Here is a 57,671-nt window from a genome sequence, read left to right on the forward strand (position 1 = left end):
TCGTATGTTATTTGGATACATTGCCTGAAAGAACGTTTATGTCGCCGTTTACATCGGCTTGATTTTCGACCTTGAGGTTTCCGGTTAGCAGGAATACATCGCCTTTCACTTCTCCGCTGACGATTAGATTACAGCACAGCATAATCACTGAGCCATCCACAGAAGAACCTTCCAACAGGTCGGCATTTTGCGCGAAAAGATATCCCGCAGGGTCTCCCGGAGTGTAGTTACGCTCCTTCACGACCATCTCGTGTGATTGGATTCTACTGGCGATCAGAGCGCATCCACAAAGCCAATTACGCTGATCAAATGGCATGCCATTAAAAACCTGACAAATATTTTGTGTTTTGAATTTTTCATTTCTTTACCTTTATTTGAAATCAGGATATTTTCTTACTTCAAGAAGGAACCAATTACATGAGTAGGAATATAAAAGGCAACCCGCAAAAGAATTGCTGCAACAAAACCGTATTTACGAAAGAAAACAGCTTGAAGAAAGTTCGCTAAAAAAGATTGAACAAGCACAAAGGTCAAAGCGAGGGGCGCAAGCACCTGTGACGCAGCAGTATTTGTTCAGGGGTTCAATGATCGAAGTCAGGATCGCCAGCATCCAAAAGACTTTTTCGCGGGCACTTTGACTACGAACAAAGATCGAGATCATTCCAAGTAAGAGAGGGATGGTCAATAAACGATAAACCACTTCAACAAAAATTGCCCCGGCTGAATAAACAAAGATCGAAGCGGGGAATGCAACATCAGTTGACTTAATATTCAACTGCTCCTGTTGCAATCGGGACATACCAGTAATCAGATCGGTTGCAAGAAAGAGACTTCCGAGCAGCAGACCTGTGATGATCGGAATGATCAGACGCTGTTTGTTGGACACTCTGGCATCCCAGGCATTGGGGAAACCCGTGCGCATCGATAACCAGACACCGATCAGCCCCATGATGCCGATCGCGATCATACCTTGAGGTTCAAAATTGATCGTAGACATATATAACTTCTCCTTAATAAAATCGATCTATCCATAAATTGCAGTAACGGGGTACAGCTCGCCCTGAAGGTTCGTAACATCCCTAAGTTTGTCTCTCATCTGAATTCGTGCCCTGGCGAGCCTGCTCTTCACCGTTCCCACAGGGACATTCAACGCCTGCGCGGCTTCCAGATAATCAAAGCCCTGAATATCGATCAATGTAATGATGTCTCGGTAAATATCCTGCAGCTCATCGAGATTGCGATATAGAAACTCATGATCTTCATTTTGTTCAACGGCGTCCTCCACCAATGCATTCGGGTCGGCGATCCAATAGGGAGTTTCCATTTCCTCGCCATACTCATCTTTGGGGAAAAGCGGTTGGGACGGTCGTCTCGCCGACTGCCTCAGCCAGTCATATGCCGTGTTGGTCACAATGCGCATCAACCAGGCGCGGAACGAACCGCCGCGAAATCCGCGGATATTTTGGAACGCCTTCAGGAAGCCATCCTGCGTCACTTCCTCTGCCAGCCATTCATCGTTCAACATCGCAAGGGCGTGATGATACGCAGCATTCCTGATGTTTCAAGACCAGTTGATTGAAAGCATCCAGATCGCCATTCGACGCACTCTCTATCCATAACTCTTCCATTCCAGCGGGTTGATTTTTGAGTTCCATTTCGCTTATCCTGCATATACCTATAAAAGTGTTCTTCATCCTTCCCCTACTTTATTTCTTTTCCAAAAGAATTGGTATCAAGAATTCGCACATTTCACTGGACAAAAAATAGCACAATCAGTTTTAGGCAGAAAAAACGCATCGCTCTTTCGAGTGTCACACTCGAAAGAGCGATGTGGGGAACGGCCTAGGCTACATCTTCCCGTTCAGGGCGGTATCCAAGAGTGCCGCGGGTCAGAACGAGGAGCAGGATGGCAACAATGCCAAAGGCAATTATGTTGACCCAGCCGGATTCCAACACTTTCATAAAGCCCGTGAATTCAACATCCTTCGGGACAAGTTCATTCGTCAACTGGGTAGCCGCATTGCCGGAAGCATGCAGCACGATGGCGATCCACACATTGCCACGCGAGCCGTTGTACACCCAGCTATAGAGGAAGGTTGCAACCATGGATGTCAAAACGAAACGTGCAAAGCCTTCCAAAGTAAACGGATCAAACAAAGGCGTAAGCAAGGCGGGCAGATGCCAGATCCCATGCAGCGTTCCGAGGATCAAGGTCGCAACAATGGGTCCATATTGTTTTTGCAAACGTGGAAACGCAAAACCGCGCCAGCCTGGTTCTTCCCCAATGGAGGGGATCACCAAACCGATCAACACGCCAGGCAGGAATACAGAAAGAAGCAGGGACGGGTTCGCCATAAGGTTGGCAATTGGAGCGCCGTTGTAGATGAAGCTATAAGCGCCAACCCAGATCACAATCGGAACTATGAAGATGACCGCATACCACTGCAAACCAGCTCGAAACTGGAACATGCGGCGGAAGAGGCGGCGCATTCCATCTTTCCCTTCGAGCACGCCTGTCACCCAGAAAGCAGCAACGGTTGGTCCCAGAAGCGAGCTGAGAACGAAAGACGCAAAACTCAATGCCTCTGGGACAGCAGCAAGCTCAAGGGCATCGATCACCATTGGCGAGATGAAGAACCACATTACGCCATACGCGAGGATAAAGTAGGAAACCAGTGGATGGTTTTTGATAAAAACTGAAAAGCCTTTTTCGTTCGAAATGGTACTGGTAAGTGTAGACAAGATATTTTCTCCTTTAAAAATTTATATGGTTAATTTTGATCCTGAACAATTGATATTTGTTAATCTCATTTGGCTCCTTTCCATGCTCACTTTATACAGAAAAACAAGCCTTGTTGGGTGTCAAAATAAATCACAAAATATCGTACAAAAAATAGTACAATATAAAAATTGACCCACTTTTATTGGTATGAGCAGCGAGGATAGATCATGGATTATTCATTTGGTACATGGATAAAACGCAGGCGAAAAGCGCTGGACCTTACCCAGCAGCAACTCGCCCAGCAGATCGGTTGTTCCCCTTCCCTTATTTTCAAAATAGAATCCGACGAACGCCGCCCCTCACGTCAGATGGCGGAACTGCTCGCCGAAAAACTGGAAATACCCCCCGAACAACGTCCCAACTTTTTGAAAACTGCTCGACAGGAAAAGAGCATCGCCAATCTGGGGACGATTCCGCTTCTTTCCGCGCTTGAGCCTGATTCTGCTCCCAATCAGAATCCTGGCAACTTGCCTATCTCTCCCACCCCGCTCGTCGGGCGCGAGCACGAACTTAACGTCATCACCAAACAACTCCTTGAACCCGCCTGCCGCCTGCTCACACTCACGGGACCTGGCGGTATTGGCAAGACGCGTCTCTCCATCGAAGTGGCGCGTCAACTCGAAACCCATTTTGCAGACGGCGTGTACTTCATCTCGCTCGCTGGCATCGGCACGCCTGATTCGATGCTATCCGCCATTGCTGATCTGCTCGGGCTGGGTTTCTCTGGTCCTGCCGATCCCATTGTGCAGCTCGCCAACTTCCTTGGCAAAAAGCAAATACTCCTCGTTTTCGATAATATGGAACATCTGCTTTCAGGCGGAAGTTTGCTTGGCGAAATTCTTCAACAAACGCAGCATGTCAAAATGATCGTCACATCACGCGAGCAATTGCGCCTACAATGGGAATGGCTCTTTGAAGTGCAGGGACTTCCCATCCCTGAAGAGACCGATTCTCAAGTCCTTGAAAACAACAGCGCGATCCAACTCTTCATCCAACGCGCCCGTCAGGCATCGCAAAGTTTTTCGTTGGAGGCAGAGGACACGGCGGCACTCGTCCTCATCTGCAAACTAGTCGGCGGACTTCCGCTCGCCATCGAACTCGCCGCCTCGTGGGTGCGAATTCTCTCCTGCCGCGAGATCATGCAGGAACTTGAAAAAAGCCTCGACTTTCTTGAGACCCGCAAACTCGATGTTCCCCTACGCCATCGCTCGATCAAAACCGTTTTCGATCATTCATGGAAGTTGCTCACTGATGATGAACGCTCTCTGTTAATGAAGTTGTCCGTGTTTCAAGGTGGATTTACCCGCGAAGCTGCCAATGCCGCAACAGGAACTTCGCTCTCTTTATTATCTTCATTGGTAGATAAGTCCCTTCTTCGCCACAGCAAAAATCCAGACCGATACGATCTGCATGAGTTGGTCCGCCAATATGCGTTTACCCGACTCCAATCACATCCCTCGGAAGAAGAACTAGCCTCTGAAAAATATGCTGAGCATTATGCCAACTGGATCTCTTCATTGGAAGCTCCCTTCAAAAGCGCGCTCCAACCACAGACCTCGCATCAGATCCGCATGGAGATGTGTAACTGGCATTGCAGTTGGGATTGGGCAGTTCAACATCAACGCCTCGACCTGTTGCGCAAAATGACTCCCTGCCTAAACTGGTATTTTGAAGTCCATGGATACTATGATGAAGCCCTTTCCGCGTTCAAGCCCGCTGTGGATAGTCTCCGTGCAAAAGGCGCACCAGCCACTTTGAAAAGCGCTGCTGAAAAATCTGCCTTTGCCCTTCTGGTGGATTCAGTCGGCTGGTTCGAATTCCGCACAGGGAATTTTGAGTGTGCCATCCCCCTTCTCGCTGAAAGCTTGGAGATCGCCCGTGAATATGATGACCCTGAAGTGATGTACTACATCCACGGGAATTGGGGTTATCTTTCCCTGATGACAGGCGAAGTTTCAGAAGCAGGCAGGCTGACCATCGAAAGCCTCCGTTATGGACAAATGCTCACGCCATGGCACGTCGCCATTCCCAAAAGCGTGCTGGGGATCGTTGCCTATCAACAGGGAAATTTGAATGAAGCGTATCAAAAATTAAATGAGAGTCTCAAGATCTGGCGTCCCGTGGGTGACCCGCGTGGACTGGTTTTCTGTATGTTGTACATGGGCATGACCGCCCTCGCCCTGCAAGACCTCACAGCCACCCGTTCCATTTTGCTGGAGAGCAATCAGATCGCAGAAGCCAACATGGACCGCTGGGCATATGCCTTCGGGTTGGATATGCTTGGGATGGTCGCGCTGGCTCAAGGTCAAAATGAAGAGGCGCTTGAATACTTCCAACACAGTATTGCACTTTCGAAAGAGATCGGTGACCAGCTGAACGGCACGCAGACAATGATCCACATGGGGCAGGCGTACGCAGCGCTTCGACATGAAAATGAAGCAAAGCGCGTGTTCCTTGAAGCCTATGCCAATGCTCAATCATCCAAATGGACGCCTATTCTTTTGAATGCGTTTCTCTCTTATGTTGAAACACAGCCTACCCTTCCCGTAGAAACAAAACTTGCTGCGGCATTGTCCATCCTTTCGCATTCTTCTATTACGTCAAACCTGCGCGCACGCAGTGAGTGTTTGCGCAATGAAATTACGTCAATGCTTAAGTCGCAAGAACTTGAAAACGCTGAGAAGCTTGCAGGCGATAAAAGTGCAGAAGTCTTGGCGCAAGAGATAATGAAGTAGTCTCCCATTTCCCTCCATATGAATTACGCCCATCTTTCATAAAAAGATGGGCGTTTTTTGCAACGGTGACATGATCTACAAAATCACTGTATCAAGATTATCAATTCAAACTTTTCAATAAATCAGCAAACTCAGCACGGTCAAGGTCTGTGTCATTCGAAGGAGCGGCAATTCCCATGCAAAAGTGAATCCTTAATTACTCAGAGACAGCTTCCATCTTCGCCCGATTCCTATAGGCATCATATTCAGGCAAAAGGCGGTTGTATTCTTCATCCATTAGAGGTGAGGAAACCATAAAATCTGCCGTAGCCCGGTTACAAGCGATAGGGATATTCCAGACAACAGCCATCCTCAATAGTGCTTTTACATCTGGGTCATGAGACATAGACTCAAGCGGGTCCCAAAAGAAGATCAGAAAATCAATGTCACCATCGACGATCTTGGCTCCAATTTGCTGATCACCACCAAGCGGTCCACTTTCGAGCTTATGAATGGGAAAGCCAAGTTCCTGCTCCAGTAACGCGCCGGTTGTACCGGTTGCATATACCGTGTGATGTGCCAGAAGGTCTCTGTTATATTTCGCCCATTCGACCAGATCCTTCTTCTTATTATCGTGGGCCACAAGAGCAACTTTTTTATCACGTTCGATCGTTATTCTGTTTTGTTCCAAGAGAGCTCCTTACAATTGAAATATCCTTCATTAAATGAGCTTTGTTCCTCGGTTGTCAAGTAATGCGGCTCTAATCTCAGCAATGACCCTTTCCTCGGAATCTGCAGGGACCATGGTAATTAATTTATTCCGATCAGGTTGTGAATCCAATTCATCTGCCAGGCGCCCGGTACCACTCAAAGCGATAATAGGGCGGCCATGTTCCAGGCTTAATTCAATATCGGTGCGGGAGACATCCCCCCCATTAATAAGGATCGTCACAGATCGGCTGCCTTTCGATAGAATCGTTGCAGTCTCCACGATCCAAGACGATTCTTCGCCAAAATGTCTGCCAGGCACAAGAATAAAATGGGAATAATGTTCCTCCAACTGCCAGCGCTTCGTACCCCACCATAAAAATTTTGTACTGGATGGGCCGCCGGGCCAGGTAACCAACTCCTCAGGCGATATGCCGATCAAAGGAAATTCATAGCGGTTTTGCCAGCGCACCTGACCGATCTCTGCCATCACCCCCATATCTGTCCCACCGCAGATGATTAAAGCATGCATATCTTCTGCGACTACGGAGATGGCCTGGATGGCTTTCTTAGTTACGACAGCCTGCTGTTCGTCAATCCCGCCACCGATCAAAACAATAACAGGATAATTCGCCTCTAAACACAGTTCAGATGCTACTTCTTCCAAATCTGAGTGTTTGCGGGGGAACACGCAAAGCACTTGCTGGTCTGGAAAACTGAGCTTTTCAATACGCATACTTACCTTTCTTTAAAATACTACTGGCTCTGTATACCCGCAGGACCTGACTATGTGCCAATTACTCGACTACAACAGTACTCAACTTCGGCTTTAAAATCAGACGCACTCTCGCGTAAATAAACACAATGGGATAAGCTAAAAGAGTGAGAATATCCATGGCTATAAAGAGCAGATTCAACTTCATTTATTCTCCTTGAGATTGCTTGAAACGATAAACATAACCAATGCGTTCGGTCAGTTATTTTCCCTTTTTATTTTTATGCTTCGACCCGTTGGTAGTGTCCAAATTTCCCCTATTATGAGCCGCCTCATTGTTTTTTATCAGAGACTGTACAGGCGAGATCTCACCCAGGCGTGTATTGGAGGGAATGCCCGCCTTATCTTTGGAAATTGTGTTGCTTTGTTTCGGCTTACGTTTACTTACACCTTTGCGTCCCATTTGTTTCTCCTTGGTTTGAAATCATTGAAATACAGGTTTATTTTTTCTGGCGGAGATGCTGAGGAAGTCCGGCAGTCTCGTCCAGTAACTTGCCAATCCGTTTGATCCTTTGTCGGTTGGCTTCGTGCTCTGCAACCCGCTTATTGAATTCGTCTTCATCTATGATCACAATATCAGGCGGGTTTTGCGCGGAAAGCTGCAGGGTGGCCTCATCCCTTAGCTTTATATCGTCAAAAACTTTTAGGAATGCGCTCGCAACTTGCCGCACAAATGTACGTTCATCCACCGCTGCGGCGTCTTCAGGTGAAACACGCACAGGTTCCGGCGCATGGTCATAAACAACCCGAACGGAAAGCTTGCCATTATCGATAAAGGGATAATCTATGTGCGTTGGTAATTTGCCCAGCTGTCCACGATCCAGAATAAAGGCGTATCGAAGACCATCACTGTTGCAAGACACCACTTGTAATTGCAGCTCATTTGCAAGATCGTGCAACAGGCGCGGATCGAAGTAGTTACCAAATGGGATTGTCGTATGCCTGGCAATATATCCATTATTGAGAATGCCAAACAGAACAATCATCCCAGTATCGGGGTCTTGCGCCAGCCGCCAGCGTTTAAACCGCGGCAACAAACCCCATTTATTTAAAACTGTTGAGACCTGCGTCCTGATCTGCCGTATTTTTCGATCGAAATATTGAGGCTCAATTGTCTCGGTTATCATCTTCATCCTTGTCTTCGCCATCGAGCAATGTGTTCTTGACATCATCAAGCCATTCGTGCACTTCATTGTCCGGTGTCGTAAGTTGAGAAACATTTTCGATGATATCGCTTTCCACATACGGCAATGCGTGACGATGATTTACAAACTCAGTTGGCGGAGGCGGAAGTTTGCCAACGGGATTTTCCAGAATCCGCTGGTTGGCTTGTTGAATCCTTAGCCAGCGCCAGAAGCCCCAAAGAGCAAAACCTGCCAGAAGCACGATAAAGGTCGGAAGGCACCACATCCATAAAAAGTCGATGGGACCCTGCCTTTGCTCTTCACGCTGGCGTGTTTGTTCCACATACCATTGCGCTGTGGAGGCAGCAATCTGGGTTTGTGTTGCGATGTTATTGGCAATTGCAGTTTGAGTGCCTGCGGCCAGATCGTTCTTCCCCTGCTGAGTCATTACAGCGTTCGCACTTTGTGTTCCTGCAACCTGTATTACTTGCAGATCGTATTGTGCCTGGGTTTGCCGAATTGCATCCTGTTGTAGTGCAGCGTTCTGTGTAGCCCCAGCCGAATTTAGGGTGGCAAGTGCCTGAGCACGCACAATTTCGGCAGTAGCTGCTATTTGAGCCGCAATGACATTGGCGTTGTTTTGTTCCTGGGTCTGAACCGCATTTAATGTTGCATTGGCCGCATTGAATGTCGCCTGCGCGTTGGCACGCACAACCTCGGCGTTGGCTGCCGCTTGATTATTTTCATTAATCTTTACCTGGGTTTGTGCTATCAGGGTGGCTTCAGCGCATGCCACGCAGGGGATGTTTTCTATTAACGGTGTGGACAGCAACATTTCCTGCCCTGCTACCGGTGTTGTTGTCACTCCAGCACATGCAGCCAAAATTAACATCAATAATGTCAACACCAAAACAGAGGCAACATGTGAACCGCGGCGCATAGCATTCATACTAATTTTCCAATCCAGCAAAATAAAAGGCTGCCAGGAACTTATACGGCATCTTTCAGTGCTTTGAGAAGCCGCACCTTTATCACCTTATGGGCCGCCTTTGCCTTATAGATCATCGGCTCTTTGGTAAAAGGATTGACACCTTCATGCTTGCGCGTGGCAGGTTTCTCAACGACGTTCAGTTTAAGCAAGCCGGGGATAAGGACCTCGCCCGGTCCTTGCTTGCCAAGTTCCTGGGCGATCATCGAGTTAATCGTCTCGAGCGCCGACGAGGCTTGTTTCTTATTTAGGCCGCTTTTCTCAGCGAGGGTGGTCACGAACTGGGTCTTGCTCATTCTTTTGTTCGACATTTCATACCTCTTTTATTCATCAACCGTATTTATCGTAAACAACTTTTCACACCCCATCGGCTTGCGAAATTTCCTTCACCATCGCACCAGTTTTTTTAGGATGATTAAACCGTGTTGCCACATCGGCCTGGGCAATAATCCCCAGAATCTTATGGTCATCATCTACGATCGGAATACGGCGCAGTTGGTTCTCAGACATTGCATCCAGTGCCTTTTGCAGGTCATCTTCGGCAAGGCAGGTTACCACCTTGCGTGTCATCACAGTCTCTACCTTGGTGGATTTGGCATCAAGCCCTTCAGCAACGATCCGTAAGGTTAGATCGCGATCTGTTACGATGCCAACGAGCCTTTTCGTCTGTTCATTTTCAATGACTGGGATGGAACCGACATGCTTGCTCTTCATCAATTCCGCCGCTTCCGTCACCAGATCACTTGGCAGGCAACAGACAGGATTTTTCGTCATTACTTCATTACACTTTCTCATAACAGTTCTCCTCCATGAGTTTTTCTTAGTTTTTCGTTCAGAAAGAGAGGCAGCCTGTCGGCCGCCCCTCTTCACTTCAACGAATACAGCCTTATCCGATTCCCAGTACCCTCAAAATGATGAGGATGACCACAATAACCAGCAGAATGTGTAAAACATTCCCCGTGCGTGGAATACCGGAATACAAATTCGGGCCAAAATATCCGAGCAACCATAGTATGAGCAGAATTACAATGATCCAGGTAAGCATGAGATTTCTCCTTATTTAGCTGATTTGGTCTACAATTCATCATACAATTAACACTCTCCAGTCACATCCATCGGCTGGAGAGTGTTTTTCTCCGCCATTTGGGGGAGAAAGTTGAAATCAGCTATTGAACTGATTTCAGGGGATTGAGATTATTTCTCTGGTGCAGTAAATGTAGCAGGGACGCATGTAAAACCCAAGCCCACTGAATAAGAGTCTTTCACGCCATCTTGATTCGGACTGAAATTGCCAGACGCATCGAGCAAGTCAAGATCTGGAGAGACCGCCAGCATGAGCAGAGGATTGTTCTCAAGTTCCTGGGTGGTAATGGAACCATTATTATCTGCGTCGAATGCCTGCAGAAGGGTATTCGTAGATCCCTTATCCGCCTTGATCATTTGATTAAGACCATCGGCAATCGCCGGGAGAAGATTGCTGCGAAACTCATCGACGGTGATACCACCACCAATTTTTCCGTCGACGCATCCACTTGTGCTAAAGTCTGCTTCGAGACGTACCCCGATCAGCCTTACCTCAACCTGCTCGCCCAGTAACAGGATCTGGATTTGCGCCTTGCCAGGTCCACCTACAAAGTGACCATTCGTAAGCGCACCAATAATCGGCGAGTTGTTGGGCGTGGCTGAGTCAAGTGTAAATTTGTCAGTACCATCGAAAACAGGCGCCGCTTGAGTTTTTTGTCCCAGGAATATGGACCATGAAACATTCTGGTCATTCATGAAATCGTCTGCTTGAACCAGATGAAGCGAGACCACCTGCCCGGTGGTAACTGCCTGATCCAGTGTTGACTGCAATTCAAGGGTTGGGGCTGCAGTTGTCAGCAAGGTAATCAACTCCCCGAACTTGTTATCGGGTTTTTTCTGGGAATCCTCGTCCACATTCAGCGAGAAGGTTTGGATCTGCTCTTGAGTTGTTGGCACCAAAAGTTTACTGGTAACAAAATAGTATTGCATGCCCGTAGTAGGCATCACCACGGTAGTCGGCGTCGGCGCAGGCTGTTTGGGTGTTTGATTTAACATACTGCAAGCACCTGCCAACAATACGATCAGGCTGGCATTTAAAATAAACATAATCTTCATCTTCATGATTAATCTCCTTGTGATTTATTCATATCGACTGCAAACAGATCAATGCGTTCAAGAGACCTGAATATTTTTCGCATGAATAAGCATAGACAAAATTGTCAGCCAAAAATATGCGGCTGATTAACTCATCATAAACAAAACACTCTCCAGCCGCATCCATCGGCTGGAGAGTGTTTGTCTCCGCCGGTTGGGGGAGATTCTTACAAGGCCACTGTTTTTACAAAATGAAATCTTCCCAACACATTTCCCCAGCATTCCTTTGGAGATGACTTCTATTTACACTTTAAGATTTTATGGAAATGGGAAGGCCTGTTTCGCTGATAACGGATTGGATACTTGCAAAACCGGCTCGGCTTTTTCAAGCAAGGCAGATAACCGTTCCATACTGCTGGTTACCAATGGCGGAGGCGGCTCACTCATCTCACCTATGGTGACTTGCAAGCGAGCCTGTCGCTCTTTGAGATCTGAAACCTGAATTGCGGCTCCCGCAGCAAGGCGATTGCTGATTAGCAGATTCCACAAAATCTGGCATATAGCGGACAGCGGTGGCGCCGCAATGACTCCGGGCAGACCAAACGCATCTGCCATCGCTAACAATATGACCAGAGTCAAAATTGGATTATCCCAATTGCGTTTAAAAAGACGTGGTTCAACCCAAATTTGTATGACAACCAAGACAACCATTGTATAAAGCGCCGTAAACAAGCTAAGGTTCACGCTCGTCAACAGGCCAATGACAAGGGGTGGGATGACAGCAACAACTGCGCCTACCACGGGAATCAGCCATATCAGCGCGCCAATCAGCGCCAACAGGAATGGATATTGAGACCCAAGCAGCCAATATCCAATGCCTAGAAATATCGCGGCAAGAAGACTTTGAATTATTTCGCTGCGTATATAAGTACCAAGATCAGACTCGATCGTTCGCCAAATTCCCCGTGCATGTTTGCGTTGCTCAGATGGAAGCAGCGACAACCAGAGCCTTTCAAAATGAATTTGATTGCTACTCCAGTAGATGCTCAAGAACAGAACGAGAAACAGACCACTCAAGACTCCCCCAATCCCTTCAGTAAAGCCGATCACGGCGGGTAATACAAACTGACCTTGTTCACCCGTAAGCGCTTCAAAGAGCTTGTCGGGGGTTGGCAACCATTCAACCAATGTGTGCTGGAATGAAGTACCCTCCAGCCACGGTGGCAGCATCCAGGCTCCCTGGACTGACAGGGTTTGTGCCAATTGTTGAATATCGCCGATTGCAAATCTACCAACCAGGAAAACAATAAAAACGAGGCTGACTGCAATAATAATGTAGACAAATATCATCACCAGGCGCATCATGAAACTGCGCTTGATCCAATTCATGATCAACGGACGGGCGGTTGCAGCAAGGGCGAGCGAGATCAGAACGTAGCCAACCACCGTGCGGAACTGCCACAACACCACAAGTGAAAGTAGTGTTGCTAAAATTGCCGTCCCAACCATTGCCAAATGCTTGATCATGGTACATCCGGTGTGTTTTCACTTTGAGTTAGCAAGGTGTCAAGGTCTGTTGTTATCGTTTCGATCTCATCCATTACCAGGTCGATCTGCTTAACGCTCAAGTCTGAGCCTCTTTTTTTGAGCCGCGCTTGTTTGCGCAGATCCTGAGCGAGTTCCTGTGCTTCATAGCGCAGGCGGCTTGAATAATCACGCCCATCTGAGATATCTGGTTCCGTTGTTGTTGGGTGAAAAACAAAGTGATTGAGTATGAGTTGAATAATGGCCGCCATGGGAATTGCCATAAGCGCTCCAGCGATTCCAAAAAAAGAGCTAAAGGCAAAAAGCGCCAGTAATGTTACAAATGGATTAACCCCCACCGCTTTTTTCATGACGCGCGGCACCAACAAGCTGTTCTCCAATTGCTGAATAATGACTGTTGTGACGATAACCCAAATCAGCTTGTCAGGTGCAATGGATAATGCGACCAGCGCTGCGGGAATAGCCCCAAGCAGCGGACCGACCATGGGAACCGCTTCCATAATGCCTGCTACAAGTGCCAGGATCAAGGCATTCGGCAAGCCGATGATCAGGTATGCAGCCAGCGCCATGACACCGATAACAAGGCAAAGAATGCCTTGTCCTGCGATAAAAAAGCCAACCTTCGTCTCCATGGCGGAAATCAGTTCTCTTATATTTTCACGTTTGTCTTGTGGTATCAGCAGCAAAAAGGACTGGATGATTCGAGGACCATCCAGCGTCCAATGGAAAGCAAGTACAAGAATAACGATGGCTGTGAACATAAATTTGGCAGCCAATGATATATAGCCCATTGCCTGTCCAGCCGAAACCATCACATCTTGTCCTGTTTGTGGGGTTGTACTCAAACTTGGCAGTACAACTGGGAGAAATTCACCCAACCGCACAACGAATGGATTGGGGTAATTTCCCATCCACAGGATCAAACTTTGGTAATAACCCGGCGCAGCAGCGGCAATCGTTGTGCTTTGTTCGATGAGTAGTGGAGATAGCGTGAATAAAAAGCCTGCAACCAGGATCAGCAAAACCAGATAAACAAGAATGACTCCTGCTATGCGAGAAAAACCTCGCTGATATAACCATGCCACAACTGGCCTGATGACTGTCCCCATTACAATGGCGATAAACAAACTGAAAACGACCTGGTTAAAGCGATACAGGAGCCAGAAACCAAAAACGACGGACATAAGCACTAAAGTGGCCCATACGACCCTGCGGAATGTCCAATCGTATGGTTGCAAAGGGGAATGATTCTCCATATTCAGCCTGCTGTTATATCTAACTTGTCAATCGATTCGTATTTCCTCCAAACAGGAAGGTCAGCACAAACCCTGAGACAAATCCTCCGACGTGTGCCATATAAGCCACGCCGCCCGTGTCTGCAGTATTTGCGATTGAACCGATGCTGCTAAACAGTTGCAGAACGATCCAAAACCCAATGACGATCAGTGCAGGGACTTGAATCACCTGCTGGCCTTGTAATACTCTGACTCTTCCCTGTGGGAACATCAAAACGTAGGCGCCGAGCACCCCGGCAATGGCTCCCGATGCGCCCAAATTCGGCACGTTCGATCCGAGGCTGAATGCAAGTTGGGCAAAAGTTGCTCCAAATCCGCAGAGCAGATAGAAAATCGTAAACTTGGCATGTCCGAAACGATCTTCAACATTATCACCAAAGATCCATAGATAAAGCATGTTGCCTCCCAGGTGAAGCCACCCGGCATGCATGAACATGGAAGTGAAAAGTGTTGGAAAATCCCCAATGGGGTCGGCAAGAAAACGACTGGGAACGAAAGCCCACTTCATAATAAAGGCGTCGCCGCCGCTCATCTCCACCAGGAAGAAAAGGACATTTAAAACGATTAAGGCATACGCGACCAGCGGAACAGTTCTGCGTGAGGAATTATCATCACCGATTGGTAACATAGGATTTTTCTCTATTAACTCTTAAGACCAGCGCCTGCTTACTGGAAAAGCGGGCAGGGATTCGATTTGTTGTTTGTCGAGATTCAGGAATACGGTATCCTCATGAGTCTCACCCAAGGCAGAGAGGGGAATAATCACATCCTTTTGTCCCCACAGATGCCCTTCTCGCATTACCAAATGGGTGATCGATCCATCCACCTTGTTAACCACAAATTCATCAACGTGCCCAACGTGACCATCTGTAGCTTCAACTCGTGTACCACGGTGTACGGCCAGTTCACCCAGCGGAATTTGTTGATGCTCCACAGGCACTTGCACGCTCACTTCGGAGGTAATGTAGGGCATGTAATAAAATGAGCCCATTCCAGATATTCCGCCACCATATCCTGCATAATCCAGAGCTTTCTCCTGAATAAACTCCGTTTGGACAAACGGGTCCATCGTTCTCAACCTTGCCAGATCGCAGCTCAGTCGAATTGTATTAACAATGGTTTCAGCTACAAACTCCACCGGCACCATATACTCTGTGTTGGGAGGCGTATCCTCTTTTACGATCAAAAAGGTCACCTGATCAATGATCGGATTTATCAGCACGTATACTGAGTGCCCGCAGACACCATCTGTGCACTCAACCTGAGCGTTCAAAGGAATTTCCATTCTGTACCTCCGTAATAAATTATCTGGTTTTAACAACAAGATGTCAGACTGATCCACGGCAAAATACCAGCCATGAGAATTCATCCTGCAGTGAATAATCTTATAAATCAGTATGCAATAAACATGATTCAGAGACATCCGTAAATTGGGGGATATTGGCCTCCGTCACTTGGGGGAGATGTAGATCACGTGCGCTGCTTTATGTCAATCGTCGAAGATCATCCAACACAGTTTCTATTTCTTCAACGGAAACTGACTGTCCATTATCGATACGTTTAAGCGTGCCAGCCATTGCCTTTTCGATGGCAATACTGCGAATCGTTAAACCGCGCGCAGCCGCCTCCTTGACCAGTTCGGCACCCTGGCGGTAGCCGATCAACGGATTCAGCGCTGTCACCACAATCGGGTTTTGTGCCAGCCAATTTTCCGCCTTCGCCCGGTTTGCGGTCAGGCCGCTAACCGACCGCTCCGTGAACGTCCGCACAGCGCCGATCGTTATTTGCATCATCTCAAAAAGGTTATACGCAATAACCGGCATCATCACATTTAATTCAAGCTGCCCGGCTTGAGCAGCCAATGCGATGGTCGTGTCGCAGCCAATCACCTGAAACATTGTCATAGCAAGCATCTCGGCCATGACCGGGTTAACCTTGCCCGGCATAATGCTTGAACCTGGCTGTACTGCCGGTAAGCGGATTTCATCCAAACCGGTTGCTGGTCCTGAAGAAAGTAAACGAAAATCATTAGCAATGCGGATGAGCGTTAACGCAAGCGTTCTCATTGACGCAGAGAAAGCGGATGCGTCTGCCATCGATTGCATTGATTCAAATAAATTATCAGATGCGTTTAGGGGAAAGCCTGTTAATTTGGATAACCGTTCAACCATCTTGTACCGATATTCAGGATGCGCGTTCAACCCAGACCCGACAGCTGTTCCACCAATTCCGAGTCGTCTCAACCCTTCAGCAGCATATAAGATTCGGTCTGCATCCCTCTCAACTGCTCTGGAATATGCGCTGAATTCCTGTCCCAATCGAATCGGAACGGCATCCTGCAAATGGGTACGGCCTGATTTGAGAATGTCATCGAATTCATCGGCCTTTATCTTCAGGGCATTGGTCAGGTCTTTCAAGGTGGCGAGAATCTCATCCAGACGCCACAAACATCCCAATCGAATCGCGGTCGGGATAACATCATTAGTGGATTGAGCCATGTTGACATGATCGTTGGGATGGACTCTGTACTCCCCTAATTTTCCACCCATGAGTTGTGTGGCGCGATTCGCGATCACCTCATTGATGTTCATGTGATGACTCGTCCCTGCGCCCGCCTGAAATGGATCGACAAGAAACTGCTCATTCAACTTTCCATCGATAACTTCCTGCGCGGCAAGGATAATGGCGTCTGCCTTATCCACTTCCAGCAGTCCCAACTCCTGGTTTACCTCGGCAGCCGCTCTTTTAATCATCCCCATGGACCAGATAAATGCCTGACGGGGCTTCAAGCCAGAAATGGGAAAATTCTCAATGGCACGCTGGGTTTGGGCTCCATAGAGGGCACCTGCCGGGATGCGGACTTCACCAAGCGAGTCCCGTTCAATCCGGTGAGGATCATTTGTGTGAATCATTTGCATGTAAAAAAACGGACGGATTGGAAAGTAATTTCATGGCCGAGGTTTTCAATTCAATAATAATCCCGCCATCGTCCTCCCAGCGTAAAATGCTTTCCAGCTCGATCCTGGTTTTATTCGATCGGATTCCTGCCATCTGGAACATTTTGTCGAAATCTCTACGATGCATCCGCTGTCTATCCAGCGAAGGAAATTTACTTTTCATCTTTATCCACCCGGGCTGTCATTGGCAGTCAGTTCTTCTTTGAGTGGCCGCCCGTCCAATATTGGTTTGCCAAAAGTATCATAGCTCTGCTTGACATCATTGAACATGACACCGTTTGTAATAATCACTTTTAATGCCTCTTCATGCATCGCTTCTCCAAATGTGTCGTAGGCTTGCATGACTTGATCCAGCATAAAATGGTGGGTGATTAAATGCTTCGGCTGGAGCTTTCCTGAAATTACTGTTTTCAAAAGCAGGGGAGTTGTGACGGTGTCAACCAGGCCGGTTGTTAATTTAATATTTTTTGCCCAGAGTTTATCCAGGTTTAGCTGAACAGGCTTGCCATGTACGCCAACATTCGCAATATGACCGCCTGCTGCGACGATTTCCTGGCAAATGTCGAAGCTCGCCGGGATCCCAATGGCTTCTATCGCAACATCCACACCTCGATTGGAAGTCACTGCCATGATCTTTTCGGCAGCATTGCCAAGGTCGTTGTGAAACACCAGTGTTGCGCCAAATTTCTTTGCGACTTCAAGACGATTGTCGTCATTGTCGACCATAATGACCGCCGCTGGCGAATAAAACTGGGCCGTCAACAGGGTAGCCAGCCCGATCGGTCCCGCCCCGATAATTGCCACTGTATCACCGGGCTTTATCTCCCCGTTCAAAACGCCGCATTCGAACCCTGTCGGGAAAATATCGCTCAACATGACCAGCGCTTCTTCATCGGCGCCAGCCGGGATCGAATACAGGCTGTTATCTGCAAATGGAATGCGGACATATTCAGCCTGAGTTCCATCAATGAGATTCCCAAGAATCCAACCGCCGCCGTTCTCGCAGTGAGAATACATGCCCTTTTTACAGTTCGTACACCTTCCACAGGAACTAATGCATGAAATCAGAACATGATCGCCAACGCGAAAATTCGAAACGTTTTCGCCGATCTTCTCGATGATGCCCACACCTTCGTGGCCCAGGATGCGGCCTTCCGTCACAGTGGGCACATCCCCTTTCATAATATGAAGATCCGTTCCACAGATGGTCGTCTTTGTGATCCTGACAATGGCATCAGTAGGTTCCCGGATAATGGGCATGGGTTTCTCTTCATAGGAACGTTGTTCCGGTCCGTGATATACGAGTGCATACATTGTTTATCTCCTGCACAAAACAAAAGGTTCGAACCTGGAATTTTTCAACACTAAAACCCCAGGTTTTCTTTTACAAAAATGATCGTCGTACGGCCAGACATATATTCTTTATTGACGATCAATAACTTGTTGATGTTGCTTCCGACACCATATGCCTGGAGTGCGCGTGCGTTTTCCAACGGAAAAGTATATTCTTCAAGACGCTCCATACCGTCTTCAAAGGTTGGGACGATTTTCTGAGTGCCGACCACCCAAATGATGTGGGCAGCCGCGGAAACATAACCCGCCAGCTGGCTGCCGGTATTTGAAGCAATAATGACATGGCCATTTTCTGTCACTGCATGAACACTTCCAACCATGTATTCAGGCGTTGCCCCCATCTTCTCCATTTCACGTTTTTGAGTTTTGCGATCCATTAATGTCAGTTTTGCCCGCACGGAATCATAGTGACCGGAACTGTCTATTTCTTCGCTTATCCCCAGGGTTTTTAGCGTGACCGAACTGGCTGTAAACACTTCTGCATTGTCAGGTATTAATTTAAATAGCGCCTTCTTTGCATCTACGCCGTTCTCAGTAACAATGACATGGATGTTATTTTCTTCGAGCGCCAATGCCGTGCGTTCGATTTGAGCATCAGAAGCGGGAATGGCAAATTTACTTATTTCGATCATGGTTGGGGCTGTCATTTTCTTATTCCTTTAGAGTATTTTAAATTCGCAACTAAAATGAGTTGAGAGTGGTATTTTGAGTTCAATTCTGGCTCTTGCATTGCTCGGTCCTACAAGCCAAAACTATCAGTTGCAAAGTATTGTTCCCTGACCGAAGCATCCTCCAAAACCGCTCCAAAGGGCAGCAATTGAGGCTCATTTTCTGCTTGAGTATCTGCTACATTCTTGTATTTAATGGGGATTAGCACATCTTCGGAGCAATACGGATATGGCGGAGTCCAGTCATTGCTTGGGGGAATGAACCGACTCGGGTCAAAGTCCAGGTATCGATTTCTTTCTTTGCTGCCAATGCGCAAAAACCCTGAGATTCTGGTTATATAGCGGACCGTACTCATACGTATGACAATCAGCCGTTCTTGAGACTGTGATGTGCCATCGGCCAACGATTTGGTTTCCTGCTGTTGATCAATGGGTTTACCTTGAACGGTCATCGCAATTACACGCCGATTGTTCGGATTCAGAATTACCTGCTTTACAACCCCGGCAACCCCGTCAAGAAAATAGATCGTCTCTCCTATGGTGGGTTGTTGGAAAGGCTGGTTTGGGGACTGCAAATCGTTTCCCAAAACTCGCAAATTATTGATCACACCACGAACGTTAGGATGACTGGCTGCGCACATTTCTGCCAGCATTTTTATGTTTTCCTTATCCACAATGCCGTTAATGGACACCACCCCATGCGAGGCTCCGGTAAAGAACTTGCATCGATAAACATGTTCCAACTGTCCAAGCAATGCGGCTACTTCGAGGGTGAGTTTGTCATCCAGAATAAGGTTATTCCTTATTTCGAGAACACCCGGAATGGTCTCAATGGCATTTATGATTCTGTTTTGACCGGACGAATTCACAATATGACCATCCAGATAAACGACCCGATTTTTGACGTGAACATCAAATTCGTGATAATCCATTGTGCGCAAAATTTCATCGTCCCACAGGGCGTGTAAAATGGCTTCCCTGGTGGTTTCATCCGTTTTTTGATCTGGGCTGAGGGGCTCGCCATGGCCTGCCGTCTGGTTTCGGTCTTCACATCGGGAAAATTCATGTGCTTTTTGTATCTGTGCTGAAAACATATTCATTCCTTTCTTTGTGACATTGATAAAAAACTACAATAATAAATATCTTTGGAGGATAAAGGCGGGTGCTATAAACGAAAAATAAATTTCATAAGTATCAGGCCGATGATCAGGACAGACAGTGTGTAGATAAATCCGCCTGTGTGGGGCATGGACGGAAAGGCTGACTGGCCAAACAAGCTGAGAAACCATTGCACTGTCAGGATCAGGATCGTCAATTCAAGCATGAAGCCTTCCTTCACCCGGTGTTGATTTCCCGGGGTGTTTTCAAGATTTTGCTCCCGTTTTTGGAAATAGTACAATTCCTCTAAAGAGCTGGTCTCCCGGTTTGAGATTGTGCTCTTTAGAGGAATATTGGAGTTAGCGGTTGATTATGAATAAAATACCGGCGATCAGCGCGCAGATTCCCGCGATGACGTTAAATATTGCGCCAAGGCCGATGCCAAGCAGGCCGAGGCCTGTGATGATTAAAAAGATTCCGAGCAATATCCATTTCCATCTATCCATATTCATTTTTATTCTCCTTTGAATTCATACGGATGAGGTTGCTGTCCATAAAGATCGCAGCCATTGGCTCATCGCATTTCCTACAGCATCATCATGTGCTGTTATAAGCCTGAGGAGCTTTGGATTGCCTTTTTCCCTGCTTGTGCAGCGTCGGAAACGCGATCCAATTGCTCAACGACCAGTGTTTGGCCTTGCTGCAATAATTCTTTTGCCTTCCGCTTTCCGCCAATGGTTAACAGATTTCTATCCTGGCGCATTTGCGCCATTGCATCTTCCACCATCGCAGTGGTTCGATCGCGCAGTTCAATGCCTTTTTCCTGGATCTGCGATCTGGTGTCTTCGCCGGATTGGGGAGCCAGCAGCAGCATGGTGACAGCGCCAGCCAGGCTGCCGATCAGCATACCGACCAAAACGCTAAAAAAGTTGCTCTTACGGTGTTCGGGGACTTGATATTCGTTGTCCATTATGTTTTTCTCCTTGTTGTCTAAGTATAAAAAGTGCCTATATTGGAAATCGTGCTGGTATTTATTCAGGGTATTGGTACCCCAAATAAATACCAGCATCCTTTTGTTCCTCTTCCGTCAGTCGAATGAAACTAGTCAGCCATTGTAGGATGCCATTGAAAACAAGCTGGCTGGCTAGAAAAACGCCCGATTGCCGTTTTTTAGAACCTTCCGAAGGAAGAGGGGTATTCATTTCTGCCTCTGTTATTTAGCGCGTGGTATGGTTCTCACTGGTCGTGGTTTCAGTAACTGCCACCACTGGGCCGCGCGGACGGTAGAAGATCAACCAGATTATTCTTTCCATGGCCCATGCGATCAGACCGTAAATCAGCATCGCGAACATGGAGGAAAGTTCAAGCACCATGTTGCCAGATCCGGGTGAGCCGACCAGTCCCTCAAATGGGAACAGGAACAAGTAGGTAAATCCATAGATCAGGGCTACGATCGGGCTCTCGGGGTTGGCCCCGATCAACTTAAGTCCGATGCGGAGCGCGATCAGAGCCTCAAGAATTCCGAATAACAGCCAAACCAATTGAGTCGCTTTAAAAGAGAAGATGCGCTGTTCTCGTCCTGGTTCGTTTTGTGACGTTCTTACTTCTGACATTCTATTTTCGTTTGACATTTCAAATCTTCTTTCTAAACATGGCTCGATTATTTAAATGAGCGGTCGTTCTCGCCTGTGTAAATCCAGTTTGCGATAAATAATGATGGTCAGGAGTGTATGATGCCCCTGACCATCTACTCTATTAACTTGAGTTAAATAACCGGTATCGCTTTATTAGCGACGAACGGCTTTGACAATCCATAGCAGAATAACTGCGCCGACGAGGGTCACCAACATGGTTGGGAGGGTCACAGCGTCGTTAATGGTTCCGATACCCAACAATGGGCTGATAAAGTAACCAGCAATGAACGCGCCGATGACGCCTACCACGATGTCAAGCAGCGTACCCTGTTGTGAATTTGTATGCATGATCCTGCTGGCAATATAGCCAACGATCGCTCCAGCAATAAGATAGATGATAATGTTCATGTTTTTATCCTTTTTTATTTGTTACTATATAGTATATGAATGACGATATCGGCGGGTCTGCATCCCTTCCAGAGTGGAAGGGGTGCAGAATAAATTCGCTTATTTAGCGGCGGGGACGGTATTCTTCTTCAATTTGGCTTCATACTCCGTTACGCGCTTGTCGATCTCACTGGCCGCGGCCTCACGGGTATAGCCATACTTTTCCTGAAGCAAACCGGCAAGGACTTCGAATTTGCCAGCTGCCCGGTCGAGGTCATCATCGGTGAGTTTGCCCCACCATGCCTTGGCCTCGCCTTTCATTTGCTTCCACTTGCCTTCCATTACATCCTGGTTCATTTGATTCTCCTTTTGATCGTTTACAAAAGCTGTCTCAATTTTCGCCGGCGCTCGAGACAGCTGTGAATGCGCCGGTTTCGTAACTCATTTGGTCAGATGGGGCGATTTATTAGGTACGGCGGCTGCAACTGCGCGCAGGCGTTCAGCCACACGTTCAGGCGTTTCGCCTTTACTGATAAATGCATCGGCCCCGGCGGAGAGCGCAGCTTGCTGACGTGCCTCCAAATGACTAATGAGGACAATGACCAGCGCTGTCGGGCATACCTTTCGGAGTGCGTCCAGAGCAATACCGGGGGAATCGGGAAGTAGATCCCAATCCACCAACAACATGTCAGTACGGCTCACTGGCACCTGGGCCAATGTGGTCAACCAATCGGCGGCTTCACCAGCCATCTCCATTTTCAGGTCGATCACGAGCAGCCGCAGGGCGGAACGTTCTTCGGGTTTTGCATCGGCTACATATACGCGGGTCATGCATTCATCCTACAATGAACACACCCCGGTCGCATCCATCGACCGGGGTGTGTTTGTCTCCGCCACTTGGGGGGGAATATAGCTTTTTATATACAGCCATATATCGTTGGGCTTTTACTCTGTCGTTTTTCCGTCAAAGTGCTCATTGTCCTTCTCCGCTTCGGTGCGGGTATGGTGGACAACGCCGTCTCTATGATTCGGAGGGGCATAGAGGGTATAAAGTTTCAGTGGAACACTCCCCGTATTGATGATGTTGTGATTCGTTCCTGCAGGAACGAGCACGGCAAAGCCCGCGCTGATATTTGTGCGAATCCCCTCAAGCAGCGCCTCACCTGTTCCCTCCTCCACGCGAAAGAACTGATCCAGTTCGTGTATTTCCATCCCGATCTCTTCCTTGGGCTTTAACGACATGACCACAAGCTGAATGTTCTCGGCTGTATAGAGCACCTGCCGAAATTCTTCATTCTTGATGGAAATATCTTCGATGTTCTTTATAAAACCTTTCATGATACATCCTCCAGTTAAAAAACGTTATCATTGTCATTCGTTTATTTGTATCGCACCCAGGCCAAAAGGAACATTATTGCAGGAAAGGCAATGCTTTTACACTTGTGCAAAATGCCGAACCCAATTCCATCGGCCAGCAGGTGACATAGATATAGATGAGCAGCAGGATAATGACCATCAAAAGAAACCCGCCTATGTTGCGAAATAGCTTGGAGATGGCCAGCAAAATGATGGCACCACCCAGCGACACCAACAGGGCTGGGATGCTAAAGTTTCCTTCATTGATCGTACTGACGTTGAAAAGTGGACTTAGGAAGTAACCGCCTACAAACGCGCCGACGATACCGACGAAAATATCGGCGATCAAACCCTGCCGATTATTGGTCTTCATAATGAGGCTGGCTACCCAGCCGACGAATGCCCCTGCGATGATCCAAATAAGAAAGTTGATCATTTTCTTCTCCTAGGCAACTGGTGTTGAACACATAAGCCCTGCCATTTGATATGTCAGGGCTTGAATGAAATGCTTCTCGGTCAGTCGTCGATAATGAAAGTGACTTTTAACTGAACCCGGTATTCTGTAATTTGTCCCTTGTCGTCCAGCTTGATCTGTTGGCTCTCGACCCATGCAGACTTAAGATTCCGAAGTGTCTTTTGAGCGCGTGCAATACCCATCGTTATTGCATCATCAAAACTCTTGGGAGAAGAGACGATGATTTCACTTACTTTTGCTACTGACATGGAAATACTCCTTTTTATTGGCTTGTGATCGACCTCAGTCATTTTATGATCTGAGGAAAAAATATGCTCCCGTTACCATAATCGGCAGGAACAGCATAAACAACTTCGGAAGACACCCATTCTTCGGTTTCGTGCCATTATCCAGTTTTCCAATCTTATCGGCCGTATCATCTTCTTCACGGTCGATGGCCCGTTTTATGTCACGATTCTTTTTCGGGTGACTATCTCTATTATCGTGCGGCCCGCCCTGGCCTTGTTTTTGAGCGTGATCTTGTCCACGGGAATCCGCCATTTGCGGTTTATGTGACTTGTGTGCCTTATCGGCCTCTGATTTCTTGGGCATTATTTCTCCTTATTTGTACTCTTTATCATTATAGAATGCACATTCCCCAGCCACATCCATCGGCTGGGGAATGTGCATCTCCGCCACTTGGGGGAGGTGCATATGCATCTGGCTTTATTCGCTGGCACAGGATGTTCTGCCTATCTACTACCTATCTACTACCTGCACGTTTCAAGCTTTAGGAATCAACATTCAAAAATGCTTCCACAACCTGCGGGTCAAAGTGGGTTCCTGATAAAGTACGGATATGCTTGCGTACTTTATCGACCGTCCATGCAGTACGGTATGGGCGGTCTGAGAGTAGCGCATCCTGCACGTCGACCACTGCAAAAATGCGTGCCGTTAATGGAATCTGCTCCCCTGCCAGGCTCCGCGGATAACCGCTGCCATCCCACCTTTCATGATGACAATAAGGAATATCCAGGGCCAGCCTCAGATAACGAACAGGAGCGAGCAGCTCATAAGCGAAAATTGGGTGTTTTTTCATTACCATCCATTCTTCTTCTGTTAGAGAATCAGGCTTGAGCAGGATGCTATCTGGAACACCCATCTTGCCAATATCATGAAGCAACGCTCCCCAACGGACTTGTATCAGTTCCGTCTCGCTCAAACCGAATGTACGTGCCAGCTTTACTGCTCTCTCTGTCACTCGTTTGGAATGTCCTTCAGTTTCCTTGTCACGCAAGTCCAGCGCGCGCGACCAGCCTTCGATCGTGGCATCGTATGCCAGAGTCAGTTCCTGATTCGAGCGCTGCTGACTCTCAAACAGCATGGCATTCTCCAATGCGATTGCCGTTTGCCCAGCCAGAGTGCTGAAAAAATCAAACCATTCTGCGTCAGGCTCAAGTTCACTGCGATGGAAAACTTCCAGCACACCTTTCACCTGTCCCTTGGAAATGAGCGGAACGCCGAAGTAACACACGAAACCCTCGTCTCGCAAGACTTTGGTCAACAGTAAATGATCCGAATCCTCATCCAAATGCCTGACCCGAACAAACTGACGTTCCAAAGCCACGCGTCCCGCATAGCCTTCACCCAAACGAACCTGTGTACTTTGAATAACCCTGTTACGAAAACCGCTATCAGCACCATATTCCAACATCTGTAAACTCGGGTTCAGGATCAAAATATCAGCCGCATCAACCTCAAGCTCACCTCTCACATGAGTGAGGATCTCCGAAAGGCTGAGTTTCACATCAAAATTCGCTGCGATCACGCGGTCAATGGCGCTCAAGGCAGTCAGATGTTCAAGCTGCCGTCGAATTCTTGCCCCCGCCTGTTTGCTTTCGGTAATATCTGTTGCAACACCCACCAGGCCTGCCAAATTTCCCACTGCATCCAGGATGGGCGCAAACCGGTTATCAAAATATATGCCCTTTAGTTCGGTGATACCCGCAACAGTTTCGCCGCTAAAGACACGCTTAAGAACCTCTTCTCCAGTCGTGACATTACCGGAGGGCTCAGTAACCGGCAGAGAGTGGAAAAGTTCGAAAGCTGATTCGCCGACATTCTCGCCGCGCTTCATTCCAACCCGTTGCAGGCCGCTGCCTTCGTGGAGAGTAAACACACCCTTGCTGTCGGTTGCGAAGATCGTGATGGGAGCGCTATTCAAGACGGCGTGGAGTAATTCGCCATTCTTCCGCAACGCCTCCTCTGCCTGCCAGCGCTTGGTGATGTCACGGATATTACATTGGATCACTTTTTCATTTCCCACCAGATATACATTGCTGACGAATTCCACCTGTATGAGCCGTCCATCTTTCGTTTTGAGCGGCAGGTCTTCATAGCGGATATATTCGTTCATCTGCAATGCCTCAAAGGCATCCTGACTGGCTTCAATATCCCTGAACGCACCCACTTCCCAGAGTTTCTTTTTTATGAACTCTTCACGCGAATACCCCAGCATTTTTATCAAAAATGGATTGACATCTTCGATCATTCCCGTTTTGGCATCCAGAATTAAGATGCCATCCTGGGCGGCCTCGAACAGGCGGCGATAGCGAAGCTCTGAATCTTGCATTTTTTTCATGATTACTGCCTTAACTTCGTTTAGTCTTTTAACAAGTATTTTCGCCGCATTCGTCCGTTGAGTAAATTATGAGCAATGGGTATAACGCCAGGATCCGACCGTACCGATCAGCTTTCGATCAGCTTTTTCATTTCAGCGAGAACCGCTTTCCAGTTCAACTCGGAATTGCCGGCCTCATCCTGTGTTTTATTTTTATCCTGAGTGATGGTCAGGATCGTATCATTACCTTCAACGTACAGGTTATAACGAATGGTTTTATAGTATTCTGGGAGGTCAGGCTCGCCTGCCAGTGAGCTCCAGAAAGTGGAAACCAAAAGCCTGCCTGGTTCCACCTCCAAAATTTTCCCCTTATCCTTGTACGGCTTGCCTTCCCATACGCCTTTGTATGTGATCGGGCTGCCTTCCTGCCAGTCGGTTATAACTTCAGTGCCAAGTAGATATTTCTTGATAAGACTCGGCGTGACCAACGCCTCCCACACTTTGGTTACGGGGGCATTGATGGTGATTGCGGCTGTCGCGAGAATTGAATCATTCATGTTTTTAAATCTCCTCTAAATTACTCCTGCCTGAGAATCGGGATCCATTTTCAAACTACAATTGATCTCGCGCTCATTGGGAGATGTAGGAATAACAACCTGCCCGTGTCGGGTGATCTTCAACCAGGGTTCCATTCTTCACATTACGCAGCATCAACAGAATCACCCAGTCTCCGCTTGCGGCCGCTGTTTGGAGAATGCTAAACCACAAAAGGCCGTTATTGCCTGTTATCAGGCTGAGAAAAAAAGGAAGAATTCCCAAAACAAGGCCGGGCATGATTCCGCCGATCCTGTATACGTTAACCTCAATGGGTTCCATCAAATGGGCAAAGGGAGTCAGAGTCTTCCAGTCAATCCCGAACTTCACCGCCGAGAATGGCTTTTTCCCCGCCGCGACCCACGTCAACCCGTGGATCAGTTCGTGCGCCACAACACTTGCGAGCACGATAATTCCAAAAAGAAGGATTCCCATGAGGTTAAGTGTGACCGTTATTTCCGTCATATGGTTCAATATATTAAACAGACTGAATTGCAAAACTGCGATGGGGACCATGATAAAGATAGCGAGGATGCTGGCTCGCAGCATGGAGACGGAAAGGTCAAGTTTGTTCTCAGTTTTCAATTATTTTCCTCCTGCTGCCATGCGCTCGTCTCGTTATGGCGGCATACAGCATCTTCCTCGCAATTCTGGCGTTACCAGAGGCTGAATGACAAGGCTAATTGCTGTGAGTATCACAACAATTAGCCTTGCACATGGATGGGTTGGTTACGATCTAAAAAGTTCTCCCGTAAAGTTACGGCTTCGGCTGTTGGCTTATCGCAAGTAACCAATTAAGAACAAAACGATTAGAACTACAATGACTGTGTAAATCATGGGGTTATCCTTTCTTTTCTTTCACATACATGGGCAGGCTTGTCTGGGGCTGCCCGTAATTTTCAACGAACACGGGATTATATAATTCCCATCAGGTTCAGAATAACGAGAATGACCGCAATGACGAGCAGAGAGTGAATCCAACCGCCTGTAGACGGAAAACTCGGACTGATATTCGCGCCTAAAAAGCCAAGCAACCATAGGACTACGAGAATTACGACAATGGTATATAACATGAACTTTCTCCTGTCTGAGCAATTTGCTCTATAACCCATCATACAAGAAACATCCTCTTATTACATCCATCGAACGGGGTGGGTGTTTCTCCACCAGTTGGGGGAGCACAGCGGATGCCGTTTGAAGAAACAAAAAACCCGCCCGCGAAAGATCAATTTCGGGGCGAGCCATGTTTCAGGTTGGGCTTGGTTGGAACGAACTACGGACGTGTCGTTGGGCAGCCGCCCTCTGGTGCAGGGATGATATCGCCCGTATGGCTATTGTGACCATTCAACCCGTTAATGCTTACCGTGATCTCGTTATAAGGATTCTTTTCACTGCTCGTGGCATGGCAGATGGTGATCGTGTCATCACTGATCGCAGCCGCGGCCGTCGGGCAGCCCGCCTCCGGCATTGGGATGAGATCGCCTTCATGATCGCCATGACCATTTAAACCATTCACGCTTATGGTGATTTCGTTATAAGGCTTGGCCTCGCTGCTGGTGGCATGGCAAATGGTGATCTTGCCGTCAATGACCACGACCACGCTTGCGGGGCAGCCTCCTGCCGGTGCAGGGTTGATATCGTTCGGATGCCCAATATGCTCATTCAATTCAGCACTGGTAACAGTGATCTCTTCATACGGGTTTGCCGAGTCACCCGTAGCATGGCATACAGTAGTCGGGACGCTGGCAGCGCAGGCCGCAAGCAAAGTGACCGCAAGGATCTGCATAACGGCGATCAGCTTTATGGGTATCGTTCCAGGTTTATTCATGCGTACTCCTCAGGATGCAGCTTCAAATATTTTTTTATGTCGAAAAATGTTCCCGGACTTTTGCAGAGATCTGGCGGTCCGTCATCTTATCCATAGTTTCGACGGAAAGGGCCTCGTCTTTAAGTCCCTCGTTCTTCAGCCGTTTCTCCAGCTCGCCCTTGGCCTCGCCTGGACCAAAGATCTGAATGGCGTCTGAGTTACGAACAACAGCAATGACCTCATCGTAGTAACTGTTTAGATGATTTCCAAACTGACGATCACGCACATCCTCCGATGAACCTTCTTCTGATCCGTCGCCCCCTGTAAAACGGACATGCTTTTCCATGCCCGATATGATCTTCTTTACTTCCTCCCCCTCGTCGGTGATCAGTACGATCACAGCCTTCCGATGGTCGATCCACAAACCTGCCTGCTTTTTCATGAGATTTCTCCTTGCATAATATGAATCATTGATACCAATTGACAAACGACGCCTTCAACGGATCGGCGATCGTGCAAAATTTCGTGCCGGTTTAAAGTTGGGATGCCGCCCAACGCACCGCTTCAGCCATCGTTGGATATGGCAGCATCGCGCCAGCCATCTTCTTAGCCGTCAGACCAAATCGCATTGCGTAGATGATGGGCGCAATCAACTCGCCTGCGTTCGCGCTGAGAATATGCCCACCGAGTATGTTTCCATCCATATCAGCCAGGAGCTTTACGCTGCCGAAGGTTTGATTGTTGGCAATCGCACGGTCGAGTTTGTTGAAATATGCACGTCCCACACGGTACTCGATCTTTGCCTCCTTCAGCTCTGCCTCCAGCATGCCGACTCGCGCAAGTTCAGGATCGGTAAATGTCACCCAGGGTATGACTCGGTCGTCAAATTCTTTTGGCTTGCGGGCAAAGACGTTATGCGCAACCAGTTTGCCCTGGTCAGAGGCGACATGTGTAAACTGATATTTGCTGGTAATGTCACCGGCTGCCCAGATATGCGGCACATTCGTGCGCAAGGTTGCGTCGGTCGTAACACCATCTTCAGTATATTGGACACCGGCCGCTTCAAGATTGAGTTTGTCCAGTGCCGGTTTCCTCCCGACCGCAATCAATAGTTGATCAGCTGTAAGATCTTCTTTCTTCCCATCCTTGCCGTGGAGGTGGATATGCTTTCCATGCTCATCGATATCCCCACAGCGCATCTCGGCACCAAATTCCAGGCGGATGCCTTCCGCAGTAAGCTGCGAACATAACAACATGGCGAGCTCAGGATCTTCGCGCGGCAGAGGCTGTTCACCGCGTTCAAGTACCGTCACTTGTGCGCCAAGGCGGCTGAACATTTGCGCGAACTCCAGGCCAATTGGACCGCCGCCGATTACCACCAGACGTTTCGGCAGTTCAGGCAAAGACACGGCTTCAACGTTGGTGATGTAACCGGCTTTCGATAGTCCATCTATCTCGGGGATCATGGCAACTGTGCCTGTTGCGATCACGAATCGCTTGCTGCGTAAAGTCACGCCATTCACCCTGATCTCATGCGGTGACGTAAACATCGCTTCACCCATAAACAGGTCAATACCTTGTGCCGCAATACCCGCACTAGCCTGTTCGAGTGTGCCGCCGCGAATGGTTTCCTGTACCTGCCGAACATGAGCTTGCACCGCTTCCCAATCAACTTTAGCCTGTGAGATGCGTAACCCAAGTCCGGAGGCATGGCTTGCATGGTAAAACACTGAAGCTGTGTGTAAAAGTGTTTTTGTTGGATCACACCCATAGTTGAGACACGTACCACCCAATTTATCGCGTTCGATCAGCGCAACATGCTTGCCCATTTCTGCCGCATTTCCGGCAGCCGTGCTGCCCGCGCCGCCTGCGCCGATCACGATCAGATCATATTCATCTGTTGTCATTGGTTGTTTATCCTGTTCTTAACGGCTCCTGGATCAGCCAAGGGCCGCTGCCATTTCCATTGATTGGGATGGTTTCTGGTAAACAACCACACGATTACGCCCTTCCTGTTTGGCCCTATACATGGCCTCATCAGCCGCCTTCATTAGATCGATTTCAGTCGTGCCGTGATCGGGCATATACGCGATACCGGCCGACAAGGTGATTGTCTCCAGGGATTGCTGACCGCCTTGAATATGCTGAAGTTCCTCCAACAATACGCGGATCTGTTCCACCCGCTGCTGTGTATCCACAATGGACGAATCGGGCATGACAAGTACAAACTCATCTCCCCCATAGCGGCATGAGATGTCGCTTTTGCGCAGGTGTTCGCGCAGTACGCTTGCAAACTCGCACAACAACGAATCGCCTGGGCCATGCCCAAAAGAATCGTTGAATTGTTTGAACCCATCAATGTCGAGCATCACCACACACAATGGGGAGTTCAGCCGCTGTGCTCTATTCAACTCGCGCGGCAGGGTCTCATCCAGGTAACGGCGATTGAACAGGCCGGTCAGCGGGTCTTGAATCGCCTGCTGGCGCAATTCATCGCGCAGCCTTAAGTTGGAGAGAGACAGCTTGATCGTTTCACTCACGGTTACAGCCAGCTGCTTTAGGCCAGGTGGATGCTCGCCTTTTTGAACCGTATTATCGATTAAAGACAACACTCCCAGTGTTTCGCCCTGCACGGTCAGAGGCAGACAAAAGTAGCCGCCCTGCGGTGGATTAATGAAATGATGACATAACAGTCCCGCTTCCAGATCAGTCACTTCATGGATCTTACCGAGACGCAGTGACCAACAATCATCCAGGGAGAAAATGGGCTCCATAATGAGCTCTTCTCCCCAGCGGGCCACCACGACCAGATTCTCATTCCTGCTGGGCAGGATCGCGAGGCTGCCATTGTGCCCGGGAAATAAATCAGCGGCAGAGAGAGTAATGACACGAAAGGCTTCATCCCGCGTAATACAGGATTGCAGCAATTCATTCATGCGATTCATTAACTGCATTTGTTTGTCGCGCCATTGAAGTTCGTTCACCAAAGCCGTTAATTTATCGTTTGTTGCCAGCACCTGAGCTTCAGCGCGTTTGCGATCCGTGATGTCGCGGATGTTGCATTGGATCACCCGCCAGCCGTCTACCAGGTAAACATTGCTGACGAACTCCACGTGTTTGCGATCTCCCGCCTTGGTCTGCAAGGGGATATCTTCATAACGGATGTACTCGTTCTTTTGCAGCTCCCGCATGGCCTCCTGACTGGCAGGGATATCTTTGACCGCGCCGATCTCCCATAGCGCCCTGCCGATCAACTCCTTTTCAGAGTACCCCAACATATCCTGAAGGAATGGATTGGCATCCATGATCCGCCCCGTGTCCCCATCCAGGATCAGGATGCCGTCTTTGGCAGTCTCGAAGAGTCGGCGATAGCGGGACTCCGATTCCTTCAATGTGATGTGTTTGTGCTCATGGTCGGTATAAATAATTCTAGGCAGCCTGATATCGACTGCGAGCGCTTCATCCAGCTTGTTTTCATTGGCAGGTGTGGAGGTGGGTATGGGGTTCTTCTCTGTTTCTGGTTGGGGTTTCTTTTTGAATATCATAGTTGTTGACAAGTCGATCGAAAACTTCGTCTTGCACGCCAGTCCTTCTTAAGATTTATGTTAATGCTACAACACCTCCCCTCCTGCCGCATCCATCGAACGGGGAGAATGCTTCTCCACCACTTGGGGGAGCACAGCGGATGCCCAATATCTCATTCAATCCAAAGCTGATACCAATGATCTCTTTAGCAGTTTTCCCTTATTCTTTCTTTAACGAATCCTTTTCATCCGCTTCTGCTGGCTTGGCAACCTCCACCACCGGTCCACCATCATCCTGCCAGCGGAGATTGTCTTCAACCACAACCTTGTTCTTTTTCAATTTAGACTTGCTATCCGGGTACTCGTTGCCAACGAGCCGCCTGAGATACTTAAACAGCTTAAAGTCAAAGATGGAAAATCTTTTTTTCATTTATATACTCCAGACGTGAAATTGAATTAACAAATATCGAAGCTTGATAAAATTCCCCGCAGACATTGTCATCGGTTGGGAATGCTCATGGCAACAACTTGCAACTGTTCAGCCATGCGTTCAGGCGTTTCACTTTTGTTGATAAACATATCCGCCACGACCGAGAGCGCGGCTTGCTTTTGAGCATCCAAATGGCTGATCAGGATAACCACCAACACAGAGGGACAGGCTTTTCGAAGCGCACCCAGCGCTGCGTCGGGCGAATTGATCGGGAGTACATCCCAATCCACCAGCAGCATTTCCACGTGATTGATCGGCACTTGAACGACCGTGGTGATCCAGTCGGAAGCTTCGCCAACCACCTCCATCTTTTGATCAAGAAGGATCAGGCGAAGTGCGGAGCTTTCTTCGGGTCGTGCATTGGAGATATAAATGCGGGTCATATGCTCATCATACAACCTATCCAACCCAGCCGCATCCATCGGCTGGGGAGAATCTCTCTCCGTCACCTGGGGGAGGGTTCGGGCCAAATTACTTTTCAATTCCGTATATCGTGATACGTCCAAATAGTGATTCCCTGAGCGATAGCGAAGGGTCTCTGAGACAATTTTAGAGGTTCTCATTGCACTGCCGTGCAACGCAAGTGTCGCTCCGCTCAGAACGACACTGCGTAGGGTGAGTATCGTGAAATTCCAGCATCAATCGGTGAAATTCAAAAACCGTTCCATCATGCGTTCCAACTCCTTCAGTTTAAACGGCTTGCTCACATATTCATTCATACCGGCTTCAAGACAGCGTTCGCGGTCGCCGAGCATGGCAAAGGCGGTGAGCGCGATGATTGGAAGAGTGGCAAACCGCGGGTCGGTACGGAGGCGGCGGGTTGTGTCAATGCCGTTCAGGTCTGGCATCTGAATATCCATCAAAATGATATCGGGAATGAACTCCTCCACCTTTGAAAGCACCTCCCTTCCACTGCGGGCAATAAAGACCTGATATCCGCGGTTTTCCAGATAATCCCTGGTGACAAGCACATTGGTTTCGTGGTCTTCCGCAAGCAAAATTTTTCCGCGAATTCTCAAAGGCACAAGCGGGGCAACAGCATATGGTTCAACACTGCTCTCGACCAAGTCACGGTCGTTGAGCGCCTGCATTCCCGCGCTCCACGGCAGCACAACGGTAAAACGGCTGCCCCTGCCGGGCTCGCTTCGCACTTCAACCCTGCCATCATGTAATTCAACCATTTTCTTCACCAGCGCAAGGCCCAGCCCAGTGCCCTCATATTGACGAGACAGGCCGCCATCCAACTGTACGAAAGGATGAAATAATTTCGGGAGGTCTTCGGGAGCGATGCCGATGCCCGTATCCTGGATGGAAAAGCGCATCAGGCTTTCTTCGGCACTTGCCTGCACATCAAGTATGACCCTGCCTTTTGCAGGGGTGAACTTCACGGCGTTGTTCAGCAGGTTGATAAGCACCTCCTTGAGCCGCCTTGGGTCTGCAAAGATCATTATCGCGTCTTCAGAGATCGTATATTCCACCATAATTGATTTTTTATTTGCCAACTGTCTGATAAAAGCCAGGCTTGCATGGCAAATTTGATTTACTTCCACCTCTTCAAGGCGAAAATCGAATTTACCCGCCTCGATCCTGGAGATATCCAAAATATCGTTGATCAATTCCAATAAATGTTCGCCGCTGGAGCGGATCATTTGCACGGCGTAATCCTGCCTGCTCACCAGTTCGCCGTACACGCCTGCCATCAGCGACTCGGAGAAACCCAAAATGCCGCTAAGCGGTGTGCGTAATTCATGGCTCATATTGGCCAGGAATTCATCCTTAACCTGGTTGGCGTAGACCAGTTCCATCGTGCGTTCCGCCACGCGCCTTTCAAGGTCAACATTAAGTTGGCGAATTCTTTCCTCCGCCTGCTTGCGGTCGGTAATATCACGAATATTGCATTGAATGATCTTTTGACTGCCCGCCATATAGACATTACTGACGAATTCCACCTGCACCAAACTCCCATCCTTCGCCTTTAGCGGCAGGTCTTCATAGCGAATGTATTCATTGGCCTGTAAGGCTTCAAATGCCTCCTTGCTGGCCTCAATATCCCTGAATGCGCCCACTTCCCACAGTTTCTTTTCAACAAACTCTTCGCGTGAATAGCCCAGCATCTTGATCAGATATGGGTTGACATCCTCAATCATGCCTGTCTCAGCATTTAGAATCAATATCCCATCCTGGGCCGCTTCAAACAGGCGTCGGTAACGAAGCTCCGAATCTTCCAATGTTTGCATGGTTTCCACTCCACAAAACTGGATTTTTCCCTCAAAACTGCAAATACAAATCTCAGCACTTAATTTTACAAAGAAAACTCCCCAACCTCATCCATCAGTTGGGGAGTTTTCTTCTCCCCCACTTGGGGGAGAAGAAACATGAAGCCGCTGTTCAGCCTTAAACGATTTTGTTTCGCAATGCGAGCGTCACCGCTTCGGTGCGGCTCGCAACCCCCAACTTCGAAAGAATATTACTGACATGCGATTTGACCGTGGATGGGCTGACGGTCAGCCTGCCCGCGATCTGGGTGTTGTTCAAGCCCTCGATCATCAAGACCAGCACCTCCCGCTCACGTTCGGTCAGGTCACCGCCGGGCACTGGCGGCAGGTTGGCTGTCTCCACTAGAATTTGAGCAGCTTCCGGGGAGAGCGTGACACGTCCGCGCTGGGCGGCGCGAATGGCACGAACCAGATCATCCGCAGTGACATCCTTGAGCAAATAACCGATCGCCCCAGCCTCCAATGCATTCTTGATCAACTCGCCTTCCTTAAAGCTGGTCAACGCGATCACCTGCACTTGCGGGAATTGCTGCCGAATGGCGCGCGTCGCAGCGGCCCCGTCCATGATCGGCATGACCATATCCATAAGGATCACATCGGGCTGCACCCTGGCGCAGAGTTGAATGGCAACTTCGCCGTTCTCAGCCTCGCCAGACAGTTCCAGGTCGTCAAAGACCTTCAAAAAAGTAGCAAGCCCCCGGCGGACCATCATGTGGTCGTCAACGATCATTACTCGAATGGGATTGGATGGAGGTAAATTCATAAGGATTCCTTTTTGTTGGGATTTTTCCAATAAATGGAAATTTCAGTCCCCTGATCAGGCTGGCTGTTGACGGATAACACGGCTCCGACGGCTTCTGCACGCTCACGCATGATGCTCAGCCCATAGTGACCTGCAACTTGATGCATCGGTTCAAAACCCTGACCGTTATCCTGAATGCGCAAATCAAGCATGCTTTCACTCTGATGCAGGATGATCTCCACCGCGCTGGCGTTGGCATGTTTGGCAATGTTATAAAGCGCCTCCTGACACACACGATAGAAGGCTACTTGAACTTCGGCAGGTGGAGTGAACTCTCCAGTCGCGATAACTTCCACTGGGGTGTTCGTGCGGCCTGAGTGTGCATTCCCCAAAAGGGTTAACAACTCGCCAAGGCTTGAATCGGTCAATGTAGTCGGACGCAGCTCGGCCAACAACGAGCGCATCTCGGCCTGGGCGCCGCGTGTCAATCGGCGCAGGTCCCCAAGAGACTTGCGCGCCTCCTGTTGATCACGCTCCCACAAACGCGGAAGCACCTCGGCGATCAAGCCCGCAGAGAACAGGGATTGGTTGATGGCATCGTGCAGGTTGCGTGCCAAACGCTGGCGTTCTTCCAATACCGCGAGCGCCTGTGCATGCCCGTATAGCTCCGCATTGACCATGGTGATGGCCGCTTGATTCGCCACACTGAGCGCCAGGTCTGCATGATGTGCTGTGAAGTGATTTTGTTTTCCGTGCGCCACGCCGATACCGCCAACAATGCGGCTTCTTACCGCCAGCGGCACCCACATCCATGACTGCATTCCATCGAGCAATATGGCACTTCCATCGTTCAGAAGTGAACGCAGAAATAGTGAATTAGGATGGTCACTCCAGATATTGACGATTCGAATCGGGCGATGATTATTGAACAACATGGTCAGGGTCTCGGGGTTGTTCAAATGGATATGGATCGGCGCGGATTTCTCCAATTGCTTTGTACCGCGCATGGCAAGGGTGATCAGATGGGGATCCTCAAATGAGAAAAGCCCGGCATGCTCATATTCGATGATCTCACGCAACTGGTCGAGGATCAAGCCCGGTTGGAGTTCCAGCGTGAATGCCAGCGTGTGAGAGATGGCAAGCAGGGTCGCCTGTTCGCGCATTCTGGCTTCCACTTGTCCGCTGAGTGAATTTTCAGTTTGGATACGCTGACTGACATCCCGGATGACGCTCAACAGGCACGGCCTGCCCTGATAATAGATGCTCGACCTGCTTACTTCGGCATGGAATGGTGTGCCATCCTTGTGCAAGTGAACGACAAGCGCCTCGAAGGTATTGTCCGTCTCAACCATATGGACATGTTCCATGAACAGAACAAGGTTTTCCGGGATGATAAAGACACGCGGATTCAATCCAATAAATTCCTCATGAGTGTAGCCATGCATACTGCAAGCGGCCGGATTGGCTTCAACTATCACAGCCTTCTCGATGTCATAGATCACCAACCCGTCGCTTGCGGCTTCAAAGATGTTTCGATATTCTGCTTCTGCATTGATCCGTCTGTCGGGAAATTTACTCATACGAAGCCTGCCTTTTCTCGGCCTCAATGGCTTGCAGCCGATGGATCTCAGCCAATACATCCTCCGGCTTGGTTTCCATTTCAAGGTCGGCCAGGTCGCTGTTCTCGTGGTCTACGATCCCCATCTTTTCCTGTATCACATCCAGCATTTGCAACACACGCGTCAATTCATGCTCGGTCAACAAGCCGATGTGCAGGGCCAGGTCAGCGCGACGTTCGGTCTCTTCGCTCAAACGATTTTGGCTGATAAGCACAAATGTCGAAAGAAAGATCGCTTCCAGAGAGACGACCATGGTCAGAAGCCCATAGGGGAACGGGTCAAAGCCGCGCACACCGAACCAGCCGGTATTAAGCAGTATCCATATCCCGAACCATAGAATATGCACATAAACGAAAACCATCCGCCCAGAAAAAGAAGTAACGGCGTCCGCCATGCGGTCTTGTATGTTCCGCTCGCGAGTGGCCTTTGTCCGCAGATGAATGATCGTGCGGATATTCTTCTCGATCACTTTGCTCAGCGCCGGGTTGTTATTCCCCTGGTCATCTTGTTCCTTTGGATTTTTTTGGCTCTGTTGCATATTACCTCTACTACTTGTAAATTAAGTGACTGGAAAAGCCTGAAACTCTGTTTCGCGCATATCGAATCCTACAATTCCATCATACTGCGGAAACAATCCTTTTATCCCATCACGATCCGCACCTCGTGCGGCTGACCGTCATCTGCGAGGGGAATCGACCCATCTTGCAGCAAATTCCCATCCAAAACGATTTGCCGAACGCCCTGGTTACGGCCTTGTGGGTTCTCCACGCTGATCTTGTAATGCGTGCCGCCGAAGCGATAATCCACTTTGAAGCCTGTCCAATCGCGCGGAATACAGGGATTGACATTGAGCGTTCCACCGGCCCTCGTAATGCCGAGGATCGCTTCAATACCCAGTCGGTACATCCAACCGGAAGAGCCGGTGTACCACGTCCAGCCGCCTTTACCGGTATGCGGGGGTACACCGTAGATATCGGCGGCGATCACGTAGGGTTCCACTTTGTAACGTGCCGCCTTCTCTGGCGTATCGGAATGGTTGATGGGATTCAACAAACGGAACAACTCCCCCGCCCGGTCTCCCTGCCCGAGTTTTGCGTATGCCCATGCCGTCCAGATCGCTGCGTGGGTATACTGCCCGCCATTTTCGCGCACACCCGGCAAATAACCTTTGATATAGCCAGGGTCACGCGCCGACTTATCGAAAGGCGGGGTAAACAACAAGATCATTTGCTCGGCCTGTTTTACCAATCTGCTGTTAACAGCTTCCATCGCTTGCATGGCTCGTGCGGGGTCTGCCGCTCCCGACAATACCGCCCACGACTGCGCGATCGAATCGATCTGACATTCCATGTTTTCGCGTGAGCCCAATGGCGAGCCATCGTCATAAAAGGCACGCAAGTACCAGTCGCCATCCCAGGCATGGGCTTCAAGCGCCTGAGATAATTTCTCAGCTTGTTGAAGATAAAACTCGGGATCATCTGTCATCAACTCAGCCAGGGCCGCAAAACGTGTAAGGGTCGTATGCAGGAACCAGCCCAGCCAGATGCTCTCGCCGCGTCCGTCCATGCCCACTCGATTCATGCCGTCGTTCCAGTCACCGCCGCCCATGAGCGGCAGGCCATGCGCACCTGTAGTCGCGCCCTTCTCCAGCGCCCGCCGACAATGCTCGTAAAGTGAAAAATCCTTGCTCGTGGTTTCAAACTGGGTATACCGTTCCATTTCTTCGGGCCTGAGTGTTTCACCTTTTAGAAAAGGAATGCTCTCACTCAAAATGGATGAATCGCCGGTCACAGACACGTACTCCGCTGTGACATACGGCAGCCAAAGCAGATCATCTGAAAAACGAGTACGAACCCCGCGACCCGCAGGTGGATTCCACCAATGCAGCACATCGCCAGCCTCAAATTGATGCCGCGCCGCTTCCAGGATCTGTGCGCGTGTAATATCCGGGCGGGTATTCAACAGGGCCATCACATCCTGAAGCTGATCGCGGAAACCAAATGCCCCGCTCGATTGATACAAACCAGTGCGGCCCCACAAGCGGCATGCAAGAGTTTGATATTGCAGCCAGCGGTTGAGCATGAGATCCATATCAGGATCGGGAGTTTCAACAACGATGGTATTCAGGATTTCATCCCAGTGTGTTTGGACAGCCTGCCAGATCGCTTCGACCTGTTCCACAGATCGGATCTCGCCGATCAATGCAAGGCTTTCGGCGCGGCTTGCTCCTTCGCCAAGCAGGAAGAATACTTCTTCTGTGGCGCCCGGGGCCAGGTCAATGTGCAATTGGATGGCGGCACATGGATCAAGCCCGGCATTCACTGCGCTTGCCAGCCCAATCCGCCCGAGGGCAGCAGGCGCACGCAAGGTTCCCAGCCGCCCCAGAAATTCGGTGCGGTCGGTGGTCACACCGTGCGGTTTTTTATTGGAAGCCAGGAATGCCACGCGTTCGCCGAATTCACCGTTGAAACGGTTCGCAGCGAGTAATGCGTTTTTGTCAGCGTCGAACTCCGGCATGATATGCGCCTGATGGATGTCTCGCATGGTTCCCAGCACCCATTCAGCATAATAGGTAACAGTGATACGCCGCGAGCGGTCCCAAAGATTTTTCAAACGTAAATGTACGATCTTGACCGGCGCATTTGGCGCAGCGAACAGACGCAAATTTTGATTCAAGCCGTGACTCTGACTTTCAAAGATCGAATATCCCGCTCCGTGGCGGATCACATGTACCGTTTCTTCACCGGCAGGCATGGGCGTGGGTGACCAGACCCGCCCGGTCTCTTCATCACGTATATAAAGCGCCTCCCCCGGCATGTCGGTGACAGGGTCATTGCGCCAGGGCGTCAGGCGATTCTCGCCGCTGTTCTCCGCCCAGGTGCAGCCAGAACCTGCTTCAGATACCAGAAACCCAAATTGTGGATTGGCGATGATGTTCACCCAGGGATGCGGTGTGTGCTGACCAGGCTTAAGGTGAATCATGTATTCCCGTCCGTCACGGCTAAATCCGCCGAAGCCATTGCGGTGGATATCATGGGTCAACAGATTCTCTGGCAGGGCAAGGGAAGGCGTCGATTCAGGATCATGTGTCGGTGAGAGTGAGGCGGTGAACAGCGGCAGGCGTGTAGATTGGACGGTCAAACGCAGGGCGTGGTCGGCAAGCGTCCCGCCTTTTTCATCCAAAATAACACCCGCTACTGTTTCAAAAAGAATCTGATTGGCACGTGGAAGCTGGTCAGTGCGCAGCACAAAGATGCCATCGCGCTGATTCAACGAGGCATCGGCACCCATGCGTTGGATCTGGCGCTGGATGGCATTGTGCAGGTCGAGGGCATAGCCTGTATCTTGATCGTTCAAAATAACCAGGTTTACTGTGACATGGCGGCTGCGCCAAAAAGTAAATGCCTGCAAAGCCTCGCGGAGCAATTCCAATTCGCCATCGCGAACACGCACCAACATGATGGGATAGTCACCTGAGATTCCGAAAGCCCATAGATCGGATTGGCCTTTTTCGTTTTGTGCCAGGATGTGCGGAGCAGCGCGCAATGCACCTGTGGGATGGATCAAGGCTGAGTACAGGCGTTGGATATTTTCGACGGCATAGGAGTTCAGCCCGAGTTCCAGTAATTCGCGTTCACTGCGAGAGCGGGCGTCATCAAATGCACGGTGAATGGATTGCCCGTTTCGATATTGCGATAATTTACCCAAAGCTTCGGCGCGTGTGGAAGCCGCAAAGGTCAGGAATGTGACCCTTGTTTTTGCGTGCGGCTTCAGGTCAATATTTTGAGTCAGGGAGAAGATTGGGTCGAGTGTCCCGCCGCTGGTGCCGGCACGCGGACGATTTACATCCCGCAGCATTTGCGGGTTGTGCATTGTCTGCGACCTGCCCAGGAATTTGGCACGATCACTTTCATACCCACCGGTCACTTTACGCCCGGCTTCAATGACCATGGCATGGATCAACACGATCGGTTTTTCATCTGCGGAACGCGGACGGCGTTCAAATACAAGCGCGTTCTCCTGCGGAAGATATTCGCTTTCAATGAAGAGTTTGTTGAAGGCCGGGTGACGATGGTCTGAGGCCTGGGCCGCCAGCACCACTTCACCATAGCTGGTCAATTGCAACCGTCTGGGATGATCGCTGTCATTCAGGATGTTCACCCGTCGAATCTCAACACCGTCTGTACTAATGGTGATTCCTGTGCGCAGGGAAATTCCATTGTCTGAACGCTGAAATTCAACCTTGTGCGGGTAAAACAATACTTCCTGAGTTTCAGGTGAGCACCCAGCCGGTTGACAGGTGACAGACCAGAGCGCGCCATTTTCGCGGTCTTGTAAATAGATCCATGTGCCCCACTGATCGAGGGTAGTGTCGGCGTGCCAGCGTGTCAAGGCAAACTCACGCCACTGGCTAAACCCGCCACCGGCGTTCGTGATCAATAAGCTGGTATCACCTTGTGAAAGTACATGCACTTGCGGAATGGGGCTATCCACTGGAACGCGCCAGGGTTCGCTATTAACGGGACGTGCCATCTCATCGGGAAGGTCCACGGGGTCATCGGGGTGCGGATATTCGATCGGCGGGTTTTGCGGGATCTTTTCTTGAAGCAGCAACTCCACACTGTGAATATGTTCGTCGGCGTGGAAACGCTGCACCATCACATCTTCCAATAAATAGTTGCAAGCCGCCACCAGGATCATGCCTTGATGGTGAGCCATATAAGACTGTACAGTTGCATGTGTCTGCCCAACTGGAAGCCGAGATTTGGTGTAATCAAGCGATTCGTAAAAGCCAAAACGCCCGAGCATATTCAGTTTTTCCAGATGTGCCATATTTTCGAGCACCGCCTGCGGCTGTAACGAAAGCCCGATCAATGAAGCATAGGGAGCCACCACCAGGTTGTCATTGAGTTCACGTTTGTAACCCAGATCAGGCACCCCAAAGGCTTGATACTGATAATTCTGGTTGGCATCGAATGCAAAATAACCTGATTCCGAGATACCCCATGGCACCTCTAATTCCCTGCCATAATCTATTTGCGCATCCAGCGCGGCATAGCAGCTATCCGAGAGAAATGTCCCGTTATAGTTTCTGACGAAAAGGGTCGGCATCAGATATTCGAACATGGTACCGCTCCATGAAAGCAGAATCTGCCTGCCATCAATCTTCGTCACGGGGCGTCCGAGATGTTGCCAATGGCTTTGCGGCACGTCGCCTTTGGCAATTGCGATCAGGCTGGCAATACGTGCTTCGGATGCAAGTAGATCATAGTAGCTCGGGTCGAGCCGCTCAGTGCTGGCGTTATAGCCGATATGAAAAACCTGCCGTCGTTCATCAAATAAAAAGCGGAAATCCATATTTGCCACAACGGCATCGGCCTGCTCTGACAGTTTCTGAAAACCGATCAGCAAGACCATGGCTGTCATACGTGCCGACGAGACATCCGCCTCCATTTTTTTACACCACTCACGCGCCGCATCATCCTGTTGCTGTGTTTGTAGATCCTGCAATGTGGTTTGGATACGTGTGTATACCTCAGCCGTTTCTCCAAGTGTGGGAAGTTCAGCAGGCAGGCTATCAAGAAAACTTTGCCAGGCATGCGCTTGCATGCCCGCTTGTAATGCAGGCGGCGTATCCAAACGTCCAAGCCAGGGCGCGAATAATTCCAAACTGCGCTGCATGTCATGTAATTGATGATGCAGCAGATCGAGATAATGCTGGAGATCTTTCAGGGATTCGGATTTTAGATTGGGATGACTCTCCAACAGGTCCATTAAACGATGCGAGACTCTTTCCCAGCCCTCGCCTGAGAGCCAGTCGAGATTCATTTTCCACGCTGCGGGCTGATTCTGAATTGCGCTGATGCGGTCATAAATGGCTGTCAATTCAACGTCAAAGGACTCATGTGAAGCGTGCGGGTTGTTCTTTTCCAGCCCTTGTAATGTTTCTGCCAGAATATCCAGAATGGCAAGCAGACCCTGCCATTGTTTATCGCCCAACACTGGCGCTTCTGCCAATTTTAAACAGCCCTGCTTAAGTGTGATCAGGCAGGCAGCCAGGTTACCGCTATCCACCGTGGAGATATAACGAGGCGGGAGCGCTGTCAGGGTTTGCGAGTCATACCAATTTAATAAATGCCCGCGATAATGCTCCAGCTTATCCATTCCTTCGAAGGTTGAGTTCAAACGAACTGCCAACTCGACCAGTCCCAGATATCCCAAATCGTACGCCGACAATGTGGATACCAGGAACAGACCGATATTGGTTGGCGTGGTATAGTGCGCCACACTCCCGCGCGGCGTCTCTTGAAAATGGTCGGGCGGCAGCCAGTGATCGTTGGGTCCTGCAAATTGTTCAAAAAATGCCCAGGTACGACGCGCCAATCGACGAACCTGTTTGAGTTGAGTCTCTGAGAGTGGGGGGGATAAGTGTGTAACAGGCTGGCTGATCCTGTTTGCTATTAGCGGAGCGACAAGCCAGGCGGTAAGAAAAGGCAGCGCCACCCAAAGCGACAATGGATTGAGAATTACGACAGCGATTCCCACCAATACAGTGAGCACCAACGAAGCCGCCATTTCATTCAGGGTTTCATAACGGGCGTTCAATCCAAATGAACGAGCCGTATTGGCCGCCGTCGTCCATTGCAACAGGTTTTTCCGGGCAATGAGCAGACGGGTCAATGTTGTGGCGATCGCACCCAGCATAAGCAAGGCTTCATAAGGGAGAAGGAAAATGGCAAGCGCCCAGCGTGTGATTGACGGTTGTGCTGATTTGAAAAGTTGTTTAAGCGGCAGGCGGCCACGCAGATGGTGTGTGGTGTCTTGAAAAAGCTGCATTGCAATGGGCAATATCGAGGGAAACAATGCCAGCAAAGTCCAGACCAGCGGTGAACCGGGCAGGAACAACCAACCTGAAACAATGAGCGCCAATATCGTAGGCGGCAGAAGACTGCGCCGCAGGTTGTCGAAAATCTTCCAGATGTTGATCAGCGACAGGCGGTTGGGCGCGATCCCTTTTTCAACATGGACAATGGGAAGCAGCCAGGGGAGTAATTGCCAATCGCCTCGAATCCAACGGCGCAGACGGCGGGCGTACACCATATAGCGCCAGGGATATTCTTCATATAGTGTGATATCCGTGACCAGCGCAGCGCGTCCGTAGATTCCTTCGAAAAGGTCATGGCTGAGGAGGGTATTCTGGCGTACCTGGCCTGCCAAGCTGCGTTCGAAGGCCGCCACATCATAAATGCCTTTGCCAACATAACTGCCTTCCCCAAACAGGTCCTGATACACATCTGAAACAGCGAAGGAATACAGGTCGAACCCGGTGTTCCCGGCAAATATCTGTGAAAAAAGCGAGCGGTTTGCGCTTGTCGGCTTAATCGCGACGCGCGGTTGCAACACGGTATAGCCAGCAACAACCGAGCGTCCGTCAGCTGCAAATTCGGCATGGTTAAGCGGATGTGCCAGCGTAGCGATCAGCCGATTCGCGCTTCCCTGCGGCAGAGAGGTATCTGCATCGAGAGTGATCACATATTTGATCTCAGGCAAAATACTCGCATCGCCAACCTGAGTTGTGTAGGCAGTCCCGCCAAGGTTAAGCAGCAGGCGATTGAAATCTGCAAGCTTGCCGCGTTTACGTTCCCATCCCATCCACACCCCTTCAGATGGATTCCATTGGCGTTGACGGTGAAACAAATAAAAAGGTGTTGTTGGGGTGTATTTTTTATTTAGGTTTTCTATGCCAACACTTGCCAGCGCAAGCAACTGTGCGTCTTCCGGCATGTCTTCCGCTGGGGCATCACCGAAGTCGGTCAGCAAGGCATAGGTTAACTGCGGATCGGGGTTGGACAGATAATAAAGCTCCAATTCCTGCAGAAGATGGTTGAGCTCATCCGCGCTTTCCAACAAGGTTGGAACAACCACCATGGTGCGGTTACCGGGCGCAATATTCTCCGAAAAATCCATTCGCGGCAGGCTTTGTGGTTTGATGCGGTGAGTCACAACCCAGTGCACAAGTGTGACGGAAGACTCAAGAGCCAGCCCAACACCAAGGATACCGACAATAATGAGTTGAGCATCCGAACCACCTGAAAGCAAGGCATAGCCAAGCAATCCTGCAACGAACAATATGGCAAGAATGACAATACTTCCTATATAAGTGGCGGTTGGGAATGCGAACGGGATGCGCCGCATGCGAATGCCTGCTCCGGGTTCGTAGTTAATGCTGCTTTCCAACATTGAACGTCCCATATCGCGAAGATAAAAGCCAACATGAGATTTTCGTATTGGCGCATTTTCGTCTGCATTGTGAGCGAGTTCAACAGCGGTAAGGGCAACCTCTTCTTCGCTAAAGTTTGAAAAGCGCGCCAGTTCTTCAATGACAGCGCGATAACTATTGCGGGTGTCAAAATCCATGTTTGGATAAACCCTGGCGGGGTCGTTCCGTAAAATCTTTTCCACCTTGCTGGTCTGCTCAAAAAAGTCTTTCCAGTCTGCGGCGGAAAGCATGCGCAAACTGAGGAAACAGTTTGCAACAATGGTTTCATTCCCCGGTTTCTGGGAGGCAAATTGGCTCGAGACTTTTCCCAAACTTTTTGGCGCAGTCACGCCAGTTATTTCAGTTGTTGCGTGGACAAGCTGCTCCAGGATTCCAATACGCAGCATAATTGGCAGCGCCCACAATTCACCGATCATCAATGGGGAAATCTGTTGATAATCCAGCACAAAATCGGTGAATTGATCCAAATCGATCTGGCTATGACTGTATTCGATCCATTCGCGGGCCAGCGCAAAAATTCGTGTGTGACCCTGCAGCGGCGTTCCGCTTAGTTTCGGAAGCTGATTGAGAAAGCTGACTGGCAAATCCTCTTCAATTTGACGCAGGGTTTGTTTTACGACATAAAAATTGTCCAGCATCCATTCGCCTGCACGAGATGATTTGCTCGATAGGAAATCCTTTGCCGGCACAGATTTGAAAACTGCATTCGCGTTACGCAAGGCCAGCTCCCAGCTTTGCAAATATTCCAACAGATCAGTTTTCTGAATGGGGAATGTTTTTGCAGTATTCCACCCTGACTTACGTTGAGGTCTTGCAGGAATTTGAACTATTTCATGAGTTCTCGCCAGGTGATGTGCAAAATCTCTCAATCGACTATCTACGTCTGAATTGACTGGTGCGGGGGGGATAATTTGCGGTGCAATCTGCATTTGTTATCGCTCTATACGTTCGATGGACTGCTCAGAAGTCATCGACTCCTGCTTGCCAGGCAGGTCCTGTACAATGAGCAAAGGTGACTTGCCATACATGATGAAGTTATTGACCATGCTGCCGTACGGCCATTGATGATTTCCTGAATACCCGTGTGCACTGAGCGCTGTTAGATCGATCTGTTCCAAATCTGCGAGTTGGTGCAAGGCAACAGCCGCATTGTCGCTGGTAATGAGATGGTTATGAACCGTAATACCATCAAGATACGAACGTGCCTTCAACTGTTCAAGATAGCTTTCCGCTTCCTCTCGATTGCGCGCAATAACGCGATTAGATAGATCGACATCTTCGCGAGATGGGGGCATTTGGCGCGCCATCTCCGGTGTTTGTATCACTTGAACAAGATGAATATGTGATTTATAAAAACCAGCCAATTGCGTGATGATTGGCAGAACATTTTCCGCCCGTTGAGATCCATCCAGCGGGACAAGGATGTGGCGGTATCCCGGCGCTGCCGATAATTTTTCAGGGCGTGCTCCATATTGATGTGCCCGAACAATGAGCAGGGAAGTTTTTGCACTTAAAATGACTTTTTGCGTGATCCCGCTGATGCCCCACTGAGTCAAGCCATTCCGTCCATGGCTGCTTATAATGATCAACTTCATATCCTGGCTTTGGGCATATTCAGTTATCCCCTCTGCCGCCAGGCCTTCCATTACTTTCATTTGCACCTTAATACTTGATTCCTGAAAACACGCCTTTGTCTTTTCAAGGTAAAGGGAGGCCCTTGTTTTATTGATCTGCCAGTTAACCAGATCAAACAATTGCGCTGATGTGCCCGCCTGATTTTTTTCCAGGACTCGAAGCAGTGTGATCTCCGCGTCAAAAGAACTGGCAATAGCGGCAGCATGAGGCAGAACACAGTCAGCCAGCTGGGAGCCATCCAACGGGACGAGAATAGTATCGAACATGGTCAATCCCTTCGATTCTTTCCTGCGCCATATACGGTTGATTAAATACTAAAACACTTATTCAACACATTCTGGCTTGTATTAATTATGTAATTGGGTATGGGAGTCATCTCGCGTATGCGAGTGGAATTAAGAAGCGCCGCGGAAAGTTACTATACAAGGGTTTCGTAACGCACCTGGCAGAAATGAGTCTTCCAACCGTAGACGGTGTAGTCTACTAAAATCAGTATACTCTAGTTTGTTGTGATTGGAGATTAATCTTGACAGCCACATTGCACAAGCTTTTGATAAAAACAGCGATTTACCCCTTTAAGTATTGTCAGGCCTTTTTTCAGGATAACCAAAAACGATAAAGAATGGCTCGCTTTCCGTCTGTACCAATCCCTGAAGCATACCGGTAACAGATTCGACTTCCGACATGATGGCAAGTTCTGCTCCGATTTTCTCGTTGACAGCGCTGTAACTGACATCCATGGTATCTGGCTGAGCACCATGTCCGCTTTGGTGCCCTGCATCATTGAACTATAGCCGCCTGAAATCCATCAGCAAGTGTTCCCAAGGCGGTAATGACAGTAACCCCCACCCCGATCCCTAAAACGGTCAACGATGAAGGATTTCATTTTCTACTCAATCATCATCTTGATCAAGCAAGCCCAAGCTGTAGTAAATATTCAAAATCAATGCTGCATTGGTTCAACAGATTCTATTTGCAATGCAGACACGTTCATCGGGGAGGTGCGGCGATTTTGTCAGTTACAGGCTGAAGGTCAGAGCTTGATGCGAGCGGTGATAAGTCGACTGAATTTATCCCGTACCATTGCAGATCCGGCTGATAGCGAAGAGATGCCCCGTCTCCGCACTGATGGAAACGTTGCTGTATCACCTAAAAATCATGGTGAGGTAATATTCAACTCTTGAAAAACAGCTTCAGTAATTCCCAATTCTTAGCCAGGTCATATAGTGCCACTCCAATCAGAAGCAGACCACCAAAGAGATTAATAATCCTGGTATGACGGGCGAACAGCATGGTCAACTGGCGTTGAAGAGCAGCTGAGAGAAATGAGAGTATCAAAAGGGGTAAGCCAAGTCCCAAACCAAACCAGAGGAAAGTCCAAAGTTGTCCAAATACTTCCGCGGTTGTGAATGATAGAGCAAAGATGCTGACGACCATCGGGCCAGAACAGGGAAGCGCAATTGGGCCATAAAGTAAACCGTACACATAAGCATTACCGTACGGGTGTCGGAATAAAGGCAGTTGAATTTGGGGAAGTGTTTTAAATGGGTTGAAATTAAGCAGGAGTAGAATTCCAAGGAGAAAGATCAAAAGGTCTGCAAGCGGGATGATGTAAAGCAGAATACTGCCAACGGGAACTGCCAGCAATGCGATCAGGCCGCCGAGGGCGATCATCATGCTTAACACCCCGGCAAGCACAAACAACCCCAGAAAATATTTTTGTCTGCCAAGCTCATTTTGCCCGCCCAGGTAAGCGAGGAAGCCTGGGTAAAGCGGCAATATACACGGACTGGTCGTTGTTAATAAGCCAAGCAGTAATGATGTAACCGCCAGATCAAGCATCATTAATTACTTTTCCAGATAAGGTTCAACAGCTGCCTGGAGAGTAGCGGCATCTTTGATGCCATATTCGAGATGATGAACATCGCCTTTACGATCAATGATCAGCATGGGGGCGAGCGGCGGATTTAAGTACTGCGCAGTATATAAATTCCCCAAAGCGCGGGCAACCTCCAATGGAGCAATCGCAAAATGCCAGTCAAAACCATATCCATACGCATATTCTTTGAGTGCAGCATTGTCTTCATTTACATCGACATCCAGGCTGACTGAGATCAGGTCGTCTGGATTTCCGAGAGCTTTATGAAGGTTTCTTATTTCATTGCCTTGAACAATGCAATTCGGACACCAGATTGCCATCGTTTCAAGCAGGACCACCTTTCCCGCATAATCGTTCATGGTGAATGTTTCGCCGGTCTGCACATCAATCAACTCCATATCGAACCATTCTGGAGTTGCGGCAGCGGGCGTAATGACCATTGTCGGTGTGGCAGGGGTGTTAGTAGCATCCTCCTGAACAGGCGCGCAGGAGGATGCTACTAAGGTAAGAATTAGAAAAATCAATCTGGCTCCAAGAAGGGGCAATAAAAAGTTCTTATTAAATCTTTTTTTCATGATAACAGCCATCTATTTATCGCTGATGTCAACAAGGTAGTTTACATAAGTGCGTGGTTTATTAGACTCTACACTAAGTAAAATGTAAAATCCTGTAACATCTTTCGGAACCGCAACTTCCGTTGTCCATTCCACTTTTTCATTTGGAGGAGTGATTGGGATGGGCACAATATCCAGGGATTCGTAAAAGCCATAAATAATGCCATCAGCGCCGATGACCGGCGGAGTTCCGAGATGCGTCTTTAGGGGAACTTCGTTGGGTTGAAATTTTGCCATGTAAACTGAAAACCCGTATCTGTGCGTTGAACATCGAGGAGATTAACAACATTATCACTAAGTGCGGTTATGCTTACTCCTGTATCTTGAATCAAACCTTCAACTGGCACTGCGATTGGATACTGTAAGTCTGTAACAACCTCATCAAGATTTAGTTCCAATACTCCCTCGGTTTTATTGGCCTCTGGATCGTAATCATCCAAAATGCCTCCGAAGCTTGCATATTCGATAGAGAGTCTGGAGCCTGCATCAGCTATTGCGCCTTTACACTCGACATAGATAAGCTGGGTTTTTAGATCATCTTTCTTGCCGGTAGTGTACCCGCGGGTTTGGAAACCTGGCGCCAGGCGGTGTCCGCCAGTCCCAACAAATACCGTATCACAATTTGTAGATTTTCCATCACTGGTGGTAAGCACAGCGGGCTTTTCTGGTAGAGCCCGCATCGTACTCCAATCACCAGTATCGTTCCGTATCGTAAACTCGATGTGCAAATCTCCTGAATCGGACTTGCCCACATTCGTTACTACCGCATTCCATGCTTTTAGCTCGGCACCTTCCACAACTACTTCCGGAGTTTCCAGACCTTCCGGCAATACAATATATACGCAGGCAAAGCTAAAAAAAACATAAGCCAGGAGGGCTGGAATTAGTATCTTTCTAACTGTCATCTTTCCTTCTCCTTGGATGATCTATTGTTCCATCGAACAAAACCACTTCATTTAGTATAAGAAATATCAGAAACCATAGCCGCTAAGGGGCAGGATTAATTTCCGGGAGCAGGGGTCTAATCTCAGCCAGGGCGAATGCGTAGCCTGGCGGCATTGCCGTCGTGCCATCCACGCCAGTTGCAGATTTTGCCTGGCCATTGTATGAAATATCGATGTAGTGCGCAAAACACTGTCTGCATGGATTAAGATATGTGCTGTATATCTCATTCGTGAACCATTGGTGATCAACACTAATGGCAATGAGTAACTGTTCCACTTCTTCAGGAGCAATCTGTTTCTCCACCTTTTTGACACCATCACTCCCTGTAATGCGGCCATCGGGATAGATCGCAAATAACTCATCCACGCATTGAGGACCGGCCGTGCGGTGATAGACGATGACTGCACCATCTTCCACAAGATTCGCGGCTTCATCTTCACGGAATGGTGCCACGACACACTGGGTATCAGCTACAGCTTGGTTCGAGGAGGCGCTTCTGAATTTGGAGACAGAGAAGATGGCTGCCCCAGCCAGGATAACGAACAAGCCAATTCCAAGTACAAGCCTTTGCTGTCTGCGGCGGACCGCCACCAATGCCTGAGTAGTTTGAGCAACTTTGCCACTTTTTCGATTTGCCAATACTGTTTGAACGCCAATAAAAGTAAGCGTAAGAATGCCGATGACGATCTTTGTCCACCAGGAACTTAGGGATCCAATGAACTGGATCAGCGCCTGAGTCACAGCAAGAACCAAAACCCCGAAGAATGTCCCGAACACGTATCCGGAACCACCTGTCAGCATGGTTCCACCCATTACGACCGAGGCAATGACTTCCAATTCCAAGCCTGGTGCATACAAACCATGTCCGGAGGAAACGAACAAACTAAACGAAAGACCAGCCAGAGCAGAGCAAAATCCATTGAAGGTGTACACCAGCATTTTGGTTCGATTTACAGGCAAACCCATTAGACGGGCAGACTGTTCGTTCCTGCCTTCGTTGCCGCCAATGGCATAAACCGTTCGGCCAAATCTAGTGTAGTGAGCAATAAACATTGCAATAACCAACAGGGTAAACGCAACAATAACAGGGATGGAAATATAGGGCGCTGAAGTTCCCTGTTGATCGGCCAACTCTTTCAGCCCCGGGATCAATATTTTTGTCTTGCCAAGGATTTGAAAAACGGGATTGTCAATGGTCACCGCATCATCGCTGATAAAGAAACACATTCCACGGGCAAACCACATGCCTGCCAGTGTGGCGATAAATGGCTGAACCTTCAGGTAGGTGATAAAGCTACCCATGGTCGCACCCAGGGTCATTCCCATTGCCAGCATGAGCAGAACCACCACCCAGGCGTTCCAGCCTTCGCGAAGGAGGACCGCGGAGGCAACTGTTGTTAGGGCCACCACACCGCTGACGGAAAGGTCAATGCCGCCCGTCAAAATGACAAAGGTCATCCCAATACCGCTGATCAGGAGGTAGGAAGTATTTCGAAATAGATTAAAAAACACCTGTGGGTTTCGCATGCCGACGAAAAAGTAAGCGCCAATTCCATAAGCAACCAGGGCCAGCAAAGCCGTGGACATTAATGGGATGAACTTACGATTCCTGGAGAAAAAATTACCTAGCATTCGTAACATGGCTAAACCTCTTTTTTCGGCGCGCTGATCTTTCGTACAAAACCTTTGACCTGGTCTGAATAAAGCAGAATCACAAAGATAACAACCACGGCTTTGATCGCCTGGAGAGCAAACGCGGGTACGCCAATTGCATACATGGATTGGGTAATGGCCTGCATTACCAAAGCTCCAACCATACTGGCAAGCAGGGAGAATCGCCCACCAGCCATGGAAGTTCCACCAATCACCACGGCCAGGATCGCATCCAATTCTGTGGTGAGACCGATGTTATTCGCATCGGATGTCTTGATATTTGAGCTTGCGACTAAACCGGCAATGCCCGCGCAAAAACCGCAAAATGTATAAACCAGCAACTTGATCTTCTTCTCGTCAATTCCACTGAAATAGCTGGAGCGGAAGTTGATTCCAACTGATTCGATGAACATGCCGATTGCGGTTTTACGAGTTATGAACCAGGTGATGGCGAATACAATGGCCACCAGATAGAGTGAAAACGGCAATATGACCCAGCCCTGCCCGATAAATGCATACGGCTTGTAGGTGATCTGCACCCGAAGACCGTTTGTAATTAACTGTGCGATCCCGCGTCCGGAGATCATCAAGATCAACGTCGCCACCATCGGCTGAATCCTCATATAGGCAACCAGCACCCCATTCCACAATCCGCAGATGAGGGAGATGGCCAGGGCCGCGATGATTACCAGCCAAAGCGGTTGAAATGTGTAGTTGGGATCTGTAACGAAAAACACTTCATTCTTTAGCGCGGATGGATTCATCAAAATTCCCGCCACCGAAGCGGCAATTGCCATCGTTGCGCCAACAGATAGATCCACACCACCAGTTGCAATGACCAGCGTCATACCAATCGCCAGGATCATTACTGTCGAGCCATTTCGGAAGATATCGATCAGACTTCCGTGCAGGTTCCCCTCTCTATTTTCAATGGCAAAGAAACCGGGAATAAAAATAAAATCAAAGAGCAGGATCAGTGTTAAAGCCACGATGGGAAAGAAGAGTCTGTTCTCTGTGATCCTTCTCCACGTGATTGTTTGTTTGGTAGGCTTTTTCATGCTTCACTCCCTGCAATCGCTTGGATGATCGTGTTCTCATCCACCTCGCCGGAAAATTCAGCGACTTTCTCGCGTTCACGCAAAACTACAATGCGATGGCTTGTGCGTAACACTTCTTCCAATTCGGAGGAAATAAACACGCATGCTTTGCCATCTTCTGCAAACGACAGCACCAGCTTTTGGATTTCGGCTTTGGTGCCTACGTCAATTCCACGTGTGGGTTCGTCCAGAATGAGTATTTGTGGGTTGATTGCGAGCCAGCGTGCCAGAATCACCTTTTGCTGATTCCCGCCACTTAGGTTTTTGACGGGTTGATCTGCGGAGGGGGTGGCGATACTAAGTAATTTAATATACTTCTCTGCAATTTCATATTGTTCAGGCAAACTCAAATATTTAAACCAACCCTTGCTGGCTTGAATGGCAAGAATGATATTTTCTCTTACCGACAGGTCATCTACAATCCCTGCCGCTTTGCGATCTTCCGGGCAGAGGGCAACACCGCGTTTGATCGAACTTAGCGGAGAATAATCCTGAACGACAGAGCCGTTCATCGAAATGGAACCTGTGTCGGCTTTGTCGGAACCGAACAAAATGCTGGCAGTCTCCGTTCGCCCCGAACCGAGAAGTCCTGCCAGGCCGACGACTTCCCCGGCATGTAAATCCAGATTAAAGGGTTGAATGGCACCGGTCAAGCCAAATTCTTTGGCTTGCAATAACGCTTCACTTCTAATATGCTTGCTGCTTTCCAGTTTTATTTTTGTCATTTCGTCGAACTCGGCCAGACTACGGCCGATCATTTTTGAGATTAATCCAACGCGTGTGATCGCGCTTGTTTCATAAGTCCCAACCAGTTTCCCATTCCGCAAGACCGTGATCCTGTCAGAAATTTCGTAGATCTGACCGATAAAGTGGGTGATGAAAATGATACCCACACCTTCGTTTTTCAACTTTCGCATCACCTTGAAGAGTTGTTCCGTTTCATTAACATCGAGGCTGGAGGTGGGTTCATCCAGAATGAGTATTTTTGCAGATTCGATATAAAGCGCGCGCGCAATCGCCACCATCTGCTGAATGGCTACTGTGTAAGATCCCAATGACTTCGTGACGTCGATGTCGACACCCAGCAGGCGTTTAAGGGTGTCGCTGGCCAATGCATTCATTTTGGTCCAGTCAATGCGCCTCATTTTTTGAGGCTCACGCCCGAGCAAAATGTTTTCTGCGACCGTTAAATTGGTGCACAGATTGACTTCCTGATACACGGTGCTAATACCCAGAGATTGGGCATGTTGTGGAGATTTCGTCTGAATCTCTTTACCATCTAAAATTATTCTGCCCGAATCGGGCTTGTCCACCCCGGTTAATACTTTCATCAAGGTGGACTTCCCCGCGCCATTTTCTCCAACCAGGCAGAGGATCTCACCTTTTTTGAGAGACAAACTTACATCATCCAGCGCTTGCACGCCCGGGAAGGTCTTGCTGATGCCTTCCATACTAAGTATATTTTGATCTACCTCAGACATGCCTGCCTGCCTTTTGTAAATAAAATTTTTGACCGATTGGGAAGCGAAGAAAACTTCGCTTCCCAATCAATATGTATCTGGGTCTGATCTGCAATTCCCCAAGATTTAGCAGATGAGATTCAAAATTTTAGTACTTGCGACCAGCTGCAATATCCTTCAAATTCGGGTCGACCATGTAGAACACACTTTCCTGGGAGGGAATCCACTTGGGAAGTGTCTCACCATTCAGGGCAGCGAGCGCAGCTTCGTAAACCTGCGGGGCGAGCAGCGGATTACATTCCACGGTCACATTCAGGGTGCCGTCAAGCATGGCCTGGAAAGCGCCAGCAGTGGCATCCACAGAAATGATCTTGACATCTACTGCGGGTACGAGACCAGCTTCCTTGAGGGCTTCGATGGCACCAAATGCCATTTCATCGTTCTGACCGAAGATGCCCTGGACGTCCTTGCTTTCTTTCAACCAGGCTTCAGTGACCTGCTTGCCTTCGACAACGCTCCAGTTAGCGGTCTGGCTGTTGACTACGGTGATACCGCATGCTTCGGCTGTCTCACGGAAACCTTTTCCGCGGTCAATGGCGGGAGCGGCACCTACGTTACCAACCAATTCCCAGACGTTCTTCTTTTCGCTGCCTTCAAGCAGTTTGCACATTTCAGTACCGGCTTTGCGGCCTTCTTCAACGAAGTCGGCGCCGATGAAAGTGACATACAGATCTTCAAAACCGTCGATGCGGCGGTCTGAAAGAATGACGGGTTTGCCAGCGGCTGCAGCATCTTTCAGAACCTGTTCCCAACCGGTAACTTCAAGAGGTGACATGATGATCACGTCAACTTCGGGATCTTCGATGAATTGTTGGAAGCCAGCAACTTGTTTGGCCAGATCATTTTGTGAATCATAGAACTTGAGGTTAAGGCCCAATTGCTCAGCAGTTTCCTTAAAGGAAGCAGTGTTCGCAGCGCGCCAACCACCCTCGGAACCAGTCTGTAGGAAACCGACGGTCATATCAGCATACGTCCAAACCTTGGCTGGTGCTTCGGTGGCGACGGGGGCTTCAACAGGGGCTTCAGTTGCAGCGGGAGCATCTACCACAGGGGCTTCTGTAGCAACAACTGCGGGCTGACATGCGGTCAAAATCATGGAAGCAAGTACGATCAGAAAAGCTAATTTCTTAAACATGATCTTCTCTCCTTAATGGATCAATGTGCTCCTCCTTGCGGAGGTTTTCTTACACTATAATTGGGGCACGGGTGAGTGCCTTTCTCAGATGGGCATCTTTTCCCTGAAGTGCTTGCTTGGAGACGCCAATCAATAAGCGAGCACTTCTCTTTTTAATTTCATTATCTCTTTCAATACACCTCCTTTTCATTCACGCACATATCTTCACCTGCTCAATTTGACGAAATATGATCAAACGCATCTCGAACTTTCACGAACAACAAGGCTGGGTTGAATAAACCTTGATCGTGCCATCACAGACCGGTTTTCCTGTCGTGCCTGGATCATCTCCACGATGATTTGGACCGCTTGCTCACCGAGAAGCTGGAGGTCTTGATAAATGGTAGTTAGTGAAGGATAAAAATAAGCGGATTCAGGAATATTATCGAAGCCAATGACTGCCAACTGCTCCGGCACGCGGATTCCCCGTCGGATCGCTTCGCGCAGCACACCCAGGGACATCTGGTCATTGGCAACGAAGACAGCATCCAAATCTGGGAATTTTTGCATCAATTGACCAAAAGCCTGTTCTCCGCTGGCAGAGGACCAGTTGCCTTCCGCACAACGATATTCCGAAGTATCAAATCCAACAGAGTTCAGGGTCTCCTGCCAGCCGCGTTTGCGTTCATCGGCCTCCCACCAACTCACTGGACCTGATATGTGCCCGATCCTTTTCCGCCCACAGCTCAACAAATGCTGTACCGCCATCACTGCGCCTTGAAAGTTATCCGTGGACACGCTCGAAATACTATCGCGCGGTTTCATAGCCAGGAACAATATCGGCACGGTAATTTTGGATTTCTGTTCTTCAACCCAGCTGTGATTGTCCCCAATCTCGGGCGCCACCCATAAGATCCCGTCCACTTGTCGGGCAAGCAGAGAATCGATTACCTCGTCTATGCTTGTTGTGCTAAATTTATCGATTTCCTTCATCAAGAGCATGTAGCCCAGTTCATCTGCTTTGTCGGCGATGCCATTGATGGTGCGTGATGGGCCAATATATTTCAACCCGAATGTGACAATTCCCAACATAAAACTGCGCTGCTGACTTAAGCTCCGCGCAAGGGCGCTGGGGTTATAGGCTAATTGCTCAACCACTGCTTCAACCCGTTGACGCGTTTTCTCAGATACGTACGAAAACTTGTTCATCACGCGCGAAACCGTTTGGGTGGAAACACCCGCCGCCAGCGCTACATCTTTAATGGTGACACGTTTTCTTCGATCAGATAGAATCAAGGGATTGTC

Annotated in this window: 60 protein-coding genes; 1 reads left to right on the forward strand and 59 read right to left on the reverse strand. The window is 49.0% G+C overall.

The annotated features are described in order from the left end of the window. Positions 1-7: 7 nt before the first annotated feature. From IPI86_RS17895 to IPI86_RS17915, 5 genes are all read right to left on the reverse strand, one after another. On the reverse strand, positions 8-316 hold the full coding sequence (locus tag IPI86_RS17895) for a polymer-forming cytoskeletal protein (protein WP_345299370.1): 309 nt from the start codon (positions 314-316) through the stop codon (positions 8-10). A 156-nt stretch (positions 317-472) separates the two neighbouring features. After that, positions 473-997 (reverse strand): hypothetical protein, encoded by a 525-nt coding sequence (locus IPI86_RS17900; RefSeq protein WP_345299371.1) that lies wholly within the window; start codon positions 995-997, stop codon positions 473-475. Positions 998-1,024: 27 nt separating this feature from the next. Beyond that, complete coding sequence (locus tag IPI86_RS17905; protein WP_345299372.1) at positions 1,025-1,525, reverse strand: sigma-70 family RNA polymerase sigma factor; 501 nt, start codon at positions 1,523-1,525, stop codon at positions 1,025-1,027. Next, complete coding sequence (locus tag IPI86_RS17910) at positions 1,512-1,655, reverse strand: hypothetical protein (protein ID WP_345299373.1); 144 nt, start codon at positions 1,653-1,655, stop codon at positions 1,512-1,514. Before IPI86_RS17910 ends, IPI86_RS17905 begins: the two co-directional genes overlap by 14 nt. A gap of 187 nt (positions 1,656-1,842) precedes the next feature. Next, positions 1,843-2,742, reverse strand: a complete 900-nt coding sequence (locus IPI86_RS17915) for a type II CAAX endopeptidase family protein (protein ID WP_345299374.1) — start codon at positions 2,740-2,742, stop codon at positions 1,843-1,845. A 207-nt stretch (positions 2,743-2,949) separates the two neighbouring features. Between IPI86_RS17915 and IPI86_RS17920 the strand changes: the two genes are divergently transcribed. Then, a complete protein-coding gene (locus IPI86_RS17920) occupies positions 2,950-5,517 on the forward strand; it encodes a tetratricopeptide repeat protein (RefSeq protein WP_345299375.1) in 2,568 nt (855 codons plus the stop codon). A 196-nt stretch (positions 5,518-5,713) separates the two neighbouring features. Here IPI86_RS17920 and IPI86_RS17925 read toward each other — a convergent pair whose 3' ends face one another. The 54 genes from IPI86_RS17925 to IPI86_RS18190 form a co-directional block, all read right to left on the reverse strand. After that, positions 5,714-6,187, reverse strand: a complete 474-nt coding sequence (locus IPI86_RS17925; RefSeq protein WP_345299376.1) for a methylglyoxal synthase — start codon at positions 6,185-6,187, stop codon at positions 5,714-5,716. A gap of 30 nt (positions 6,188-6,217) precedes the next feature. Next, positions 6,218-6,940 carry a hypothetical protein gene (locus tag IPI86_RS17930; protein WP_345299377.1) on the reverse strand — a complete coding sequence of 241 codons (723 nt, stop codon included), beginning with the start codon at positions 6,938-6,940 and terminating at the stop codon, positions 6,218-6,220. A gap of 479 nt (positions 6,941-7,419) precedes the next feature. Beyond that, a complete protein-coding gene (locus tag IPI86_RS17935; protein WP_345299378.1) occupies positions 7,420-8,112 on the reverse strand; it encodes a hypothetical protein in 693 nt (230 codons plus the stop codon). Continuing rightward, entirely contained in the window at positions 8,087-9,052 is a 966-nt protein-coding gene (locus tag IPI86_RS17940; RefSeq protein ID WP_345299379.1) for a hypothetical protein, read from the reverse strand. Before IPI86_RS17940 ends, IPI86_RS17935 begins: the two co-directional genes overlap by 26 nt. A gap of 41 nt (positions 9,053-9,093) precedes the next feature. Then, positions 9,094-9,402 (reverse strand): HU family DNA-binding protein, encoded by a 309-nt coding sequence (locus IPI86_RS17945; RefSeq protein WP_345299380.1) that lies wholly within the window; start codon positions 9,400-9,402, stop codon positions 9,094-9,096. A gap of 46 nt (positions 9,403-9,448) precedes the next feature. Continuing rightward, positions 9,449-9,886, reverse strand: coding sequence for a CBS domain-containing protein (locus IPI86_RS17950; protein WP_345299381.1), 438 nt, complete (start codon positions 9,884-9,886; stop codon positions 9,449-9,451). A 91-nt stretch (positions 9,887-9,977) separates the two neighbouring features. Beyond that, positions 9,978-10,136: a lmo0937 family membrane protein gene (locus IPI86_RS17955; RefSeq protein WP_345299382.1), complete on the reverse strand. Its 159-nt coding sequence runs from the start codon at positions 10,134-10,136 to the stop codon at positions 9,978-9,980. A 149-nt stretch (positions 10,137-10,285) separates the two neighbouring features. Then, complete coding sequence (locus tag IPI86_RS17960) at positions 10,286-11,236, reverse strand: hypothetical protein (protein WP_345299383.1); 951 nt, start codon at positions 11,234-11,236, stop codon at positions 10,286-10,288. Between the two features lie 291 nt (positions 11,237-11,527). Continuing rightward, the gene (locus IPI86_RS17965; RefSeq protein ID WP_345299384.1) at positions 11,528-12,736 is read right to left on the reverse strand and encodes an AI-2E family transporter; all 1,209 of its coding nucleotides are present in this window, start codon (positions 12,734-12,736) and stop codon (positions 11,528-11,530) included. Continuing rightward, a complete protein-coding gene (locus IPI86_RS17970; RefSeq protein WP_345299385.1) occupies positions 12,733-14,010 on the reverse strand; it encodes an AI-2E family transporter in 1,278 nt (425 codons plus the stop codon). Before IPI86_RS17970 ends, IPI86_RS17965 begins: the two co-directional genes overlap by 4 nt. A 19-nt stretch (positions 14,011-14,029) precedes the next feature. Continuing rightward, on the reverse strand, positions 14,030-14,677 hold the full coding sequence (locus IPI86_RS17975) for a rhomboid family intramembrane serine protease (protein ID WP_345299386.1): 648 nt from the start codon (positions 14,675-14,677) through the stop codon (positions 14,030-14,032). A 21-nt stretch (positions 14,678-14,698) separates the two neighbouring features. Continuing rightward, complete coding sequence (locus IPI86_RS17980) at positions 14,699-15,334, reverse strand: PRC-barrel domain-containing protein (RefSeq protein ID WP_345299387.1); 636 nt, start codon at positions 15,332-15,334, stop codon at positions 14,699-14,701. A gap of 199 nt (positions 15,335-15,533) precedes the next feature. Then, positions 15,534-16,961, reverse strand: a complete 1,428-nt coding sequence (locus IPI86_RS17985) for an aspartate ammonia-lyase (protein ID WP_345299388.1) — start codon at positions 16,959-16,961, stop codon at positions 15,534-15,536. Positions 16,962-17,171: 210 nt separating this feature from the next. Next, positions 17,172-18,320: a zinc-dependent alcohol dehydrogenase family protein gene (locus IPI86_RS17990; RefSeq protein WP_345299389.1), complete on the reverse strand. Its 1,149-nt coding sequence runs from the start codon at positions 18,318-18,320 to the stop codon at positions 17,172-17,174. Between the two features lie 50 nt (positions 18,321-18,370). Beyond that, positions 18,371-19,006 carry an LUD domain-containing protein gene (locus tag IPI86_RS17995; protein WP_345299390.1) on the reverse strand — a complete coding sequence of 212 codons (636 nt, stop codon included), beginning with the start codon at positions 19,004-19,006 and terminating at the stop codon, positions 18,371-18,373. A 92-nt stretch (positions 19,007-19,098) separates the two neighbouring features. Then, the gene (locus IPI86_RS18000; RefSeq protein WP_345299391.1) at positions 19,099-20,121 is read right to left on the reverse strand and encodes a BON domain-containing protein; all 1,023 of its coding nucleotides are present in this window, start codon (positions 20,119-20,121) and stop codon (positions 19,099-19,101) included. Positions 20,122-20,192: 71 nt separating this feature from the next. Next, entirely contained in the window at positions 20,193-20,351 is a 159-nt protein-coding gene (locus IPI86_RS18005; protein ID WP_345299392.1) for a hypothetical protein, read from the reverse strand. Between the two features lie 133 nt (positions 20,352-20,484). Continuing rightward, on the reverse strand, positions 20,485-20,637 hold the full coding sequence (locus IPI86_RS18010) for a hypothetical protein (protein ID WP_345299393.1): 153 nt from the start codon (positions 20,635-20,637) through the stop codon (positions 20,485-20,487). 95 nt (positions 20,638-20,732) lie between these two features. Next, positions 20,733-21,095, reverse strand: coding sequence for a YtxH domain-containing protein (locus IPI86_RS18015; protein ID WP_345299394.1), 363 nt, complete (start codon positions 21,093-21,095; stop codon positions 20,733-20,735). A gap of 61 nt (positions 21,096-21,156) precedes the next feature. Beyond that, positions 21,157-21,327 (reverse strand): hypothetical protein, encoded by a 171-nt coding sequence (locus tag IPI86_RS18020; RefSeq protein WP_345299395.1) that lies wholly within the window; start codon positions 21,325-21,327, stop codon positions 21,157-21,159. A 15-nt stretch (positions 21,328-21,342) separates the two neighbouring features. After that, positions 21,343-21,738, reverse strand: a complete 396-nt coding sequence (locus tag IPI86_RS18025) for a YggT family protein (RefSeq protein WP_345299396.1) — start codon at positions 21,736-21,738, stop codon at positions 21,343-21,345. Positions 21,739-21,912: 174 nt separating this feature from the next. Then, complete coding sequence (locus tag IPI86_RS18030; RefSeq protein WP_345299397.1) at positions 21,913-22,167, reverse strand: GlsB/YeaQ/YmgE family stress response membrane protein; 255 nt, start codon at positions 22,165-22,167, stop codon at positions 21,913-21,915. A gap of 99 nt (positions 22,168-22,266) precedes the next feature. Beyond that, positions 22,267-22,503: a CsbD family protein gene (locus IPI86_RS18035; protein ID WP_345299398.1), complete on the reverse strand. Its 237-nt coding sequence runs from the start codon at positions 22,501-22,503 to the stop codon at positions 22,267-22,269. 84 nt (positions 22,504-22,587) lie between these two features. Next, the gene (locus IPI86_RS18040; RefSeq protein WP_345299399.1) at positions 22,588-22,977 is read right to left on the reverse strand and encodes a response regulator; all 390 of its coding nucleotides are present in this window, start codon (positions 22,975-22,977) and stop codon (positions 22,588-22,590) included. Between the two features lie 114 nt (positions 22,978-23,091). Further along, on the reverse strand, positions 23,092-23,484 hold the full coding sequence (locus IPI86_RS18045; RefSeq protein WP_345299400.1) for a cupin domain-containing protein: 393 nt from the start codon (positions 23,482-23,484) through the stop codon (positions 23,092-23,094). A 73-nt stretch (positions 23,485-23,557) separates the two neighbouring features. Beyond that, positions 23,558-23,938 carry a GlsB/YeaQ/YmgE family stress response membrane protein gene (locus IPI86_RS18050; protein ID WP_345299401.1) on the reverse strand — a complete coding sequence of 127 codons (381 nt, stop codon included), beginning with the start codon at positions 23,936-23,938 and terminating at the stop codon, positions 23,558-23,560. Between the two features lie 80 nt (positions 23,939-24,018). After that, positions 24,019-24,225 (reverse strand): dodecin family protein, encoded by a 207-nt coding sequence (locus IPI86_RS18055; protein WP_345299402.1) that lies wholly within the window; start codon positions 24,223-24,225, stop codon positions 24,019-24,021. 43 nt (positions 24,226-24,268) lie between these two features. Further along, the gene (locus IPI86_RS18060; protein ID WP_345299403.1) at positions 24,269-24,568 is read right to left on the reverse strand and encodes a hypothetical protein; all 300 of its coding nucleotides are present in this window, start codon (positions 24,566-24,568) and stop codon (positions 24,269-24,271) included. A 178-nt stretch (positions 24,569-24,746) separates the two neighbouring features. Next, positions 24,747-26,597 carry an HD domain-containing phosphohydrolase gene (locus IPI86_RS18065; protein ID WP_345299404.1) on the reverse strand — a complete coding sequence of 617 codons (1,851 nt, stop codon included), beginning with the start codon at positions 26,595-26,597 and terminating at the stop codon, positions 24,747-24,749. Positions 26,598-26,704: 107 nt separating this feature from the next. Then, positions 26,705-27,133, reverse strand: a complete 429-nt coding sequence (locus IPI86_RS18070) for an SRPBCC family protein (protein ID WP_345299405.1) — start codon at positions 27,131-27,133, stop codon at positions 26,705-26,707. Between the two features lie 73 nt (positions 27,134-27,206). Then, positions 27,207-27,755, reverse strand: a complete 549-nt coding sequence (locus tag IPI86_RS18075) for a DUF3267 domain-containing protein (RefSeq protein ID WP_345299406.1) — start codon at positions 27,753-27,755, stop codon at positions 27,207-27,209. A gap of 329 nt (positions 27,756-28,084) precedes the next feature. After that, positions 28,085-28,243, reverse strand: a complete 159-nt coding sequence (locus IPI86_RS18080) for a lmo0937 family membrane protein (protein ID WP_345299407.1) — start codon at positions 28,241-28,243, stop codon at positions 28,085-28,087. A 200-nt stretch (positions 28,244-28,443) separates the two neighbouring features. Then, the gene (locus IPI86_RS18085) at positions 28,444-28,998 is read right to left on the reverse strand and encodes a hypothetical protein (RefSeq protein ID WP_345299408.1); all 555 of its coding nucleotides are present in this window, start codon (positions 28,996-28,998) and stop codon (positions 28,444-28,446) included. Positions 28,999-29,032: 34 nt separating this feature from the next. Next, positions 29,033-29,419 (reverse strand): hypothetical protein, encoded by a 387-nt coding sequence (locus IPI86_RS18090; RefSeq protein ID WP_345299409.1) that lies wholly within the window; start codon positions 29,417-29,419, stop codon positions 29,033-29,035. Positions 29,420-29,510: 91 nt separating this feature from the next. Beyond that, positions 29,511-30,884 carry an FAD-dependent oxidoreductase gene (locus tag IPI86_RS18095; protein WP_345299410.1) on the reverse strand — a complete coding sequence of 458 codons (1,374 nt, stop codon included), beginning with the start codon at positions 30,882-30,884 and terminating at the stop codon, positions 29,511-29,513. 33 nt (positions 30,885-30,917) lie between these two features. Continuing rightward, positions 30,918-32,522: a diguanylate cyclase gene (locus tag IPI86_RS18100; RefSeq protein WP_345299411.1), complete on the reverse strand. Its 1,605-nt coding sequence runs from the start codon at positions 32,520-32,522 to the stop codon at positions 30,918-30,920. Positions 32,523-32,721: 199 nt separating this feature from the next. Beyond that, positions 32,722-32,931 carry a hypothetical protein gene (locus IPI86_RS18105; RefSeq protein WP_345299412.1) on the reverse strand — a complete coding sequence of 70 codons (210 nt, stop codon included), beginning with the start codon at positions 32,929-32,931 and terminating at the stop codon, positions 32,722-32,724. Positions 32,932-32,999: 68 nt separating this feature from the next. Further along, the gene (locus IPI86_RS18110) at positions 33,000-33,461 is read right to left on the reverse strand and encodes a hypothetical protein (protein WP_345299413.1); all 462 of its coding nucleotides are present in this window, start codon (positions 33,459-33,461) and stop codon (positions 33,000-33,002) included. A gap of 168 nt (positions 33,462-33,629) precedes the next feature. Continuing rightward, on the reverse strand, positions 33,630-35,228 hold the full coding sequence (locus IPI86_RS18115) for an ATP-binding protein (protein ID WP_345299414.1): 1,599 nt from the start codon (positions 35,226-35,228) through the stop codon (positions 33,630-33,632). A gap of 157 nt (positions 35,229-35,385) precedes the next feature. Further along, a complete protein-coding gene (locus IPI86_RS18120) occupies positions 35,386-36,030 on the reverse strand; it encodes a response regulator transcription factor (protein ID WP_345299415.1) in 645 nt (214 codons plus the stop codon). Next, positions 36,027-37,589, reverse strand: a complete 1,563-nt coding sequence (locus tag IPI86_RS18125) for a PAS domain S-box protein (protein WP_345299416.1) — start codon at positions 37,587-37,589, stop codon at positions 36,027-36,029. The genes IPI86_RS18120 and IPI86_RS18125 overlap by 4 nt, the downstream gene beginning before the upstream one ends. Then, positions 37,582-38,166, reverse strand: coding sequence for a DUF1003 domain-containing protein (locus IPI86_RS18130; protein ID WP_345299417.1), 585 nt, complete (start codon positions 38,164-38,166; stop codon positions 37,582-37,584). Before IPI86_RS18130 ends, IPI86_RS18125 begins: the two co-directional genes overlap by 8 nt. Positions 38,167-38,267: 101 nt before the next feature. Then, positions 38,268-46,547 carry a glucoamylase family protein gene (locus IPI86_RS18135; protein ID WP_345299418.1) on the reverse strand — a complete coding sequence of 2,760 codons (8,280 nt, stop codon included), beginning with the start codon at positions 46,545-46,547 and terminating at the stop codon, positions 38,268-38,270. Between the two features lie 294 nt (positions 46,548-46,841). Then, complete coding sequence (locus IPI86_RS18140) at positions 46,842-47,810, reverse strand: universal stress protein (protein WP_345299556.1); 969 nt, start codon at positions 47,808-47,810, stop codon at positions 46,842-46,844. 309 nt (positions 47,811-48,119) lie between these two features. Then, entirely contained in the window at positions 48,120-48,284 is a 165-nt protein-coding gene (locus IPI86_RS18145; protein ID WP_345299419.1) for a hypothetical protein, read from the reverse strand. Positions 48,285-48,717: 433 nt separating this feature from the next. Further along, positions 48,718-49,389 (reverse strand): cytochrome c biogenesis protein CcdA, encoded by a 672-nt coding sequence (locus IPI86_RS18150; RefSeq protein ID WP_345299420.1) that lies wholly within the window; start codon positions 49,387-49,389, stop codon positions 48,718-48,720. A gap of 3 nt (positions 49,390-49,392) precedes the next feature. After that, positions 49,393-49,998: a redoxin family protein gene (locus IPI86_RS18155; protein WP_345299421.1), complete on the reverse strand. Its 606-nt coding sequence runs from the start codon at positions 49,996-49,998 to the stop codon at positions 49,393-49,395. Between the two features lie 12 nt (positions 49,999-50,010). Then, positions 50,011-50,274, reverse strand: a complete 264-nt coding sequence (locus IPI86_RS18160; protein ID WP_345299422.1) for a hypothetical protein — start codon at positions 50,272-50,274, stop codon at positions 50,011-50,013. Further along, positions 50,241-50,942 (reverse strand): hypothetical protein, encoded by a 702-nt coding sequence (locus IPI86_RS18165; protein WP_345299423.1) that lies wholly within the window; start codon positions 50,940-50,942, stop codon positions 50,241-50,243. The genes IPI86_RS18160 and IPI86_RS18165 overlap by 34 nt, the downstream gene beginning before the upstream one ends. An 82-nt stretch (positions 50,943-51,024) precedes the next feature. Beyond that, on the reverse strand, positions 51,025-52,623 hold the full coding sequence (locus tag IPI86_RS18170; RefSeq protein WP_345299424.1) for a hypothetical protein: 1,599 nt from the start codon (positions 52,621-52,623) through the stop codon (positions 51,025-51,027). Between the two features lie 2 nt (positions 52,624-52,625). Then, positions 52,626-53,693: an ABC transporter permease gene (locus IPI86_RS18175; protein ID WP_345299425.1), complete on the reverse strand. Its 1,068-nt coding sequence runs from the start codon at positions 53,691-53,693 to the stop codon at positions 52,626-52,628. Further along, positions 53,690-55,213, reverse strand: a complete 1,524-nt coding sequence (locus tag IPI86_RS18180) for a sugar ABC transporter ATP-binding protein (RefSeq protein ID WP_345299426.1) — start codon at positions 55,211-55,213, stop codon at positions 53,690-53,692. The genes IPI86_RS18175 and IPI86_RS18180 overlap by 4 nt, the downstream gene beginning before the upstream one ends. Before the next feature lie 127 nt (positions 55,214-55,340). After that, complete coding sequence (locus IPI86_RS18185; RefSeq protein ID WP_345299427.1) at positions 55,341-56,387, reverse strand: ABC transporter substrate-binding protein; 1,047 nt, start codon at positions 56,385-56,387, stop codon at positions 55,341-55,343. A 231-nt stretch (positions 56,388-56,618) separates the two neighbouring features. Continuing rightward, positions 56,619-57,662, reverse strand: a complete 1,044-nt coding sequence (locus IPI86_RS18190; RefSeq protein WP_345299428.1) for a LacI family DNA-binding transcriptional regulator — start codon at positions 57,660-57,662, stop codon at positions 56,619-56,621. Between the last annotated feature and the right edge of the window lie 9 nt (positions 57,663-57,671).

The sequence above is a fragment of the Candidatus Villigracilis affinis genome, from assembly GCF_016705895.1.
Lineage (GTDB): Bacteria > Chloroflexota > Anaerolineae > Anaerolineales > Villigracilaceae > Villigracilis > Villigracilis affinis.

Bases quoted from the DNA above. Each gene is read 5' to 3' on its own strand.
- IPI86_RS18185 (WP_345299427.1), bottom strand. From the start codon at position 56,387: ATGTTTAAGAAATTAGCTTTTCTGATCGTACTTGCTTCCATGATTTTG.
- IPI86_RS17920 (WP_345299375.1), top strand. From the start codon at position 2,950: ATGGATTATTCATTTGGTACATGGATAAAACGCAGGCGAAAAGCGCTG.
- IPI86_RS18150 (WP_345299420.1), bottom strand. From the start codon at position 49,389: ATGATGCTTGATCTGGCGGTTACATCATTACTGCTTGGCTTATTAACA.
- IPI86_RS18035 (WP_345299398.1), bottom strand. From the start codon at position 22,503: ATGAACCAGGATGTAATGGAAGGCAAGTGGAAGCAAATGAAAGGCGAG.
- IPI86_RS18010 (WP_345299393.1), bottom strand. From the start codon at position 20,637: ATGAATATGGATAGATGGAAATGGATATTGCTCGGAATCTTTTTAATC.
- IPI86_RS18085 (WP_345299408.1), bottom strand. From the start codon at position 28,998: ATGAATAAACCTGGAACGATACCCATAAAGCTGATCGCCGTTATGCAG.
- IPI86_RS18030 (WP_345299397.1), bottom strand. From the start codon at position 22,167: ATGAACATTATCATCTATCTTATTGCTGGAGCGATCGTTGGCTATATT.
- IPI86_RS18105 (WP_345299412.1), bottom strand. From the start codon at position 32,931: ATGAAAAAAAGATTTTCCATCTTTGACTTTAAGCTGTTTAAGTATCTC.
- IPI86_RS18000 (WP_345299391.1), bottom strand. From the start codon at position 20,121: ATGTTTTCAGCACAGATACAAAAAGCACATGAATTTTCCCGATGTGAA.
- IPI86_RS18025 (WP_345299396.1), bottom strand. From the start codon at position 21,738: ATGTCAGAAGTAAGAACGTCACAAAACGAACCAGGACGAGAACAGCGC.
- IPI86_RS17970 (WP_345299385.1), bottom strand. From the start codon at position 14,010: ATGGAGAATCATTCCCCTTTGCAACCATACGATTGGACATTCCGCAGG.
- IPI86_RS17995 (WP_345299390.1), bottom strand. From the start codon at position 19,006: ATGACAGCCCCAACCATGATCGAAATAAGTAAATTTGCCATTCCCGCT.
- IPI86_RS18175 (WP_345299425.1), bottom strand. From the start codon at position 53,693: ATGAAAAAGCCTACCAAACAAACAATCACGTGGAGAAGGATCACAGAG.
- IPI86_RS17930 (WP_345299377.1), bottom strand. From the start codon at position 6,940: ATGCGTATTGAAAAGCTCAGTTTTCCAGACCAGCAAGTGCTTTGCGTG.
- IPI86_RS18055 (WP_345299402.1), bottom strand. From the start codon at position 24,225: ATGTCAGTAGCAAAAGTAAGTGAAATCATCGTCTCTTCTCCCAAGAGT.
- IPI86_RS18165 (WP_345299423.1), bottom strand. From the start codon at position 50,942: ATGACAGTTAGAAAGATACTAATTCCAGCCCTCCTGGCTTATGTTTTT.
- IPI86_RS17945 (WP_345299380.1), bottom strand. From the start codon at position 9,402: ATGTCGAACAAAAGAATGAGCAAGACCCAGTTCGTGACCACCCTCGCT.
- IPI86_RS17975 (WP_345299386.1), bottom strand. From the start codon at position 14,677: ATGTTACCAATCGGTGATGATAATTCCTCACGCAGAACTGTTCCGCTG.
- IPI86_RS18120 (WP_345299415.1), bottom strand. From the start codon at position 36,030: ATGAATTTACCTCCATCCAATCCCATTCGAGTAATGATCGTTGACGAC.
- IPI86_RS18050 (WP_345299401.1), bottom strand. From the start codon at position 23,938: ATGATCAACTTTCTTATTTGGATCATCGCAGGGGCATTCGTCGGCTGG.
- IPI86_RS18005 (WP_345299392.1), bottom strand. From the start codon at position 20,351: ATGCTTGAATTGACGATCCTGATCCTGACAGTGCAATGGTTTCTCAGC.
- IPI86_RS18015 (WP_345299394.1), bottom strand. From the start codon at position 21,095: ATGGACAACGAATATCAAGTCCCCGAACACCGTAAGAGCAACTTTTTT.
- IPI86_RS18160 (WP_345299422.1), bottom strand. From the start codon at position 50,274: ATGGCAAAATTTCAACCCAACGAAGTTCCCCTAAAGACGCATCTCGGA.
- IPI86_RS18145 (WP_345299419.1), bottom strand. From the start codon at position 48,284: ATGGATGTCAGTTACAGCGCTGTCAACGAGAAAATCGGAGCAGAACTT.
- IPI86_RS18090 (WP_345299409.1), bottom strand. From the start codon at position 29,419: ATGAAAAAGCAGGCAGGTTTGTGGATCGACCATCGGAAGGCTGTGATC.
- IPI86_RS18125 (WP_345299416.1), bottom strand. From the start codon at position 37,589: ATGAGTAAATTTCCCGACAGACGGATCAATGCAGAAGCAGAATATCGA.
- IPI86_RS17985 (WP_345299388.1), bottom strand. From the start codon at position 16,961: ATGATTCACACAAATGATCCTCACCGGATTGAACGGGACTCGCTTGGT.
- IPI86_RS17955 (WP_345299382.1), bottom strand. From the start codon at position 10,136: ATGCTTACCTGGATCATTGTAATTCTGCTCATACTATGGTTGCTCGGA.
- IPI86_RS17950 (WP_345299381.1), bottom strand. From the start codon at position 9,886: ATGAGAAAGTGTAATGAAGTAATGACGAAAAATCCTGTCTGTTGCCTG.
- IPI86_RS18170 (WP_345299424.1), bottom strand. From the start codon at position 52,623: ATGTTACGAATGCTAGGTAATTTTTTCTCCAGGAATCGTAAGTTCATC.
- IPI86_RS18060 (WP_345299403.1), bottom strand. From the start codon at position 24,568: ATGCCCAAGAAATCAGAGGCCGATAAGGCACACAAGTCACATAAACCG.
- IPI86_RS17990 (WP_345299389.1), bottom strand. From the start codon at position 18,320: ATGTATGCACTCGTATATCACGGACCGGAACAACGTTCCTATGAAGAG.
- IPI86_RS17935 (WP_345299378.1), bottom strand. From the start codon at position 8,112: ATGAAGATGATAACCGAGACAATTGAGCCTCAATATTTCGATCGAAAA.
- IPI86_RS17910 (WP_345299373.1), bottom strand. From the start codon at position 1,655: ATGGAACTCAAAAATCAACCCGCTGGAATGGAAGAGTTATGGATAGAG.
- IPI86_RS17940 (WP_345299379.1), bottom strand. From the start codon at position 9,052: ATGAATGCTATGCGCCGCGGTTCACATGTTGCCTCTGTTTTGGTGTTG.
- IPI86_RS18155 (WP_345299421.1), bottom strand. From the start codon at position 49,998: ATGAAAAAAAGATTTAATAAGAACTTTTTATTGCCCCTTCTTGGAGCC.
- IPI86_RS17980 (WP_345299387.1), bottom strand. From the start codon at position 15,334: ATGGAAATTCCTTTGAACGCTCAGGTTGAGTGCACAGATGGTGTCTGC.
- IPI86_RS18130 (WP_345299417.1), bottom strand. From the start codon at position 38,166: ATGCAACAGAGCCAAAAAAATCCAAAGGAACAAGATGACCAGGGGAAT.
- IPI86_RS17905 (WP_345299372.1), bottom strand. From the start codon at position 1,525: ATGTTGAACGATGAATGGCTGGCAGAGGAAGTGACGCAGGATGGCTTC.
- IPI86_RS18180 (WP_345299426.1), bottom strand. From the start codon at position 55,213: ATGTCTGAGGTAGATCAAAATATACTTAGTATGGAAGGCATCAGCAAG.
- IPI86_RS18135 (WP_345299418.1), bottom strand. From the start codon at position 46,547: ATGCTGGACAATTTTTATGTCGTAAAACAAACCCTGCGTCAAATTGAA.
- IPI86_RS18115 (WP_345299414.1), bottom strand. From the start codon at position 35,228: ATGCAAACATTGGAAGATTCGGAGCTTCGTTACCGACGCCTGTTTGAA.
- IPI86_RS18045 (WP_345299400.1), bottom strand. From the start codon at position 23,484: ATGAAAGGTTTTATAAAGAACATCGAAGATATTTCCATCAAGAATGAA.
- IPI86_RS18100 (WP_345299411.1), bottom strand. From the start codon at position 32,522: ATGATATTCAAAAAGAAACCCCAACCAGAAACAGAGAAGAACCCCATA.
- IPI86_RS17960 (WP_345299383.1), bottom strand. From the start codon at position 11,236: ATGAAGATGAAGATTATGTTTATTTTAAATGCCAGCCTGATCGTATTG.
- IPI86_RS18095 (WP_345299410.1), bottom strand. From the start codon at position 30,884: ATGACAACAGATGAATATGATCTGATCGTGATCGGCGCAGGCGGCGCG.
- IPI86_RS17900 (WP_345299371.1), bottom strand. From the start codon at position 997: ATGTCTACGATCAATTTTGAACCTCAAGGTATGATCGCGATCGGCATC.
- IPI86_RS18040 (WP_345299399.1), bottom strand. From the start codon at position 22,977: ATGACCCGCGTATATGTAGCCGATGCAAAACCCGAAGAACGTTCCGCC.
- IPI86_RS18140 (WP_345299556.1), bottom strand. From the start codon at position 47,810: ATGTTCGATACTATTCTCGTCCCGTTGGATGGCTCCCAGCTGGCTGAC.
- IPI86_RS17965 (WP_345299384.1), bottom strand. From the start codon at position 12,736: ATGATCAAGCATTTGGCAATGGTTGGGACGGCAATTTTAGCAACACTA.
- IPI86_RS18020 (WP_345299395.1), bottom strand. From the start codon at position 21,327: ATGAATACCCCTCTTCCTTCGGAAGGTTCTAAAAAACGGCAATCGGGC.
- IPI86_RS18080 (WP_345299407.1), bottom strand. From the start codon at position 28,243: ATGTTATATACCATTGTCGTAATTCTCGTAGTCCTATGGTTGCTTGGC.
- IPI86_RS18070 (WP_345299405.1), bottom strand. From the start codon at position 27,133: ATGAATGATTCAATTCTCGCGACAGCCGCAATCACCATCAATGCCCCC.
- IPI86_RS18065 (WP_345299404.1), bottom strand. From the start codon at position 26,597: ATGAAAAAAATGCAAGATTCAGAGCTTCGCTATCGCCGCCTGTTCGAG.
- IPI86_RS17895 (WP_345299370.1), bottom strand. From the start codon at position 316: ATGCCATTTGATCAGCGTAATTGGCTTTGTGGATGCGCTCTGATCGCC.